Source organism: Streptomyces sp. NPDC045968 (assembly GCF_056430475.1).
Genome location: NZ_JBWKLF010000003.1, coordinates 567,438 through 623,968, shown reverse-complemented (window position 1 = coordinate 623,968; position 56,531 = coordinate 567,438). Strand labels below are relative to the sequence as shown.

At 71.1% G+C, this 56,531-nt stretch carries 54 protein-coding genes and 4 tRNA genes (2 of these 58 cut by a window edge); 32 read left to right on the top strand and 26 right to left on the bottom strand.

Annotation, left to right across the window (positions count from 1 at the left end; translation table 11 throughout):
- Positions 1–439, bottom strand: the 5' end (the start) of a protein-coding gene (locus AC07FA_RS12505; RefSeq protein ID WP_479075053.1) for an aldo/keto reductase. It extends 545 nt beyond the left edge of the window; the window shows 439 of its 984 coding nt (coding positions 1–439); its start codon is at positions 437–439; its stop codon lies beyond the left edge, outside the window.
- 168 nt (positions 440–607) lie between these two features.
- On the opposite strand from AC07FA_RS12505, the gene AC07FA_RS12500 reads away from it, so the two are divergent.
- The 4 genes from AC07FA_RS12500 (at position 608) to AC07FA_RS12485 (ending at position 4,230) form a co-directional block, all read left to right on the top strand.
- Positions 608–1,246: an HhH-GPD-type base excision DNA repair protein gene (locus AC07FA_RS12500; RefSeq protein ID WP_479075052.1), complete on the top strand. Its 639-nt coding sequence runs from the start codon at positions 608–610 to the stop codon at positions 1,244–1,246.
- A gap of 128 nt (positions 1,247–1,374) precedes the next feature.
- Positions 1,375–2,898, top strand: a complete 1,524-nt coding sequence (locus tag AC07FA_RS12495; protein ID WP_479075050.1) for a M28 family metallopeptidase — start codon at positions 1,375–1,377, stop codon at positions 2,896–2,898.
- Between the two features lie 285 nt (positions 2,899–3,183).
- Positions 3,184–3,480 carry a type II toxin-antitoxin system VapB family antitoxin gene (locus tag AC07FA_RS12490; RefSeq protein WP_003955420.1) on the top strand — a complete coding sequence of 99 codons (297 nt, stop codon included), beginning with the start codon at positions 3,184–3,186 and terminating at the stop codon, positions 3,478–3,480.
- A 153-nt stretch (positions 3,481–3,633) separates the two neighbouring features.
- Positions 3,634–4,230: a LytR C-terminal domain-containing protein gene (locus AC07FA_RS12485; protein WP_479075187.1), complete on the top strand. Its 597-nt coding sequence runs from the start codon at positions 3,634–3,636 to the stop codon at positions 4,228–4,230.
- 143 nt (positions 4,231–4,373) lie between these two features.
- Here AC07FA_RS12485 and upp read toward each other — a convergent pair whose 3' ends face one another.
- Entirely contained in the window at positions 4,374–5,009 is a 636-nt protein-coding gene (gene upp / locus AC07FA_RS12480) for a uracil phosphoribosyltransferase (protein ID WP_479075048.1), read from the bottom strand.
- A 103-nt stretch (positions 5,010–5,112) separates the two neighbouring features.
- Between upp and AC07FA_RS12475 the strand changes: the two genes are divergently transcribed.
- From AC07FA_RS12475 to AC07FA_RS12435, 9 genes are all read left to right on the top strand, one after another.
- Positions 5,113–5,349: a hypothetical protein gene (locus AC07FA_RS12475; RefSeq protein ID WP_479075046.1), complete on the top strand. Its 237-nt coding sequence runs from the start codon at positions 5,113–5,115 to the stop codon at positions 5,347–5,349.
- A 217-nt stretch (positions 5,350–5,566) separates the two neighbouring features.
- On the top strand, positions 5,567–6,139 hold the full coding sequence (locus tag AC07FA_RS12470) for a tRNA adenosine deaminase-associated protein (protein WP_479075186.1): 573 nt from the start codon (positions 5,567–5,569) through the stop codon (positions 6,137–6,139).
- Between the two features lie 81 nt (positions 6,140–6,220).
- Complete coding sequence (gene tadA / locus AC07FA_RS12465; protein WP_479075185.1) at positions 6,221–6,649, top strand: tRNA adenosine(34) deaminase TadA; 429 nt, start codon at positions 6,221–6,223, stop codon at positions 6,647–6,649.
- A 45-nt stretch (positions 6,650–6,694) separates the two neighbouring features.
- Positions 6,695–6,779, top strand: a tRNA-Ser gene (locus AC07FA_RS12460).
- Between the two features lie 427 nt (positions 6,780–7,206).
- The gene (locus tag AC07FA_RS12455) at positions 7,207–7,371 is read left to right on the top strand and encodes a hypothetical protein (RefSeq protein WP_453526768.1); all 165 of its coding nucleotides are present in this window, start codon (positions 7,207–7,209) and stop codon (positions 7,369–7,371) included.
- 9 nt (positions 7,372–7,380) lie between these two features.
- Positions 7,381–7,674: a Dabb family protein gene (locus AC07FA_RS12450; RefSeq protein ID WP_479075044.1), complete on the top strand. Its 294-nt coding sequence runs from the start codon at positions 7,381–7,383 to the stop codon at positions 7,672–7,674.
- Between the two features lie 188 nt (positions 7,675–7,862).
- The gene (locus tag AC07FA_RS12445; RefSeq protein ID WP_479075043.1) at positions 7,863–8,720 is read left to right on the top strand and encodes an RNA polymerase sigma factor SigF; all 858 of its coding nucleotides are present in this window, start codon (positions 7,863–7,865) and stop codon (positions 8,718–8,720) included.
- Positions 8,721–8,954: 234 nt separating this feature from the next.
- Positions 8,955–9,821: an RNA polymerase sigma factor SigF gene (locus tag AC07FA_RS12440; protein ID WP_328904863.1), complete on the top strand. Its 867-nt coding sequence runs from the start codon at positions 8,955–8,957 to the stop codon at positions 9,819–9,821.
- A gap of 56 nt (positions 9,822–9,877) precedes the next feature.
- A complete protein-coding gene (locus tag AC07FA_RS12435) occupies positions 9,878–10,747 on the top strand; it encodes a hypothetical protein (RefSeq protein ID WP_479075042.1) in 870 nt (289 codons plus the stop codon).
- A 25-nt stretch (positions 10,748–10,772) separates the two neighbouring features.
- Here AC07FA_RS12435 and AC07FA_RS12430 read toward each other — a convergent pair whose 3' ends face one another.
- Positions 10,773–10,988 (bottom strand): hypothetical protein, encoded by a 216-nt coding sequence (locus AC07FA_RS12430; RefSeq protein ID WP_479075041.1) that lies wholly within the window; start codon positions 10,986–10,988, stop codon positions 10,773–10,775.
- A 268-nt stretch (positions 10,989–11,256) separates the two neighbouring features.
- Here AC07FA_RS12430 and AC07FA_RS12425 point away from each other — a divergent pair, with 268 nt between their 5' ends.
- The 5 genes from AC07FA_RS12425 (at position 11,257) to AC07FA_RS12405 (ending at position 16,747) form a co-directional block, all read left to right on the top strand.
- Complete coding sequence (locus AC07FA_RS12425) at positions 11,257–11,769, top strand: MarR family winged helix-turn-helix transcriptional regulator (protein WP_479075040.1); 513 nt, start codon at positions 11,257–11,259, stop codon at positions 11,767–11,769.
- Between the two features lie 101 nt (positions 11,770–11,870).
- The gene (locus tag AC07FA_RS12420; RefSeq protein ID WP_479075184.1) at positions 11,871–14,273 is read left to right on the top strand and encodes an MFS transporter; all 2,403 of its coding nucleotides are present in this window, start codon (positions 11,871–11,873) and stop codon (positions 14,271–14,273) included.
- Positions 14,274–14,472: 199 nt separating this feature from the next.
- Positions 14,473–15,288 (top strand): YceI family protein, encoded by an 816-nt coding sequence (locus tag AC07FA_RS12415; RefSeq protein ID WP_479075038.1) that lies wholly within the window; start codon positions 14,473–14,475, stop codon positions 15,286–15,288.
- Between the two features lie 29 nt (positions 15,289–15,317).
- Positions 15,318–15,788 carry a PPOX class F420-dependent oxidoreductase gene (locus tag AC07FA_RS12410; RefSeq protein ID WP_479075036.1) on the top strand — a complete coding sequence of 157 codons (471 nt, stop codon included), beginning with the start codon at positions 15,318–15,320 and terminating at the stop codon, positions 15,786–15,788.
- Positions 15,789–15,805: 17 nt separating this feature from the next.
- A complete protein-coding gene (locus AC07FA_RS12405) occupies positions 15,806–16,747 on the top strand; it encodes an NAD(P)-dependent oxidoreductase (RefSeq protein WP_479075182.1) in 942 nt (313 codons plus the stop codon).
- Here AC07FA_RS12405 and AC07FA_RS12400 read toward each other — a convergent pair.
- The 8 genes from AC07FA_RS12400 to AC07FA_RS12365 form a co-directional block, all read right to left on the bottom strand.
- On the bottom strand, positions 16,741–17,517 hold the full coding sequence (locus AC07FA_RS12400; RefSeq protein WP_479075035.1) for a TetR/AcrR family transcriptional regulator: 777 nt from the start codon (positions 17,515–17,517) through the stop codon (positions 16,741–16,743). The genes AC07FA_RS12405 and AC07FA_RS12400 overlap by 7 nt on opposite strands.
- A gap of 99 nt (positions 17,518–17,616) precedes the next feature.
- Positions 17,617–19,170 (bottom strand): MFS transporter, encoded by a 1,554-nt coding sequence (locus tag AC07FA_RS12395; protein ID WP_479075033.1) that lies wholly within the window; start codon positions 19,168–19,170, stop codon positions 17,617–17,619.
- A 133-nt stretch (positions 19,171–19,303) separates the two neighbouring features.
- Complete coding sequence (locus AC07FA_RS12390) at positions 19,304–21,427, bottom strand: ArnT family glycosyltransferase (protein WP_479075032.1); 2,124 nt, start codon at positions 21,425–21,427, stop codon at positions 19,304–19,306.
- Positions 21,424–22,704 (bottom strand): bifunctional glycosyltransferase family 2/GtrA family protein, encoded by a 1,281-nt coding sequence (locus AC07FA_RS12385; protein ID WP_479075031.1) that lies wholly within the window; start codon positions 22,702–22,704, stop codon positions 21,424–21,426. Before AC07FA_RS12385 ends, AC07FA_RS12390 begins: the two co-directional genes overlap by 4 nt.
- Before the next feature lie 108 nt (positions 22,705–22,812).
- Positions 22,813–24,357, bottom strand: a complete 1,545-nt coding sequence (locus AC07FA_RS12380) for a sensor histidine kinase (protein WP_479075030.1) — start codon at positions 24,355–24,357, stop codon at positions 22,813–22,815.
- Complete coding sequence (locus AC07FA_RS12375; protein ID WP_479075028.1) at positions 24,350–25,093, bottom strand: response regulator transcription factor; 744 nt, start codon at positions 25,091–25,093, stop codon at positions 24,350–24,352. The genes AC07FA_RS12380 and AC07FA_RS12375 overlap by 8 nt, the downstream gene beginning before the upstream one ends.
- A gap of 95 nt (positions 25,094–25,188) precedes the next feature.
- Entirely contained in the window at positions 25,189–26,061 is an 873-nt protein-coding gene (locus tag AC07FA_RS12370) for an amidohydrolase family protein (RefSeq protein ID WP_479075027.1), read from the bottom strand.
- A 44-nt stretch (positions 26,062–26,105) separates the two neighbouring features.
- The gene (locus AC07FA_RS12365; RefSeq protein ID WP_479075181.1) at positions 26,106–26,990 is read right to left on the bottom strand and encodes a DUF2797 domain-containing protein; all 885 of its coding nucleotides are present in this window, start codon (positions 26,988–26,990) and stop codon (positions 26,106–26,108) included.
- A gap of 74 nt (positions 26,991–27,064) precedes the next feature.
- Between AC07FA_RS12365 and AC07FA_RS12360 the strand changes: the two genes are divergently transcribed.
- Positions 27,065–27,517 carry a GNAT family N-acetyltransferase gene (locus AC07FA_RS12360; protein ID WP_479075026.1) on the top strand — a complete coding sequence of 151 codons (453 nt, stop codon included), beginning with the start codon at positions 27,065–27,067 and terminating at the stop codon, positions 27,515–27,517.
- Positions 27,514–27,900 (top strand): winged helix-turn-helix transcriptional regulator, encoded by a 387-nt coding sequence (locus AC07FA_RS12355; RefSeq protein ID WP_479075025.1) that lies wholly within the window; start codon positions 27,514–27,516, stop codon positions 27,898–27,900. The genes AC07FA_RS12360 and AC07FA_RS12355 overlap by 4 nt, the downstream gene beginning before the upstream one ends.
- A 68-nt stretch (positions 27,901–27,968) precedes the next feature.
- On the opposite strand, the gene AC07FA_RS12350 is transcribed toward AC07FA_RS12355, so the two are convergent.
- Positions 27,969–28,041: transfer RNA gene (locus AC07FA_RS12350), tRNA-Arg, on the bottom strand.
- 238 nt (positions 28,042–28,279) lie between these two features.
- Positions 28,280–28,370: transfer RNA gene (locus AC07FA_RS12345), tRNA-Ser, on the bottom strand.
- A 215-nt stretch (positions 28,371–28,585) separates the two neighbouring features.
- On the opposite strand from AC07FA_RS12345, the gene AC07FA_RS12340 reads away from it, so the two are divergent.
- Both AC07FA_RS12340 and AC07FA_RS12335 read left to right on the top strand, forming a co-directional pair.
- Positions 28,586–29,095, top strand: a complete 510-nt coding sequence (locus AC07FA_RS12340) for an SSI family serine proteinase inhibitor (RefSeq protein WP_479075023.1) — start codon at positions 28,586–28,588, stop codon at positions 29,093–29,095.
- Between the two features lie 237 nt (positions 29,096–29,332).
- Complete coding sequence (locus tag AC07FA_RS12335; RefSeq protein ID WP_479075022.1) at positions 29,333–33,691, top strand: response regulator; 4,359 nt, start codon at positions 29,333–29,335, stop codon at positions 33,689–33,691.
- 85 nt (positions 33,692–33,776) lie between these two features.
- On the opposite strand, the gene AC07FA_RS12330 is transcribed toward AC07FA_RS12335, so the two are convergent.
- The 8 genes from AC07FA_RS12330 to AC07FA_RS12295 all read right to left on the bottom strand — a co-directional run bounded on the left by AC07FA_RS12330 (position 33,777) and on the right by AC07FA_RS12295 (position 41,652).
- Positions 33,777–35,423: a long-chain fatty acid--CoA ligase gene (locus AC07FA_RS12330; RefSeq protein ID WP_479075020.1), complete on the bottom strand. Its 1,647-nt coding sequence runs from the start codon at positions 35,421–35,423 to the stop codon at positions 33,777–33,779.
- Between the two features lie 135 nt (positions 35,424–35,558).
- Positions 35,559–36,122: a SigE family RNA polymerase sigma factor gene (locus AC07FA_RS12325; RefSeq protein WP_479075018.1), complete on the bottom strand. Its 564-nt coding sequence runs from the start codon at positions 36,120–36,122 to the stop codon at positions 35,559–35,561.
- Between the two features lie 200 nt (positions 36,123–36,322).
- Positions 36,323–37,489: a lipid-transfer protein gene (locus AC07FA_RS12320; RefSeq protein ID WP_479075016.1), complete on the bottom strand. Its 1,167-nt coding sequence runs from the start codon at positions 37,487–37,489 to the stop codon at positions 36,323–36,325.
- Positions 37,486–37,989, bottom strand: a complete 504-nt coding sequence (locus AC07FA_RS12315) for a hotdog family protein (RefSeq protein ID WP_479075014.1) — start codon at positions 37,987–37,989, stop codon at positions 37,486–37,488. The genes AC07FA_RS12320 and AC07FA_RS12315 overlap by 4 nt, the downstream gene beginning before the upstream one ends.
- The gene (locus AC07FA_RS12310) at positions 37,986–39,023 is read right to left on the bottom strand and encodes an acyl-CoA dehydrogenase family protein (protein WP_479075012.1); all 1,038 of its coding nucleotides are present in this window, start codon (positions 39,021–39,023) and stop codon (positions 37,986–37,988) included. Before AC07FA_RS12310 ends, AC07FA_RS12315 begins: the two co-directional genes overlap by 4 nt.
- Position 39,024: 1 nt before the next feature.
- The gene (locus AC07FA_RS12305) at positions 39,025–39,972 is read right to left on the bottom strand and encodes a bifunctional MaoC family dehydratase N-terminal/OB-fold nucleic acid binding domain-containing protein (RefSeq protein ID WP_479075011.1); all 948 of its coding nucleotides are present in this window, start codon (positions 39,970–39,972) and stop codon (positions 39,025–39,027) included.
- A complete protein-coding gene (locus tag AC07FA_RS12300) occupies positions 39,969–41,126 on the bottom strand; it encodes an acyl-CoA dehydrogenase family protein (protein ID WP_479075009.1) in 1,158 nt (385 codons plus the stop codon). The genes AC07FA_RS12305 and AC07FA_RS12300 overlap by 4 nt, the downstream gene beginning before the upstream one ends.
- Before the next feature lie 214 nt (positions 41,127–41,340).
- On the bottom strand, positions 41,341–41,652 hold the full coding sequence (locus AC07FA_RS12295) for a hypothetical protein (RefSeq protein WP_479075007.1): 312 nt from the start codon (positions 41,650–41,652) through the stop codon (positions 41,341–41,343).
- Positions 41,653–41,997: 345 nt separating this feature from the next.
- Between AC07FA_RS12295 and AC07FA_RS12290 the strand changes: the two genes are divergently transcribed.
- Positions 41,998–42,897: a bifunctional DNA primase/polymerase gene (locus tag AC07FA_RS12290; RefSeq protein WP_479075005.1), complete on the top strand. Its 900-nt coding sequence runs from the start codon at positions 41,998–42,000 to the stop codon at positions 42,895–42,897.
- 68 nt (positions 42,898–42,965) lie between these two features.
- Here the strand turns inward: AC07FA_RS12290 and AC07FA_RS12285 are convergent.
- Positions 42,966–43,052 (bottom strand) — tRNA-Ser (locus tag AC07FA_RS12285).
- Between the two features lie 40 nt (positions 43,053–43,092).
- Positions 43,093–44,631 (bottom strand): S1C family serine protease, encoded by a 1,539-nt coding sequence (locus tag AC07FA_RS12280; protein ID WP_479075003.1) that lies wholly within the window; start codon positions 44,629–44,631, stop codon positions 43,093–43,095.
- A gap of 256 nt (positions 44,632–44,887) precedes the next feature.
- Between AC07FA_RS12280 and AC07FA_RS12275 the strand changes: the two genes are divergently transcribed.
- The 3 genes from AC07FA_RS12275 (at position 44,888) to AC07FA_RS12265 (ending at position 47,592) form a co-directional block, all read left to right on the top strand.
- A complete protein-coding gene (locus AC07FA_RS12275; protein ID WP_479075002.1) occupies positions 44,888–45,709 on the top strand; it encodes a glycerophosphodiester phosphodiesterase in 822 nt (273 codons plus the stop codon).
- A gap of 139 nt (positions 45,710–45,848) precedes the next feature.
- Positions 45,849–46,424, top strand: a complete 576-nt coding sequence (locus AC07FA_RS12270) for an ATP-binding protein (protein ID WP_479075001.1) — start codon at positions 45,849–45,851, stop codon at positions 46,422–46,424.
- A gap of 202 nt (positions 46,425–46,626) precedes the next feature.
- The gene (locus AC07FA_RS12265; RefSeq protein WP_479075000.1) at positions 46,627–47,592 is read left to right on the top strand and encodes a DUF5926 family protein; all 966 of its coding nucleotides are present in this window, start codon (positions 46,627–46,629) and stop codon (positions 47,590–47,592) included.
- Positions 47,593–47,855: 263 nt separating this feature from the next.
- On the opposite strand, the gene AC07FA_RS12260 is transcribed toward AC07FA_RS12265, so the two are convergent.
- Together AC07FA_RS12260 and AC07FA_RS12255 are read right to left on the bottom strand one after the other, a co-directional pair.
- Positions 47,856–48,143: a hypothetical protein gene (locus AC07FA_RS12260; RefSeq protein ID WP_479074999.1), complete on the bottom strand. Its 288-nt coding sequence runs from the start codon at positions 48,141–48,143 to the stop codon at positions 47,856–47,858.
- Between the two features lie 669 nt (positions 48,144–48,812).
- Complete coding sequence (locus AC07FA_RS12255) at positions 48,813–49,496, bottom strand: bifunctional DNA primase/polymerase (RefSeq protein ID WP_479074997.1); 684 nt, start codon at positions 49,494–49,496, stop codon at positions 48,813–48,815.
- Positions 49,497–50,028: 532 nt separating this feature from the next.
- Here AC07FA_RS12255 and AC07FA_RS12250 point away from each other — a divergent pair.
- Both AC07FA_RS12250 and AC07FA_RS12245 read left to right on the top strand, forming a co-directional pair.
- Complete coding sequence (locus AC07FA_RS12250; RefSeq protein WP_479075180.1) at positions 50,029–51,513, top strand: PP2C family protein-serine/threonine phosphatase; 1,485 nt, start codon at positions 50,029–50,031, stop codon at positions 51,511–51,513.
- Positions 51,514–51,655: 142 nt separating this feature from the next.
- Positions 51,656–53,137, top strand: coding sequence for an aminopeptidase P family protein (locus tag AC07FA_RS12245; RefSeq protein ID WP_479074995.1), 1,482 nt, complete (start codon positions 51,656–51,658; stop codon positions 53,135–53,137).
- A 48-nt stretch (positions 53,138–53,185) separates the two neighbouring features.
- Here the strand turns inward: AC07FA_RS12245 and AC07FA_RS12240 are convergent, their stop codons facing one another.
- Positions 53,186–53,851: an ATP-binding protein gene (locus AC07FA_RS12240; protein ID WP_479075178.1), complete on the bottom strand. Its 666-nt coding sequence runs from the start codon at positions 53,849–53,851 to the stop codon at positions 53,186–53,188.
- 237 nt (positions 53,852–54,088) lie between these two features.
- On the opposite strand from AC07FA_RS12240, the gene AC07FA_RS12235 reads away from it, so the two are divergent.
- From AC07FA_RS12235 to AC07FA_RS12220, 4 genes are all read left to right on the top strand, one after another.
- Positions 54,089–54,919, top strand: a complete 831-nt coding sequence (locus AC07FA_RS12235) for a hypothetical protein (protein ID WP_479074994.1) — start codon at positions 54,089–54,091, stop codon at positions 54,917–54,919.
- 103 nt (positions 54,920–55,022) lie between these two features.
- A complete protein-coding gene (locus AC07FA_RS12230) occupies positions 55,023–55,760 on the top strand; it encodes a YcnI family copper-binding membrane protein (RefSeq protein WP_479074992.1) in 738 nt (245 codons plus the stop codon).
- 44 nt (positions 55,761–55,804) lie between these two features.
- Positions 55,805–56,461, top strand: a complete 657-nt coding sequence (locus AC07FA_RS12225; RefSeq protein ID WP_479074990.1) for an SCO family protein — start codon at positions 55,805–55,807, stop codon at positions 56,459–56,461.
- Positions 56,458–56,531: the 5' portion of a copper chaperone PCu(A)C gene (locus AC07FA_RS12220; protein ID WP_479074988.1), read on the top strand. 373 nt of this gene lie beyond the right edge of the window; 74 of the gene's 447 nt are visible here — the first part of the coding sequence; it begins with the start codon at positions 56,458–56,460; the stop codon falls past the right edge of the window. Before AC07FA_RS12225 ends, AC07FA_RS12220 begins: the two co-directional genes overlap by 4 nt.

The following is a 56,531-nucleotide window of genomic DNA, read 5'->3' as shown; positions in this document are numbered from 1 at the left end:
TCTCTTCGAGCGGGACCGTCGGGTCCTCGATGTGTGCGTACAGCAGGTCCAGCTTCGCCGTACCGAGACGCTCCCGGCTCTGCTCCGCGGCGGTCCGGATCGCCGCCGCCGACAGCCCTTCGGGATTGTCGAGGTAGCCGGTGCCCTCGGCGAGCGGGCTGGCGCCGAGCTTGGTGGCGACGACGATCTCGTCCCCGACGCCACGGCTGCGGCGCCACCGGCCGATCACGCTCTCGCTCTCGCCGCCGCGGCTGTCGGCGAACCAGTACGCGTAGGCGTTGGAGGTGTCGACGAAGGTGCCTCCCGCCTCGACGTACCGGTCGAGGATCGCGCAGGACGTCTCCTCGTCGGTGGCCGTGCCGAAGAGCATGGCGCCCAGGCTCAGGACGCTGACCTCGCGCCGGGTCTCCGGGGTGGTGCCGATCGTGCGGTAACGCATGGGAGTTCCCCCTCCTGCGCCCGCCGGTCGCGGGCTCCGGGAGGGAGTCTGGATCTTCGCGTGCACTCCAAGTCAACCGTCACGGAGCGCCGGGGGCGGGGCGGGCGCGTGGAGCCATCGGCAGCAGTCCGACTCGCAGACGGCCCCCGCTCTCGCGATCATCGAGGAATGACCAAGAGCAACGAAGGCAAGGCCGTCACCCTGCGGATCGCCCAGCAGCCCGAGGCGGACGAGCTCCTCGGCCGCAGCGCGCTTGCCGCTCTCGTCGGCATGCTGCTGGACCAGCAGGTGCCGATGGAGTGGGCGTTCACCGGCCCGTACACGCTGGCGCGGCGGATGGGGGGCGACGATCTGGACGCCCATGACATCGCCGCCTACGACCCCGACGCCTTCACCGCGCTCTTCACCGGGAAACCCGCGCTGCACCGGTACCCCGGTTCCATGGCCAAGCGGGTGCAGCAGCTGTGCCAGTACCTCGTGGCGGAGTACGACGGCGAGGCGAGCGCCGTATGGGCGAACGCGGCGACCGGGGCCGAGCTGCTGGAACGGCTGAACGCCCTGCCCGGATTCGGCACCCAGAAGGCGCAGATCTTCCTGGCGCTGCTGGGCAAGCAGTTCGGTGTACGGCCCACGGGCTGGCGGGAGGCGGCCGGCCCGTACGGCGAGGCCGGCTCGCACCGCTCGGTCGCCGACATCACCGGTCCCGAATCGCTGGCCGAGGTGCGCGCGTACAAGCAGGAGGCGAAGGCAGCCGCGAAGAAGGAGGCCGGCACGGGCGCGTCCGGTAAGCCGAGCGCCAAGAAGTGATCACGAACGCGCCACACAACTGATCACAACCAGCCACAACTGTTCCCAGATGCCCTTGCGCTCGCTAGCTTTCCTGCACATCTGTTCACACCGGAAGGACTCCTGTGCACGCAACTCGTCGCAGAGCCATGGCTGTTGTGGCCGCCACCGCACTGGCCACACCGCTCCTCCTGGGTGCGTCCCCGCACCAGGCGCAGTCCTCGCACGACCCCGCGAAGGACGCGGCCAAGCTGGCACGGAAGCTGGTGAAGAGCTCGTCAGCGGACGACGCGTACCGGCACCTCCAGCGGTTCCAGGCGATAGCCGACTCCGCGGACGGTCACCGCGCGGCGGGCTCGCTGGGCCATGACGCCTCCGCCGCCTACGTCTACCAGCTGCTCCGCAAGGCCGGGTACGACGTCGGGTACGAATCCTTCGACTTCATGTACACCGAGACCCTCGCCGAGAAGCTCGCGGTCGTCTCGCCCACCCCGCGCGACATCACCATCAAGGCGATGACGTACACGAAGTCCACCAAGGTCGGCGGCGTGCAGGCGGCCCTGGTCGCCGTGCCCCTCGACGCGACCACCGGCTGCGAGGCGGCGGACTACGCCTCGGCGAACTTCACCGGCAAGATCGCGCTGATCAAGCGCGGCGGCTGCTCCTTCGCCCAGAAGCAGGCCACCGCGGCCACCGCCGGAGCGGCCGGAGCGGTCATCTACAACAACGTCGAGGGCGTGCTCTCCGGCACCCTCGGCGACGTCGAGTCGGGGAAGATCCCCACCGGCGGACTCACCCTGGCCGAGGGCGAGAAGCTCGCCGCCGACCTCGCCAAGGGCGAGGTGACGGTCGCCTTCGAGATCCGTGAGTTCCAGGAGGAGCGCACCACGCGCAACGTCGTCGCGGAGACCCGCGGCGGCGACGCGGCGAAGACCGTGATGCTCGGCGCCCACCTGGACTCGGTCACCGAGGGCCCCGGCATCAACGACAACGGTTCCGGCTCGGCCGGTCTCCTCGAAGTCGCGCTGGAACTCGCCAAGACCCACCGCACCCCCGCCAACAAGGTGCGCTTCGCCTGGTGGTCGGCGGAGGAGAACGGCCTCCTGGGCTCGGAGGCGTACGTCGCCGCCCTCACCGAGAAGCAGCGCGAGCAGATCGCGCTCTACCTCAACTTCGACATGATCGCGTCGCCCAACGGCGGACAGTTCGTCTTCGACGGCAACAACTCCGACGGAGTGGGCGAGGGCCCCGGCCCCGAGGGCTCCGCCCAGCTGGAGCGCGACATCAACGACTTCCTCGACGGGAAGGGCCGGCCCCACGAGGGCACGGACTTCACCGGGCGCTCCGACTACGGCCCGTTCATCGAGGTCGGCATCCCGTCCGGCGGTACGGACACCGGCGCCGAGGGCATCAAGACGCCGGCCCAGGCGGAGAAGTTCGGCGGCACGGCCGGGATCGCGTACGACCCCTGCTACCACGCGGCCTGCGACGACATCGACAACATCGACATGGGGCTCTTCGACACCAACATCGACGTGATCGCCAACGCCGTCGGCACCTACGCCTACGACCTGCGCTCGCTGACCCGTCCGGTCCCGGCCGACCCCACGACCGGCGAGCCCGGCAGCGGCGGCGGTCTCCGCGAGGGCCACGCGCACGGCGTCACCGAGTAGTCCCGCACTCCGGGGCGTCAGCGCTCGACGGCGCGCCGCGCGCGGGCACCACCCGCCCGCGGCGCGCCGCTCCCGCCTCCTTTCGGGGGAATCGGCCGCAGCGTGGGCGCGGCCCTGCCGCGCGCACCCGAACCGGGGGCGGCACCGGATGCGGGGCACCGGCGAACCCGCCCCGCGTCCGCCACGGCAGAGCGCTCCACCTTCGGGGGTTTTGCCGGTTTCCGCCGGCATCACAGTCCCGTTCCCCGGCTGCGCCCGGAGCCCCTTGCCCGGTAGGCTTTCCGTGTGATCTTCAAGCGCATCGGAAATGGGCGGCCATACCCCGACCACGGCCGGGAAAGCACCCGACAGTGGGCGGATGTCGCCCCGCGTCCGGTCCGCCTCGACCAGCTCGTCACCACCAAGGGCCAGCTGGACCTCGAAACCCTGCTCGCCGAGGACTCCACGTTCTACGGCGACCTGTTCGCGCACGTCGTGAAGTGGCAGGGCGACCTCTACCTGGAGGACGGACTGCACCGCGCGGTCCGCGCGGCACTCCAGCAGCGCCAGGTGCTGCACGCCCGCGTCCTCGAACTCGGCTGACCCGACACCGCCACCCGGCGCCGCCACCCGAGGCCCCCTTCGGGCCTTTCGAGTGCATTCCGGCTCATGTGGGTGCAATCCATTGATCATTTAGTAGGCATCATCACTGGGTCGCACTACGCTTCGCCCATGAGCATGCTCACTCCCCCCGGCATGGGCGGAAAGTACCGCATCACGGGCAACGCGTACCCGCGGATGCGCCGCCCCCGTCACCGCCGCAGGCTGGTCCTGGCCGCCGTCGCCGCAGTCGTGGCCCTCGGCCTGGCCGGCTGGGGCACGCTGCAGCTCATCGACGTCTTCACCGGCGGCGACAAGAAGGCCGTCGCCGCCGACCACAAGAAGAAGTGCGCCCCGTCCAAGCCGACGGGACCCGCGAAGGCCCTGCCCCGGCCGGCCGGCATCAAGGTGAACGTCTACAACGCGACCCCGCGCAGCGGGCTCGCCAAGGCCGCCGCCGACGAGCTGAAGAAGCGCGGCTTCACGATCGGCAAGGTGGGCAACGCCCCCGCCGCGTACGACAAGAAGGTCCCCGGCACCGGGATGCTCCTGGGCGCCCCGGCGGCCGTGGAGGGCTCGTTCCCGGTGCTCGGCACGCAGCTGCCGGGCAGCGCGCGGAAGACGGACGCCCGCAAGACGGCGGACGTCGACCTGATTCTCGGTACGAAGTTCAAGGCGTTGAACACGCCCCGGGCCGCCGCGACCGCCCTGACCGCCCTGACGAAGCCGGCCCCGTCCCCGTCGTCCTGCTGAGACGCGTCCCGCTCCGGTCCCGCCAAGACGCGTCCTGCTGAGTCGCGGCCCGCTCTCGTCCTGCCGAGTCGCGTCCCGCCAAGGCTCCGGACAGCCGTCGGGGCGGGCCCGCGGGCCCGCCCCGTAACAGCCGTGGCCGGAACCTACTCGGCCGTGCCGTACATCCTGTCGCCCGCGTCGCCCAGCCCCGGCACGATGTAGCCGTGCTCGTTGAGCCGCTCGTCGACCGAGGCGGTGACCACGGTGACCGGCGTACCGGCCAGCTCGCGCTCCATCACCTCGACGCCCTCGGGCGCCGCGAGCAGCACGACGGCGGTGACGTCGTCCGCACCGCGCTTGATCAGCTCCCTGATGGCCGCGACCAGCGTGCCGCCGGTGGCCAGCATGGGGTCCAGCACGTACACCTGGCGGCCCGAGAGGTCCTCGGGCATCCGCGTCGCGTACGTCTCCGCCTGGAGCGTCTCCTCGTTGCGGATCATGCCGAGGAAGCCGACCTCGGCGGTCGGCAGGAGCCGCACCATGCCGTCGAGCATGCCCAGACCGGCACGCAGGATCGGTACGACGAGGGGCCGGGGGTGCGAGAGCTTGACCCCGGTCGTGGGCGTCACCGGGGTCACGATGTCGACCTGCTCGGTGCGCACATCCCTGGTGGCCTCGTACGCGAGCAGGGTGACCAGCTCGTCCGCGAGACGCCGGAAGGTAGGGGAGTCGGTGCGCTTGTCGCGCAGCGTGGTGAGTTTGTGCGCCACCAGCGGGTGGTCGACGACATGAATGCGCATGACGTCAACAGTAGCCGGGCCTCCCGGCACCCTGCGCTGGCATCAACCACCTGTTCGGAGGGAAGGTGGTGCCATACGGACCCAGCATTGGGGTGATGTGTCGATGGCGGAGGGTGAGCAGCCGAAGCGGGCGCGTGCCGCGCGCGTCCCCCGGGACGCGCCGGACGACGCGCCGGAGGCGCCGGACACCCGGGAGAGTGAGGCGGCGCGCCGCAGGCGCCGTGCCCAGTTCCTTCGTGAGCTCCACGAGGCCAAGCAACTGCGCGACCGTGTCCAGCCCCGCAGAGCCCGTGCGGTCCGGATGCGCCAGGCCATGCGGATGCGTACGTTCCGCTGGTGACCACCGCTTCACGGGCCGGTTCCACGGGCCGGCGGACCGGCCTGGGCGTACCGCCACCGAGCAGGCACTCCGGCAACTGATGGCCGACGCAACGGTCGAAGACGTCTCGCTCCGCCGCTGTTTCTGCCACGATGCCGATTGGGCGGGCACAGAGCAGCCGGAACAACGGCTGCTCTCCCGTCGGACCGATTCACCTATGACAAGTGGGAGAGTCACGGTGTACTTCGCCGCACTGCTCGCGCGCACCGAAGACGGGTGGGAAGCGAGCGACACGGAGCTGGACGATGTGGAGACCCTGTCCGATCTGACCGATCTGGCCCGGGACGCCTCTGTGGACGAGGACACGGTCCTGGTCTACATCGAGCAGGAGGACGCCTGGTTCGGCGTCGTCCGCGTGGACGGTGAGGAGGACCCCCGTATCTACGTGTCGGACGCGTCCGCCGCCGCCCGCTCCTCGTACGGGGAGATCCTGCTCACCGACGAACTGCTCGGCCGCGAACCCGGGGCCGAGGACGAGATCGCCGCACTGGAAGAGCTCGTCGACCTCGACGGCACGGAGGACGGCGAACCGGAAGTGTCCGAAGGCGACGCCGTGGACGGCCGGGCGGACCCGGCGGTCGACGACGACGTCACCCCCCTCGACGCCGTACCCTCGGGGCCGCTCGGAGACCTCGGGCTCCTCGCCGACTTCGGCCTTTCGGAGAAGGAGCTGCTGACCCTGCGCACCGACGCGCTGGTGGAGATCACGGACGCGCTGGGAGCGGCCGAGGTCATGGAGTCCGTCCGTTAGGGTCCGCGGGTGAACGCACCACCACCCCCACCCTCCTCACCGCCTCTCCACGACCCGGTACGGGACCCGTGGCAGGCACCCATGCGCCATGCCCTGGCCGAGGCCGCGCAGGCGGCGCTGACCGGCGATGTGCCGGTCGGCGCCGTGATCCTCGGCCCCGACGGCTCGCTGCTCGCCACGGGCCACAACGAACGCGAGGCGACCGGGGACCCGACCGCCCACGCCGAGGTGCTCGCCATCCGCCGGGCCGCCGCCGAGCTCGGCGAGTGGCGGCTGTCCGGCTGCACCCTGGTCGTCACCCTGGAACCGTGCACGATGTGCGCGGGCGCCCTCGTGCAGTCCCGGATCGGCCGGGTGGTCTACGGGGCACGCGACGAGAAGGCCGGCGCCGCCGGTTCGCTCTGGGACGTCGTACGGGACCGCAGACTGAACCACCGGCCCGAGGTCGTCGCCGGAGTGCTGGAGGAGGCCTGCTCCGCCCAGCTGACGGCCTTCTTCCGCGCGCTCTGAGATCTGATTTCTGATCACGGCCCGAGATGGTCTAAGCTCTCTCTCGGTAGCGTGTCCGAGCGGCCGAAGGAGCTCGCCTCGAAAGCGAGTGTGGGGAGACTCACCGAGGGTTCAAATCCCTCCGCTACCGCTCTTCACGAAGGGCCCGACGCAATGCGTCGGGCCCTTCGAGCGTTCCAGGTGGGGTGAGCGCCCCCGGGACGGCCGGGGAAGGTGTGGTCGGGGGAAGCGGCATCGGGGGGACAAGCCGCTTCCCCCGGTGAGAACAGGGCCTGCTGGTCCTCGCCGCTGCCCGGGGGGACGGTCGCGGCACGGACCCCACAGAGAGGCCCTGTTCCTCGCCCCTCGGATTCCTGTCGGGTCCGCTGGGCTCGTCGTCCATCCTGCCTCCGCACGAAAGCCGCACGGCCGGACGAAGGGCCCCGATGGCAGGGCCCTTGGTCCTTAAAGACCACATCAGTGCCCGATCCGTGATCGGAAACATCCTCGGGATACGGCCATTCGTGCGGATAGAATCGCCCGACCGCGCAGGGGAGCGAACGGGAGAGGCAGGGGCTGTGGTGCAAGCGAAGAAGATCGTGCTCTACGTGGTTTCGGTCTTCGTGCTGTACACGATCATCACGTCCCCCGCCCGGGCCGCTGATCTGGTCCAGGTAGGGTTCGAGGGCGTTTCGAGTGCCGCCCAGGGCGTCGGCGACTTCATGTCCGAGCTCGTCAAGTAGGAGAACCCGATGATCCGCCACCTGGTCCTGTTCAAGCTGAACGACGGCGTCGAGCGGGACGAGCCGAGGGTCGTCGCCGGGGTGAAGGCCTTCCAGGAGCTGGAGGGGCAGGTTCCGGAGCTGGAGTTCTGGGAGTGCGCCTGGAACATCACCGACCGGCCGATCGCGTACGACTTCGCGATCAATTCGGCGGTCGTCGACGAGGACGCGCTGAAGCGCTACATCGAGCATCCGGCCCATCAGGCCGCCGCCGGGCAGTGGCGCGAATTCGCCACCTGGGTGATCGCCGACTACCCGTTCTGACCGGTGACGGACCCTTGGTCCGCCTGGCCCCTCACCACGCAGGTGAGGGGTTTTTCTTTGCGTTTAAACCAACTTGCCCTCAACACGGCTATATACGGTGCTTGCACACAGTGGACATGTCTTGTGATGCTATGACCGCTTTTGACGGATGAGTTGACCGTAGTTGACCGCAAAGGGGTGGCGTCACCGTGCCGGCCAGTACAGCGCCTCAAGTGCCTCCCCAGAACGTCCAGACCGACGACATCCAGACCGAGACGCCCGATCCCACCACGCCCGCCAGAACCCGGAGCGCGGACACCAGGGCCCTCACGCACGTGCTGTTCGGCCGGCTCAAGGGCCTGGAGCCGGGCACTCCGGAACACGGCAGGGTCCGCGCGGCCCTGATCGAGGCGAACCTGCCCCTCGTCCGGTACGCCGCGGCCCGCTTCCGCAGCCGCAACGAACCGATGGAGGACGTCGTCCAGGTCGGCACCATCGGCCTGATCAACGCGATCGACCGCTTCGATCCGGAACGCGGCGTCCAGTTCCCCACCTTCGCGATGCCCACCGTGGTCGGCGAGATCAAGCGGTACTTCCGCGACAACGTACGGACCGTCCACGTGCCGAGGCGGCTCCACGAGCTGTGGGTCCAGGTCACCGGCGCCACCGAGGACCTGACGACCGCTCACGGCCGCTCCCCCACCACGGGAGAGATCGCCGAGCGGCTCAAGATCCCCGAGGACGAGGTCCTCGCCTGCATCGAGGCGGGCCGCTCGTACCACGCGACCTCGCTGGAGGCCGCACAGGAAGGTGACGGGCTGCCAGGACTCCTGGACCGGCTCGGGTACGAGGACCCGGCCCTCGCGGGGGTCGAGCACCGCGATCTCGTACGGCATCTGCTCGTCCAGCTGCCCGAGCGCGAGCAGCGCATCCTGCTGCTGCGCTACTACAGCAATCTGACGCAGTCACAGATCAGCGCGGAACTGGGCGTTTCCCAGATGCATGTGTCAAGACTCCTGGCCAGAAGTTTCGCGCGACTTCGATCCGCAAATAGGATCGAGGCGTAACCGGATCGGGTAGACCGTCCTTCCTCCGGTCCGGACGGCGTAAAAGCCTCACACCCCCTGTTTCCTGCACAGACGCGGCGCTGACTTGTCGACATGTCACTACAGCGTGTTGCCGACATGTGACATTCTGCTGGAAGCGCGTTTGCCGCAGCCTCCCCTCCGGTATTCAGGTGGAGGCTGCGTTCCTCCGATGGTCGCGGCCACCGCGACCGTCCGCGACCTCAAGGGGGTGGCATGTCCGCAGAACAGGGCAGCTCGAAGGTGCTCACGCTCACGAAGAGCGTGCCGGCACCTACCGTGCTCACCAGCTCGTCGGAAGCCATCGACACCCGCACGCTGTCCCGCTCCCTGTTCCTGCGGCTCGCCGCACTGGGCCCCGCACCGGGCCCCGACGGAACGGACAGCCCGGAGCGGGCGTATGTGCGGGACACGCTCATCGAGCTCAACCTCCCGCTCGTGCGGTACGCGGCGGCGCGGTTCCGCAGCCGCAACGAGCCCATGGAAGACATCGTCCAGGTCGGCACGATCGGCCTGATCAAGGCGATCGACCGCTTCGACTGCGAACGGGGCGTGGAGTTCCCGACCTTCGCGATGCCGACCGTGGTCGGGGAGATCAAGCGTTTCTTCCGTGACACCTCGTGGTCGGTGCGGGTGCCGCGCCGGCTCCAGGAGCTGCGGCTCGCTCTCACCAAGACCAGCGACGAGCTCGCCCAGAAGCTCGACCGCTCGCCGACCGTGCCGGAGCTGGCCAAGGCGCTCGGGGTCTCCGAGGAGGACGTGGTCGACGGCCTGGCCGTCGGTAACGCGTACACCGCCTCGTCGCTGGACTCCCCCTCGCCCGAGGACGACGGCGGAGAGGGCTCGCTCGCGGACCGCCTGGGGTACGAGGACACCGCCCTGGAAGGCGTCGAGTACCGCGAGTCCCTGAAGCCGCTGCTGGCCAAACTCGCCCCGCGCGAACGGCAGATCATCATGCTGCGCTTCTTCGCCAACATGACGCAGTCACAGATCGGCGAGGAGGTCGGCATCTCGCAGATGCACGTCTCGCGCCTGCTGACCCGGACGCTCGCGCAGCTCAGGGAAGGGCTCATCGCCGACTGACCCCGCGCTGCCGCGCGAGGGTTCCGAATTGACGGACCGTCAGCCACACTGGCGCGATGCGACGTCAGATGTTCGGCTCGGCCGGCCGCCGGGGCACCGCGATCGCCGCCTCGGCGGCCGTGCTGTGCCTGGGCGGCGCGGTGGCCGCCTGCGGCGGCGGTGCGGGTGACGGCGGCCGTGTGGCGGTCGGGGCCGCGGGCACGGGTCCGGCCGAGACCCCCGGGGCGGCGGGCCTGCCCTCGGGAAAGGTCACGCTGATTCCGCTGGACACGTCGGGCGCGGAGCGCGGCGGGGACGGTGACGGTGACGGTGCGGCGAACACCGGCGAACGGCGAGGCGGTGAGCTGCCCGGCGTACGGAACGACGCACCAGGAGCAGGGGAACGTACCGGCACCACCGGCCCCGACAGCGGAAGGGCCGACTCCGGAGGACCGGAGGCGGTCTCGGGAAGCTCAGGAAGCGCGGGAAGCCCGGGTGGCACCGCGGCCACGGGAGGCACCGGCGGCACGGCCCCCGGCAGCACCGGAGGCTCCGGCGACTCGGGCAGCACCGGCGGTTCCGGGGGTACGGGCAGTGTCCCGCCGCCCTCCGCCGGCCCCACTCCCGGCGCACCCGCCACCCCCGCCGCGCTTCAGGTCGGCGACCCGGTGCGGGCCGGTGCGGACCGGCGCTGGTGCGAGAAGGTGACCGTGGAGTTCCGCAACACCGGTGGCTCACCGGTCCGTTCGGGCGCCGTCACGTTCGAGACGCACATCATCGGCGCGCTCGGGGTCGACTGGGCGACCGTCGAGTCGACGCAGCCGCTGCCCGCGCCCATCGACGCGGGAGCGGTGCGGCAGAAGACGTACACCGTCTGCGTGGACTCCTGGCGGGTCCCCCTGGGCATGCGGACAGAGACCCAGGACGTCTCCGCCACCTGGAAGTGACCCCCACCGGGTGAGGGAGGAGCGGTCAGCCGAGCGCGAGCCAGGCGACCGCGCCGAGGACGACGACGACGGCGACGACGGCCGCGATCACCCCGGCCCTCGGTCCGGACGAGGTCGCGGCCGGCTGCTGCCGGCGCTGCGGTTCGCCCTCGTCGACGAAAGCGCGGAACATCTGGGTGCTGCCCGCCGGGTCGTTGGTGCCCTCGGGGCCCTGCTGAGGGGCGTGGGGGTTGTGTGCCATGGGCCAGGACCCTAGCGAACTCGGCGTTACGGCCCAACCCCCGGGTGCCGCGGGGACCGGCGGTCCACCGCTTTCCCCGGCCCCTTCCAGGTGGCGCGAGTCACAGGCGGGCGGCCGTCTCCGGCGCACGCTGCGGGTTTGACCCGGACCCTACTCAGGCTTTTGGGTTCCTTTACTTCTGCAAGCCGCTTTTCGTTTGCCTGTAGCAACCATCGGCTTCTATGGTTGCCCTAAGCAATTAGTTGGCACCGAGAAGGCAGGAGGGCCCGTGGCCGCTCGGAGTCACTACCAGGAACTGGCGCGGCAGCTCAGCGCGGTCGGCGCCGTCAAACGCGGGCTCGCCCGGGCCCTTCCCCCCGAGTGCCCCGCCGGCTCCGCCGCCGTGCTGGCACTCCTGGCGGAACACGGCGAGATGCGCATCAGCAGACTGGCCGAGCTCCTGGCCGTGGACATGTCGGTGACCAGCCGTCATGTCGCACACGTGGCCGAACGCGGCTGGATAGAACGGTCCCCGGACCCCGCCGACAAGCGGTCCCGCATCCTGCGGCTGACCCCCGCGGGAGGCGAGCAGCTCGACGAGCTGAGCCACCGGACGACCGAGATGTTCGCCCAGAAACTCATCGACTGGTCCGACGAGGACGTCGGCCGGCTGAACGTCCTGCTGTCCCGGCTGCGTGACAGCTTCGCCTGTCGCGGCTCCGGTGAGTGCCTTCCCGGAAAGCACAGCGGGGACTGCCGCACGCGGCATTCCGAGGACGCGCACACCCGTACACCGATGTAACAGATGCAAAGAGAAGGAACTCAATGGCTACGACCACACCCACCGGTGTGCGGGGCGGCCACGCCAAGCACGGGGGCTCAGCGGCTCCCGACGGCACGCCGATGACACACCGGCAGATCATGGAAGCACTGACCGGGCTCCTGCTCGGCATGTTCGTCGCGATCCTGTCGTCGACCGTCGTGTCGAACGCGCTGCCCGAGATCATTTCCGACCTCGGCGGCGGCCAGAGCGCCTACACCTGGGTCGTGACGGCCTCGCTGCTGGCCATGACCGCCACCACCCCGCTCTGGGGCAAGCTCTCCGACCTGTTCAGCAAGAAGCTGCTGGTCCAGATAGCGCTGGTCATCTACGTCGCCGGCTCGGTCGTCGCCGGTCTCTCCACCAGCAGCGGCATGCTGATCGCCTGCCGTGTCGTGCAGGGCATCGGCGTCGGCGGTCTCTCCGCCCTCGCGCAGATCGTGATGGCCGCGATGATCGCCCCGCGCGAGCGCGGCCGTTACAGCGGCTACCTCGGCGCGGTCTTCGCCGTCGCCACCGTCGGCGGCCCGCTGCTCGGCGGTGTCATCACCGACACCAGCTGGATGGGCTGGCGCTGGTGCTTCTACGTGGGTGTGCCGTTCGCGATCATCGCGCTCGTCGTGCTTCAGAAGACCCTGAAGCTCCCGGTCGTCAAGCGCGAGGTCAAGGTCGACTGGGCCGGTGCCTTCTTCATCAGCGCCGCCGTCTCCCTCCTGCTGCTCTGGGTGACCTTCGCGGGCGACAAGTACGACTGGATCTCCGGACCCACGTACGCGATGCTCGGCGGCACGGTCGTCCTCATCGGGCTCTTCCTGCTCGTCGAGGCGAAGGCGAGCGAGCCGATCATCCCGCTCCGCCTCTTCCGCAACCGCACCATCACGCTTGCCTCGGTCGCCTCGCTGTTCGTCGGTATCGCGATGTTCGCGGGCACCGTCTTCTTCAGCCAGTACTTCCAGCTGGCGCGCGACAAGTCGCCGACGATGTCCGGCGTCATGACGATCCCCATGATCGCGGGGCTCTTCCTCTCCTCGACCGTCTCCGGCCAGGTCATCACCAAGACCGGCCGCTGGAAGGCGTGGCTGGTCAGCGGCGGCTTCCTGGTCACGGCCGGGCTCGGCATGCTGGGCACCATCCGGTACGACACGGAGTACTGGCACATCGCGGTCTACATGTTCGTGATGGGTCTCGGCATCGGCATGATGATGCAGAACCTCGTGCTCGCCACGCAGAACCAGGTCGCTCCCGCCGACCTCGGCTCGGCCAGCTCCGTCGTCACGTTCTTCCGTTCGCTCGGTGGTGCGATCGGCGTCTCGGCGCTGGGCGCCGTCATGGCGAACCGTGTCACCCACTACGTCAAGGACGGCCTGGCCGACCTCGGTCCCGAGGGCGCGGCCCTGGGCCACGGCGGTACCGGCGGCGGGGGCATCCCCGACCTGGACACCCTGCCCGTCGCGTTCCGTACGGTCGTGGAGGCCGCGTACGGGCACGGCGTCGGTGACGTCTTCCTGTACGCCGCTCCGGCCGCGCTCGTCGCCTTCGTCGTGACGATCTTCATCAAGGAGGTCGCGCTGAAGACGAACGCCGGGAACGACACCCCGGCCGCACCCGAGACCGCCGAGGCCGCGGAGGCGTCCCAGGGCGCCGAGACCGCGCAGACCGCCGAGGGCGTCGCCGGGGTCACCTCCGTCGCCACGCTCGAAGCGCCGGTGGAAACGGTGCGCGGCACGGCGGTACGCGGTGTGGTGCGCGGCGCCGAGGGCGTCCCGGTCGCACGGGCCGCCGTCACGCTGATCTCGCCGGCCGGCCGGCAGCTGGGGCGCTCCGTCGCCCAGGCCGACGGCGGCTACGTACTGGACGCGCCGGGCGCCGGTTCGTACGTCCTGATCGCCTCCGCCGACGGCTTCCAGCCACAGGCGTCCACCGTGGTCGTCGGCGACGAGCCGGTGGCGTACGACATCCTCCTCGTCGGTACGAGCGGCCTCACCGGGACCGTGCGGGCCGAGGAGACCGGGGCCCCGGTCGAGGGCGCCATGGTCGTCGTGACCGATGTGCGCGGCGATGTGCTGGCGACCGGCCTTTCCGGCGCCGCGGGCGAGTTCACCTTCGGTGAGCTGGTCCCGGGCGCGGTGACCGTCGCGCTGAACGCCACGGGCTTCCGCCCGCTGGCGCTGCCCGTCGAGGTCGGCGGCCAGGGCGTCACCCGGGTCGAGGCGGTTCTGCGGGCCGGTGCGCTCGTCCAGGGCGTCGTACGGGCCGGGTCCGCCCGGGCCCCGCTGTCCGACGCCCGCGTCACGCTGATCGACGCGGCCGGCAACGTGGTCGCCACCGCGACGACCGGGGAGGACGGGGCGTACGCCTTCACCGACCTGGACGCGGGCGAGTACTCGGTCATCGCGACCGGCTATCCGCCGGTGGCCGGCTCCCTGACGGTGGCCGGTCACGGGGTCGACGGCCACGACATCGAGCTCGCGCACCCCGGCGAGTAACCACGTCACTCGGGTAACTCACGTCACTCGGGTAACAAAGACCTCTGGCGGGACAGCGCTTCGAGCGGAGAGGCTGTCCGGGCCGGCGGAAACGGGCCCCGTGGGCGGGTACGGCAGGCAGGGGACGGCCTGCCGCACCCGCCCCCGGGGCCCGACTCATTTGACCCTCGGGGTCATGGAGCGAGGAGAGAGAAACGCGATGGCACTTCGCGCACAGGTACGGACGCGGGACGGCTGGGCGGTCCAGCACGCGGTCGTGACAGTCACCGATATGACGGGCACCCAGGTGGTGCGCGCCGACGCGGACGAGAACGGGGCGGTCCGCACCGAGAACCCGCTGCAGGCCGGCGCGTACACCGTGATCGTCACGGCGGTCGGGTACGCCCCCACCGCCTCCACCGCGCTCGTCACGGCCGGCGGCCGGATCGACGCGGGCACGGTCGTGATGGCCCGGCAGGGCGGGGCGGAACTGCCGCCTCCGGGCATCTGGTCACTGGACCCGGCGCACTCCTCGGTGGGCACGGTCGCACAGCACCTGGGGATCTCCAGCGTGCACGGCCGGTTCACCGACTTCACCGGCCGGATCGAGATCGCGCCGGACATCGAACGGTCCCGCGTCGACGCCGTCATCAGCGCGGCGGGCATCGACACCGGCAACGACATGCGCGACAAACATCTGCGGTCGCCCGACTTCCTGGACGCGGACCGCTTCCCGGAGATCACGTACCGCTCCGACGGGCTGACCCCGGCAGGACCCGACCGCTGGACGGTGCACGGGGAGCTGACGCTGCACGGCGTGAAGCGTGCCGTGGACCTCGACCTCAGCTATCTGGGCACGGGCCCCGACCCGTGGGGCGGGATGCGCGCGGCCTTCCACGCGACGACCGAACTGCGCCGCGACGACTTCGCCATGAACTACAACCAGGTGGTGCGGGCGGGCATTTCGGCGATCGGTACGACGCTGCGCGTGGAGCTGGACATCCAGGCGGTGCAGGGCGAGTCCCTGCCGTCGTAGGGGTTCCGGGGCGTCGTAGGGTCGGGGGCATGGCACCCCACATCGCGACCAACACCGTCGTCGGACCCGAAGAGTTGCTGGCGTTCGTACGGCCCAGGCACCGGGCGATCCTGCTCACCACCCGGTCCGACGGACGCCCCCAGGGCTCCCCGCTCACCTGTGGTGTCGACGACGCGGGCCGGATCGTCGTCTCGACGTACCCGGAGCGCGCGAAGACCCGTAACGCCAGGCGGGACGAGCGGGTGAGCCTGATCGTCCTGTCGGACGACTGGAACGGGCCCTGGGTGCAGATCGACGGCTCGGCCGAGGTGATCGATTCACCGGATTCGGTCGAGCCGCTCGTCGAGTACTTCCGGAACATCTCCGGCGAGCACCCGGACTGGGACGAGTACCGGGCGGCGATGGTGAAGCAGGGGAAGTCGATCATCCGGATCACTCCGGAGCGCTGGGGCCCCCTCGCCACCGGCGGCTTCCCCGCCCATCTGGCCCCCGGCAGCTGAGCGCCCGGGTGAATCCCATAACGCCCGCCCCTGAGCTGCTCGCGCGGGCCCGGCTCCTGGTCGCTCCCCCGGTGGGCGAGGCCGTGGCCCGTGAACTGGAACGGATCACCGGAAGACCGGTGGAACGCCCGGCGGACCGTGTGCCGGACGAGCCGTATCTCCTTGTCGGTGCCTCACTTCCGGACGCGCTGCGCGGAGGGCGGCTGGTCTGGTTCCACAGCGTCAACGCCGGTACGGACGCGCTGCTCGGCTCCGGCCCCTGGCCGCAGGACGCGCTGCTCACCCGGACGGTGGGGCGCATGGGCGAGCGGATCGCCCAGTACGTCCTGGCCTGGGTGCTCGCCGAATGCCAGTCCGTCCCGGAGTTCGCCGCGCAGCACGCGCGGGCCGAGTGGCGGCGCGTCCCCTCCGAGCTCGCCGCGGGACAGACCGCTCTGGTCTACGGCACCGGGCGCATCGGTTCGGCGGTCGCCGGTCTCCTGAAGGGCTGCGGCATCCGGACGGTGGGTGTGGCCCGCAGGGGGCGTGCCGTGCCGCCACCGGGCTTCGACGAGGTGATCGGCGCCGGTCAGGACGCCGACGCCCTCGCCACCGCCCGCTGGGTGGTCGCCGCGCTGCCGCTGACCGGGGCGACGGAGGGGTACTTCGGCTCCGGCCGATTCGCCGCCGTGCGGGGGGCGTCGTTCCTCAACGTGGGGCGCGGGGCGACCGTGGACATGGCGGCGCTGGAGACGGCCCTGCGGGCGGGCACCGTACGCCGTGCGGTCCTCGACGTGCTGCCCGAGGAGCCCGCCGCACCCGACGACCGCTGCTGGCGGCTTCCTCGTACGGTGATCACGTCGCACTCCGCGGGGATCACGGCCGACGAGGACGTCGTCAGGGACTTCGAGGCGTGCTGGGACGACCTGCGCGCGGGCCGGGTGCCGGCGCTCGCCGTGGATGTGGGCCGGGGCTACTGAGCGGAGACGCCCGCCCGGGCGCACATCGCCTCGATACCCGCGATCACCAGGTCCAGCGCGAAGACGAAATCCAGCTCACGCATCTCGCCGACCGTGTCGCCGCCGCGCGCCTCCATCACGTCGAGGGAGGTGTCGGCGAGCTTCTTGAGGTGCGGCTCGGCCCGGATGGTGCCCATGGCCTGCTGGAAGTACTCGTCCTGGCTGAGCCCCGCTTCCCGGCACCGCTCGACGAAGTGGCCCTCGATGGTGCCGAATCCGTACACGAAGTGGAAAGCGGCGGCCAGGGCGCCCGTCTGGTTCTTCATCGGCAGTCCGGTGGCGCGGATGATGTCCTGGACGGCGTACGAGAACAGCATGGCGTGCGGGCCGATGTTGAGGAAGTGACCGGCCAGCGGCGACACCCAGATGTGGCGGACGATCAGTTCGCGGTAGCTGCGGGCCATGTCGCGCAGCCGGTCGCGCCAGTCCGCGTCCTCGCTGGGCGGCACGATCTCGGCGAAGACCGAGTCCATGGCCAGTTCCAGCAGGTCGTCCTTGGTGTCGACGTACCAGTAGAGGGACATCGCGGTGACGTCCAGCTCCGCCGCGAGGCGGCGCATGGAGAACTTGGCGAGGCCCTCCGCGTCCAGTAGCCGTACCGAGGCGGCGGTGATCCTGTCCCGGTCGAGGCCCACCGGCGACTCGGCTTTGCGGGTGCGCGAGGGTGCCCGCTGGTCCAGCCACACGCTGGTCCTCGCGGGGTTCTTCACGCGGTCGGCCGCGGACACCATGGGGCTCACTCCTCGTTCTGCCGACGGGACGGCGGGACGGACCGGGGCGGTGGGGGCACGTACCGGACGGCCACGGTCCGGTACGCGTCCCCTCCGATGCTATGCCGCTGTTCCGGCCGAGTCTGCCGCAGCCGTGTCCTTCGCGGCAGGGCCCGCGAGCCCGGATTCCATCCGCTCCGCCCGCCTCAGCAGCGCCGCGGCGAGTAGCCCGCCCGCGAGGACCGCGACCGCGCCGACCAGCTGACTGGTCTCCAGGCCGGAGCCGAAGGCGTCCGTGATGCGCTGCCGCTCGCCCTCGCCGTCCGCGGCGGCGAGCGCCGCCGGCAGCGAGGCCGCTCCCACGGCCGCGGGCACCAGGGCGGCGAAGCGCGAGTTCAGTACGGCGCCGAGCACGGCGACCCCGAGGCCGTTGCCGAATTCGGCGAGCGTGCCGTTGACCCCGGCGCCCACGCCCGCCTTCTCGGGCGGGATGGCGCTCATGATGGCGTTGGCCATGGCGGGCATCGCGAGCGAGATCCCCGCGCCCATGACGACCAGGCCGAGGAGCATGCCGCCGTACCCGTCGCTGCCGAGCACCGCGATGGCGCCGAGACCGCCGGCCAGCAGGCTCATCCCGGCCGCGATGGTGGCGGGCGTCCCCAGCTTCGGTACGAGGCGTGCGCCCAGACCCGTGAGGTTGAGCGCCACCACCGTGAGCGCGAGCGGAGCCGTACGGAGCCCGGCTTCCAGGGGCCCGTACCCGAGCACGAACTGCAGGTGCTGGGTCAGCAGGAAGAGCGAACCGCCCATCCCGAAGGCGACCAGGATCGCGCCCGCGACCGCCCCGATGAACTTCTGGTTCCGGAAGAAGTGCATGTCCAGCATCGGGTACGGGATGTGGAGCTCCCACAGGACGAATCCGGTGAGGACCGCGACCCCGATGAAGGCGGTGAGCAGGACCTGGCCGGAGGTCCAGCCGTGTTCCGGGCCGGAGATGATCGCGTACACGACGGCGGTCATACCGATGGTGGAGAGCAGCGCGCCGAACAGGTCCGGCCGGTCGCCCTGCGGGTTCTTGGACTCCGGCACGAGCCGCAGGACGGCGATCAGGCCGACGATCGCGACCGGGATGTTGATCAGGAAGATCGCGCCCCACCAGAAGTGGTCGAGCATGATCCCGCCGATGAGGGGACCGGTGGCGAAGCCCAGCGAGTTGACGGTCGACCAGAGGCCGATGGCCTTGACCCGCTCGCTGTCGTCGAAGATCTGGACGACCACGGCCAGGGTGGTGGTGATCAGCAGCGCACCGCCGATGCCCATCCCGGCACGGGCGGCGATGAGCTGGCCGGAGGACTGCGCGAGCCCGGCCACCAGCGAACCGATGCCGAACAGGGCGAGCCCCGCGACCAGCATCCGCTTGCGGCCGTAGCGGTCGGCGGCGCTGCCGGCCGTGAGGAGCAGGCCGGACTGGACGAGCGAGTACGCGTTGATCATCCACTGCACATCGGCGGTGGACGCGTCCAGCTCCGTGGTGAGGGAGGGGATGGCGACGTTCAGGACGGTGTTGTCGAGCAGCACGGTGAGCTGGGCCAGACAGATGACGCCGAGGATCAGCCAGCGCTGCGGGTGCCCCTGGGGGGCGAGGTCGTTCGGCTCGGCGGTGGTCGCCGTCATGCGGGCTCCTTGAGCTCCGTTGCTACTCGTACGGTGTAGGGGAGTGCGTGGCGTCGTACACCGTAAGGCACTCCTTGTACGCCGTACAAGTCACTTTCGCGACCACCGCCCGTGAGGAATGTCCGGTCTTCCCCTACTCCCCTCCGTCCGCCGGCCGGGTCAGGTCGTAGAAGGTCGCGCTGCCGACCGTGACCTTCTTGAAGGAGTCCTCCACCCATGAGGTGATCTGCGAGGAGGCGCCGCTGTCGCCGCCGCCTCCGCCCATGCCGCCCGAGATGAAGTAGTGGATCTTCCCGTCCTCGACGTAACTCTTGAACCGGGCGAGCGTCGGAGCGGGGTCGCTGCCGTTGAAGCCGCCGATGGCCATCACCGGGTCACCGGTGGTGAGCTGGTAGCTCGCGGCGTTCTGCGAACCGATGGCCGCGGCGGCCCAGGTGTAGGCGTCGGCGTCCGACTCCAGGAGCTTCCTCGCCTCGGCGCCGACGGACGAACCGTTGAGCAGTCCGCCCATGCCGCCCATGCGGCCTTCGGCCGTGGCGCCGCCGGGCGGGGTACCGCCGGGTGCTGTACCACCGGGCGCCGTGCCACCGGGCATGGCGCCCGGCTGCCGGCCCCCCTGGCCCTGACCCTGTTGGCCCTGGCCCTGCTGCGCCTGGCCCTGCCGGCCGCCGCCCGGCGGCATACCCATTGCGCCGTTCCGGCCCTCGCCGCCTCCGCCACCGGGACCGCCCCCGCCCCTCATGGCGGCACCGGCCGGACCCGCCGTGACGATCGAGCCCTGATGCCCGGTGCCGAGCGTGCTCACCGTGTACGCCGTCGGCCCCGCGAGCGACGCGGCGAATCCGAGACCCACGACGGCGAGAGCGAGCCGGCGCCCCAGCCGGGAGACGAACAGCAGACCCACCGCGCCCACGGCCCCGACGGCCAGGACGGCCCAGCGCAGCCACGGCAGATGGTCCGGGGTCCGCCCCAGGAGGACGTAGGACCAGTACGCCGTGACGGCGAGCGTGCAGGCGAGGGCCGCCCGCGCCCACACCGTGGAGCGTTCCTCCCACAGCACCGTGACGCCCATGCCGACGAGCGCGGCGATGTAAGGGGCCAGGGCCACCGTGTAGTACTGGTGGAAGATGCCGGCCATGAAGCTGAAGACGAGCGTGGTCATCAGCAGCGAGCCGCCCCAGGCGAGGAACGCCGCACGGGCCGTGTCGGTGCGCTTCGCCTTCCGGGTCAGCCACACGCCCGCGATCAGCAGGAGCAGCGCGGCGGGCAGCAGCCAGGAGATCTGGCCGCCGATCTCGGAGTTGAACATCCGGCCGATGCCGGTCTCCCCCCAGCCACCGCCCTGACCGCCGCCGACGCTGCCGGTCTCCTCGCCGTTGAGACGGCCGAGTCCGTTGTAGCCGAAGGTCAGTTCCAGGAAGGAGTTGTTCTGCGAGCCGCCGATGTACGGACGCGAGGAGGCGGGCCACAGCTCGACGATCGCCACCCACCAGCCGCCGGCGACGACCATGACGCCTGCCGACAGGGCGAGTTGAGCCAGCCGTTTGCGTACGGAGGCGGGCGCGCACACCGCGTACAGCACGGCGAGCGGCGGCAGGATCAGGAACGCCTGGAGGGTCTTCGTCAGGAACGCGACCCCGATCGCGGCACCCGCCCAGACCAGCCACTTCGTCCGCCCGTTCTCCAGCGCGCGGAGCACGCAGTAGACGGTGACGGTCATCAGCAGCGCGAGGAGCGCGTCCGGGTTGTTGAAGCGGAACATCAGCGCGGCGACGGGCGTGAGCGCGAACACCGCCATCGTGATCAGTCCGGCGGGCGCGCCGAAGCGGCGGCGGACGGCGGCGTACAGCACCCCTGCCGTGGCCATCCCCATCAGCACCTGCGGGACGAGGAGCGCCCACGCGTTGAGGCCGAAGATCCGTACGGAGAGGGCCATCGGCCAGAGCGTGGCCGGGGGCTTGTCCACGGTGATGGCGTTGGCGGAGTCCAGCGACCCGAAGAAGAACGCCTTCCAGCTCTGGCTGCCGGCCTGTACGGCGGCGGAGTAGAAGGAGTTGGCGTACCCGGAGGCACTGAGGTTCCACAGGTAGGCCAGACCCACGGCGAGCAGCATGCCGAGCACGGCCGGCCGCACCCAGCGCGGGTCGTCCGCCCTGCCCCGCAGGGCGCGGCGCCGGAACGGCTCCCGGGGGCGGCCGTGCCCCGCGAGGACGCCCGGCGGCCGGGCGGGGAGATGGCCGGGGTACAGGGTGGTCATCGGACGTTCCTCAGTTCGTGTTCGGAGCCGCGGCGGTCCGGGAAGACCCAGGCGCGGAAGAGCAGAAACCGCAGCACCGTCGCCGCGAGGTTGGCCGTGATCAGGACGGCGAGTTCCGTGCCGTGCGAGGGCGATCCGGAGGTCGCGCCGAGTGCGGCGAGCGAGCCGCAGGTCAGGGCGAGGCCGATGGCGAAGACGACGAGACCCTGCGCCTGATGCCGTACGGCTCCGCCCCGGCCCCGCACTCGGAAGGTGAGCCTCCGGTTGGCTGCCGTATTGGCGACGGCCGACACCAGCAGCGCGCCGCCATTGGCGGACTGCGGGCCGAAGCCCATCCGGAACAGCGAGTACAGGAGGAGGTAGAAGAGCGTGGAGAGGACGCCCACGACACAGAACCCGACCAGCTGGCGGGCCAGCCCGCCCGGCACCCCGGGCAGCGCGCGGTCGCGCGGATCGTCCCCGAAGGGCCGGGCCAGCCGGTCCAGCGGCAGGGCGCCGACGGCCAGCGCCCGCCCCACCCGCCACACGCCCTTCAGGTCGTCGGTCGCCGTCCGCACGATGTGCACGGTGGAGTCGGGGTCGTCGACCCAGTCGACCGGCACCTCGTGGATACGCAGCCCGGCACGTTCGGCGAGCACCAGCATCTCCGTGTCGAAGAACCATCCGGTGTCCTCGACCATCGGCAGCAGCCGCTGCGCGACCTCGCACCGTATCGCCTTGAATCCGCACTGCGCGTCGCTGAAGCGGGCGGCCAGCGAGGAGCGCAGGATGAGGTTGTAGGCCCGTGAGATGAACTCCCGCTTCGAGCCGCGCACCACCCGCGAACTGCGCGCGAGCCGCGAGCCGATGGCGAGGTCGGAGTGGCCCGAGATCAGGGGCGCGACCAGCGGCAGCAGCGCGTTGAGGTCGGTCGAGAGGTCGACGTCCATATAGGCGAGGACCGGCGCGTCCGAGTGCGACCAGACCGTGCGCAGGGCCCGCCCTCGGCCCTTCTCCTCCAGCCGGTACGCGCACACCTCGGGGACCGCCGCCGCGAGCCGGGCCGCCACCTGGGGCGTGCGGTCGGTGCTCGCGTTGTCCGCGACGGTGATCCGGAAGGGGTACGGGAAGGTCCGCACGAGATGGTCGTGCAGCCGGAGCACACAGGTTTCGAGGTCCTTCTCCTCGTTGAAGACCGGGACCACGACGTCGAGTACGGGTGCACCGGCCGCGTCGACCGCTCCGGCCAGGAGATGTTCCCGGGCCGGCAAGGTGCTCCAAGGGGTGTCGGTTCGCATGCCCTTGACGCTCGCCGACCGCGCTGTCACACCGGTGTGCTGAGCCTGTGCCGGTGCTGTGAGCCTCGACGGCCGGGAGTCCGCACTGCCGTGGCCCCCGGCTCCGCCCTACTTCCCCGCGTACACCGGATCGGCCGGAAGCCGGACCGAGAACACCGTGTTCCCCGGCACCGACCGCACCTCCACCCGCCCGTGGTGCGCGGCGACGACGGCCTGCACGATGGCCAGCCCGAGACCCGTGGAGCCCGCGTTGCGTGAGCGCGAGGCGTCGCCCCGCGCGAACCGTTCGAAGACGTGCGGCAGCAGGTCCGCCGCGATACCCGGTCCGTCGTCCCGCACTTCGAGCGTCACCCAGGGACGCCCGGCGCCCGCCGCGCGGACGCGCGCGGTGACCGTCGTCCCCGGCGGGGTGTGGGTACGGGCGTTCGCCAGCAGGTTGACCAGCACCTGATGCAACCGGGTCGGATCGGCCCGTACGGACGCGGGAACGTCCGGCAGCTCCAGCCGCCAGTGATGCTCCTCGTTCCCCGCACCGCTCTCCCCGGTCCGGCCGGCCGCGCGCGCGTCCCCCACGGCGTCGACGACGAGCGGCGACAGATCAGTGCTCTCGTACGAGAGCGGGCGCCCGGCGTCGAGCCGGGCCAGGAGCAGCAGGTCCTCCACCATGCCGGTCATCCGCTGCGCCTCCGACTCGATGCGCCCCAGCGCGTGCCGGGTGTCGGGGCCCGTGTCCTCGCGTCCGCGCCGGGTCAGTTCGGCGTAGCCGCGAATCGAGGCCAGCGGGGTGCGCAGTTCGTGGCTGGCGTCGGCGACGAACTGGCGTACCCGCGTCTCGCTCTCCTGGCGCACCACCAGCGCCGAACCGACGTGCCCCAGCATCCGGTTGAGCGCGGCCCCGACCTGTCCGACCTCGGTACGCGGATCGGCCTCGGCGTCCGGCACCCGCTCGGCGAGGTCCACCTCGCCGCTGTGCAGGGGGAGTTCGGAGACCCGGGTCGCGGTGGCGGCCACCCGGCGCAGCGGGCGCAGGGCGACGCCGACCATGGCCGCGCCCGCGATCCCGGCGGCGACGAGCCCGGCCGCGGTGACGCAGACCTCCACGAGGATCAGGGCGGTGAGGTCGCCGCGCACCTCGTCGGCGGGAATGCCGACGACGATCGTGGTCCCGTCGGACGTACGGACGGCCTCCACGCGGTAGCTCCCGAGGCCCGGCAGACCGGCACCGCGCACCCCCGAGCCCACCTCGGCCCCGGCCGCCTCCAGCGCCCGCGACTCGGCGCCGGTCAGCTTCCTCGTGCTCTCCTGGGCGCGCAGCCCCGTGTCCTCGACCACCTTCGACTCGGTGACGGAGCCGTCGTCGACGACGGCTCCGACCGTCCCGAAGGGCTGACCGCCCATCCCGACGAACCGCAGCACGTCGGTGTCCTGGAGCCCCTGGGGAGGCGGTGAACCGGGCGGCCGTTCGGCCCGTACGGCGATGGAGTGCAGCTGGTCGTCCAGCTTGCCGTACATATAGCTCTGGAACGCGATGGCGGTCACCGTGCCGATGACGGCTGCCACGACCGCGATGAGGGAGACGGCGGAGACGACGAGCCGGGTCCGCAGCGTCCACGGCCGCCTCAGCAGGCCCGCCGGCCGCACCCCCCTACTCACCGGGCTTGATCAGATACCCGGCCCCGCGCCGGGTGTGGATCATCGGGGAGCGACCCGCGTCGATCTTCTTGCGGAGATACGAGATGTAGAGCTCGACGACGTTGGCCTGGCCGCCGAAGTCGTAGTTCCACACCCGGTCCAGGATCTGGGCCTTGCTCAGCACCCTGCGCGGATTGCGCATCAGGAAGCGCAGCAGCTCGAATTCGGTCGCCGTGAGGTGGATCGACTGCTCGCCCCGGCTGACCTCGTGGCTGTCCTCGTCGAGCACCAGGTCACCGACCACGAGCGTGGAGTCGCTCCGCGCCGCGGCGGCCGTACCGGACCGGCGGATCAGCCCGCGCAGCCGCGCCACGACCTCCTCCAGGCTGAACGGCTTGGTGACGTAGTCGTCGCCCCCCGCGGTGAGCCCCGCGATGCGGTCCTCGACGGAGTCGCGCGCCGTCAGGAACAGCACCGGCACGTCGGAGAGCTCCCGCCGCATCCGGCCGAGGACGGCGAGCCCATCCATATCGGGCAGCATCACATCGAGCACGACCGCGTCGGGCCGGAAGTCGCGCGCCGCGCGCACGGCGCCGGCGCCGTCCCCGGCGCTGCGCACATCCCATCCCTCGTACCGCAGGGCCATGGAGAGCAGCTCGGCGAGCGGGGCCTCGTCGTCCACGACGAGTACGCGGACCGGGTTGCGGTCCGGCCTGAGCAGTTCGGTACGCCCCTGGGGCGAGGTCGTCATCGTCATGACCCCACCCTGGGAGACGCCCGTGAGAGAGCTCTTGCCCATTCCTGTGAATTGCCTGAGAAACGACCGGCCGCCCTGTGCGCGCCTTCTCGGCCTCAGCGGAACAGGGCGCTCGCGTTCCCATGACACACAGCCCGCAACCACGCGTCGCCCAGCTCCAGCCGCTCCAGGGCGTGCAGCTGGTGGACGTACGGGTACGGGATGTTCGGGAAGTCGGTGCCGAGCAGAATCCGGTCCCCCAGATCCGCGAGCCGCCCCCGTTCCGCGACGGGGAAGGGGGTGAACTCCTCGCCGAAGTCCGTGAACGCCATCGTCGTATCGAGCCGCACCTCCGGGTACGTCTCCGCCAGGTCCAGGAAGTCCGCGTACTCGGGCATCCCCATGTGCGCCACCACGAGCCGCAGCCGGGGATGACGCGCCAGCAGCCGGCCCACCGGCTCCGGCCCGGTGTACTTGCCGGGCGCCGGGCCCGATCCGCAGTGCATCACCACCGGCACCCCGGCCTCGGCGAGCAGCCCCCACACGGGGTCGAGCAGCGGGTCGTTCGCGTCGTACGCCCCGACCTGAAGGTGCGACTTGAACACCCGCGCCCCCGCCTCGACGGCCTCCCGCACGTACTGCTCCACGCCCTCCTCGGGAAAGAAGGTCGCCGTGTGCAGACAGTCGGGCACCCGCCCCGCGAAGTCCGCGGCCCAGCCGTTCAGCCAGGCCGCCATCCCCGCCCGGTGCGGATAGAGCATCGAGGTGAAGCGCAGCACGCCGAACGACCGCAGCAGCGCGAGCCGTTCGTCCTCGTCGTGGCGGTAGGCGATCGGCCACTCCATACCCGTCAGCGGCCCCACCGAGTCGAAGTACGCCCACACCTTGCGGAGCACCCGCTCCGGCATGAAGTGCGTATGGACATCGATGATCCCGGGAAGCCCGAGCCGCTCCCAGAACCGCACGACATCAGCGCTGTCACCACTCACGTAAGCCACCTCTCCCACCCCTTCCCGACCCCTCCCCGACCTTCTCAGAACAACCCGCCCTGCACCCCGCCACCCCCGATATCGACGACGGGCACCGTCACTCCCGCCCCCGCGTCGGCCGCGACGAGCTCCCAACCGGTGATCAGCCGGGTATCCAGCACCACGACACCACCCGCCCCGGTCTCCAGATGCAGATCCGGCCCGGCCGCCGCCACCAGGCGCCCGGCCACCTCACCCCCGTCGACCAGCCCGGTCACCGCCCGCGCGACCCCGACCGTCCCGCCGAGCCCGAACACCGCGCCATGGTCGACGGCATCGAAGGGCAGACGCTCCAACGACTCCGGCCACCCGCCCCCTTCGAGCGCGGCGGCCCGCCCGTACAGCTCCGCCACCTCCGCCGCCCGCTCCCCGGCCCCCGGCAGCACGGCGCGCACGGCCCTCTTCCTCGCGTACGGAATCCGGTCCGGCACCCCGAGCGCGGCCCGCAACAGCTCCTCCGTACGCCGCGCGGCCATCAGCGGCCCGCGCCCCAGCCAGCTGAACACCACGGCCCCCTGTTCCCGCAGCCGCGCCGCACCCCGTTCCTCGGCGGTGATGCCGACCTTGACCATCCCGGGGCCGAACCAGGCGAGATAGACGCGGTACGTCCGAGGGTCGTCGGCGATCGTGTCGGCCGCGACCGAGTGCGCCCGGTCCAGCCGCGCGCACTCCGGACACCGCGCCCCCGTACTGCGCGCCGGCACCACGGCCGCCACCGGACAGGCGTTGCCCCGCGCCCCGACACAGTGCCGCTCCCCGACGGCCCGAAACCCGAGTTCCTTCCCATAGGAAAGGACACTCACCCGCCGGCCCGCGAGCACCCCGTCCCGGCGCCAGCCCAGCTCGGGCCCGCCATCGGGCCACCGCAGCCCGGTGCACCGCCATCCCACGCGCAACCCCCGCACTCCACAGAAACATCAGCGCCCCCACGGTACGGGCGTCACGGGTGGTGCATCCTGGTGCGATGACCGGCCTCCGTATCGAACAGCCCGTCGGCGACGCCATGCTCAAGGACTGGCAGCACGCCCACAACGCGATCATCCCGGCCCACACGCTGTCGCTCGACGACGTACGGGCACGCGCCGTGCACAACTACCTGGAGGTGGCCTACCTCGGCGACGACCTCGTGGGCTGCACGACCGTACGCCCACCGGCGGACGAGTCCTTCACAGCGACCGTCATCGCCCGCGTTCTCCCCGCCCACCGACGCCGTGGCTTCGGCACGGAGCTCTACGAACGCGCCCTGAAGCGTGCACACACCCTCGGCGCCCAAGTGGTCGAGACGGTGGTCCTCTCCTCCAACACGGACGGCCTGCGCTTCGCACTGAACCACGGCTTCGTCGAGACCGAGCGCTATGTGCTGCCGGGCGACAGCACCCCCTGGATCACGCTGCGACTCGAAGGAAACGACGCATGACCGTGGACGAAGCCCACCCCGCACTCACAGCGGCCGGCCCACTCAGCTGCCCCGTGGGCCCGGTCATCGACATCGTGTTCAGCCGCTGGACCACACCGATCCTCCTGAACCTGAACGAGTACGGCCGCCAGCGCTTCGTCGAACTGGAACGCCGCATCGGCACGATCACCCCGAAGGTTCTGACCCAACGCCTGCGCCAACTCGAACGCGACGGCCTCGTGGAGCGCACGTACTACCCCGAGGTCCCACCCCGCGTGGAATACGAGATCACCGCCCTGGGCCGCAGCCTGGCCCCCCTGTTCGCCACCCTGGCCACCTGGGCAACCACCAACCTCCCCAAGGTCGAACAGGCCCGCCTGACGTACGACGCGACCGATCACTGACCGGACCGGTCGCCACCGGGCAACGCGAGAGGCCCCCAGGATTTCTCCTGGGGGCCTCTCGTGTGATGTGCACTCGGCAGGATTCGAACCTGCAACCTTCTGATCCGTAGTCAGATGCTCTATCCGTTAAGCTACGAGTGCCTGCCGTTGGTGTTACCCGCTGGCTTGCCTCCCGGGCTTTTGTGCCCCGTCGGCGTTGCGAGAACAACATTACATGACCTGCGCCGTCACGCGAAATCCATTAGCTCCACCAGCGCTGAGCTGCGGAAACACCGTCTCGGGAGACCTGTGGGGCGGGTCGTGCGTCACCCGTACGGAGCCATCGGTGGCCGGAGACGACCGAAGCCCCGTGCCAAGGGCACGGGGCTTCGGGTGGGAGCGGAGGCGGAGGGATTTGAACCCTCGATGGGCTTTAAGACCCAAACCGCATTAGCAGTGCGGCGCCATAGACCGGACTAGGCGACGCCTCCAGCACACCCCGCGCGAGCGCGGGTGGTGCGTTGCAGATGATGACACAGACGAGCGCGCTGTCACCAATCGCCGCCCACCGTACTAGGCATGCGGGTGCCAGGGCAAAGCACCGCAGCGGTTGCGCATCGTCGGGGCGTGCGGAGCGTTAGACGGAGACGGGGGCGCCGCCCCCGCCCGTCCCCCGCACGTCGTGTCCAGAGCACAGGAGCCCCGCATGCTGCGTCGTCTCGCCGTCACCGCCGTCGCCTCTCTCGCCGCACTCGCCGCCGCCGCGCCGGCGGCGACCGCCGTGGCCCCGGTCCCCGTACCGCTGGTGCCGCTGCCCCTGTTCCTCCAGAACGGCTTCCCGCAGAACGACCCGCAGGACCCGTGGAGCCATGGGGACCAGCAGGCCGGGATGCGGATGACCGTGACCGTCACGGATTCCGGGGACCCGGCGGCCGACGGCACCTTCGAGCTCCTGTGCGGGCCCACCAGGGCGGGCGGCACCCACGCGAAGGCGCAGGCCGCCTGCGACCGGCTGGCGGAAGCGGAGTCGGCGGGCGAGAACCCGTTCCAGCCGACGCCCGAGGGCGCCATGTGCACCCAGATCCACGGGGGGCCGGCCACCGCGCGGATCGTCGGGACCTGGCAGGGGCAGGACATCTCCGCCTACCTGAACCGGGTGAACGGCTGCGAGATCTCCCGCTGGAACAACCTGATTCCGGTACTGCCCGCCGTCTGACAGCCCTCCCGCAGGCCCGGTCGCCCGGCGTCCGCGCACGTCACAGGGTGCGCGGACGGTCACATGTCACGCCCTCGGCGTACACGGCTCGCACAGAACCTTGGTGAGAGCTCCCCCTCATAGGCAGCCCCGCCGCCCTCCCCTGCCTTTAGACTCCTTCAGTGACAGCCTGCGGCCCGAGGGGCAGGATGGGGCCCGCTGTCGGCAAGGTGCGGTAATCAGGGAGGAAGCGTCGTCGTGAGCAGCAGGCCATCCCGAGGCGCTGCTCGCCTCGCAGCCATACTCGACGCCCTCCCGGACGGGCTTCTGCTCGTCAATTGCAACGGCACGGTCGTCAACGCCAACACCATCGCCCTCGAAATGTTCGAGACCCCGGGCACCGCGCTCGTCGGGCGCGGACTGCTCGATCTGCTTCCGGAGTTCGACTCCAAGCTGATCCCGGGGTCGATGCGGCGGCCGGAGGCTGCGGACGAGCAGGGCAGGACCAAGCCGACGCGGATGACCGCGCGGCGTACCGACGGCATCGAGTTCCCGGCGGAGATCACCAGCGCCAGCCTGGACAGCGGTCAGGCCGGGTACAACGACATCCACTCCAGCTACACCGGCGACGAGCTGCTGATGCTCGTCGTACGCGACCTGTCCGGCACCGTCGACACCGAAGCCGAGCTGGCCCGTTCGCAGCGCCAGACCGAGATGATCCTGCGGGCCGCGTCCGAGGGCGTCGTGGGTACGGACACGGACGGCCGCGTCGTCCTCGTCAACCCGGCCGCCGCTCAGATACTCGGCTTCCGTGCCAGTGACCTCGGCGGCAAGGAGCTGCACCCGCTGGTCCTGCACTCCCGCGCGGAGGGCGATCCCTTCCCGTACGAGGAGTCCCCACTCGCCGACACGCTCAAGTCGGGGCGCAAGCACCGGGTACGCGGGCAGGTGCTGTGGTCCAGGAGCGGCGCGCAGGTTCCGGTCGACCTGACGACCGCGCCCGTACGGGACGGGGACCAGCTGGTCGGCGCGGTGATGACCTTCACCGACCGCAGGCCGTACGAGGAGCTCAGCGAGCAGCACACGGCCGAGGTCGCCGAACTGACCGGGAGCCACACCGCCGAGATCACCCGTCTCGCCGAGGCCCACGCCGCGGAGATCGCGGAGCTGACCGAGCTGCACGCGGCCGAACTCGCCGACCGCACGGAGCGGTACGCGTCGGAGCTGGAGAAGCAGACGGACCTCGTCGCCGCTCTGAGCTCGCGGCACGGCCAGCTGACCGCCGTACTGGGCGAGTCGCTGCGCGGCCCGCTGGAGGAGCTGCGCGGCGAGCTGTCCACACTCGCCGCCGACCCGGCCGGCCAGCTGTGGCCGGAGGCGAACCAGATCCTGCACCACCTGGCCGCGGGCTACGCCCGGATGACGACGCTCGTCGACAACGTGCTGGGCTACCAGCGTCTGGACTCCGGTACGGAGGGCCTCACCAAGGTCCCCGTACTGCTCGACGGTGTCGTGGCGGCCGGTATCGACGGCGCCGTGGAACTGATCGGGCCAGGACGCGCGCAGTTCGCCGTGCACGCACCGCCGATCGAGGCCGAGGTGGACCCGGTGCGACTGGCGACGGCGCTCGCCCACCTGGTCGCGGATGTCGCCGGTATCGACTCGACGGGCAAGACCCGGTCGACGCCCGGCGGCGGTTACGTCGACTCCACGGTCGTCGTGGCGGCCGCGCAGCGCGGTGACGTCGTACGGATCGAGGTGCGCGGGCCGTTCGCCGGAGGAGACCCGGTGCACGAGCCGATCGTGCGCGGGATCGTACGGGCGCACGGCGGTGTGCTCCAGACGCACGAGATGCCGGGGATGAGCGGCAGTGCGTACGTACTCGAAGTACCGCTCGGCACCGGCACGGGCACGATCGCGCCCCCGCCGGTGGAGGCTCCCATGCCAGTGGAGGCCCCCATGCCGGTGGAGGCCGTACCGACGGGGCAGGAAGTCGTCCCTGGGGCCGTCCCGCAGGACGAGGGCGCCACGAGCGGTGGCCGGCGCAGGGCACGCAGGTCGTCGACGGACGCCTTCCTGGACAGTCCGGTGGGCAGCGCCGAGGCCACGGACACCGGTGCCGCGGAGCCGACCGGGCGGCGCAGGGCACGGCGCGGAACGGCGGCGCCGGAATCCGCTCCCGAGGAGCAGCCCGCAGAACCGGGTCCGGGCGCACCGAACGGCGGCTCCGGCCGCCGTCGCGGACGGCCCAGCCCGGCGGAGACGGGGGCGGTGGGCCTGAATCTGCCGGAGGAGGCTCAGGGCGCGGCTCAGGGGCCGGGGCAGCAGGGCGCAGCGCCTCAGGGCGCGGGCCAGCAGGCGCCGGGGCTTCCGATGCCGGGTCAGCAGGTGCCGGGTCAGCACGGCCCGGGTGTACAGGTGCCGGGCCAGCAGGCGCCGGGGCTTCAGGTGCCAGGTCAGCAGGGCCCGGGCCAGCAAGCGCCGGGGGTTCCGGCGCCGGGCCGGCACGGCGCGGAGCTTGAGGTGGCGGGCCGGCAGAGCGCGGGTCAGCAGACACCCCGTCCGCAGGGGCCGGTTCAGCAGGGGCAGGCGTTGGCGTTGCCTGCGGTTGCCTCGGGGCCGTCCGTACCTCCTGTTCCTCCCGTACCTCCTGTTCCCCCTGTTCCTCCCGTTCCTCCCGTTTCTTCCGGCTACCCCGCTCCCTCCGAGGGCTCCGTGGTGACCGCTGCCGAAGGTGCGCAGGGGCGTCCGCAGCTCGGGCAGACCGTGCCGCCGCAGGGCGTGCCGTCCGGTGGCCAGATGCCGGTTTCGCCGTCGGGCCGCCGTGCGCGACGGGACGGAGAGCCCCAGCCGGCTCTCCCGGCCCTCGCGTCTCCCCAGCCTCAGCCCTCGTCCCCGCCTTCCCAGGACGGGGCTTCCTCGCAGCCAGGTGGGCGGCGCGCGCGACGCGCGCTGTCGGCCGCCCAGGAGCGTGCCGCTCAGGCCGAGCCGACCGGGCCGCGTACCGCGTTCGCGCTCCCGCCCGCCGACGCGGACCGGGTTCCGCCCGTGGCCGAGGCGGTGGGCGAACCGTCGCCCGAGCGCCACGACGCCGCACAGACTCCGCCGGACGCCGACCACACCCCGCCGCAGGCGCACCCCGTGCCGTCCGGCCGCCGCCGGGCACGCCGTCCCGTCGCGGCGGAGGAGCCGGGCAACCCGTCCACGCCCCCCGGCTGGGGCCAGGACCGCACCTCGGGCCAGGGCCTGGCCGCCCTGGCGGGGGACGCCGACGCGCCCGACGACGATTCTTGGGCGGACCCCGGCCAGACCACGCACACCACCGGGGCCGCGGCGCCGGTTCCTCCGCAGACGAGTGCGGGGCCCGCCGCGCCCCACCCCGCCGACAACACCGCCCCCGCACAGGACATGCGGCGGCAGCCGTTGCCCGCCGAAGCGCCGATGCCCGCGTCCTCGGACTCGACCCAGGGCCGCGCGTTCAGCGTGCGGACGCTGGGTCAGGGGGTGCCGTTCGCACAGCACCTCACGCACCAGCAGAACCAGCAGAACCAGCAGAACCAGCAGAACCAGAGCCTCGGCGGTGCCGGACGGCGCCGCAAGCTCGCCGCCCGGCCGGAGGCCGACTCGTCGGCTCCGCCCGTACCGCCCGTCGCGCCGCAGACCGGGGCCGCCCCGGGCGGCCCCGAGCAGCCCGCCGCGCAGGCCACGCAGGGCGGCACCACGAAGGGCCCCGGGTCCGGTCAGCTGCTGTCGGCCCCGGTGGCCGCGGGACGCGCGTACGCCATAGGGGCGCCCGACCGGGGCGCCGCCGAAGGACCGGAGCCGCTGGACGGCCCCGGAGGCGCGGTCGAGGTCGCCAACCGTCCTCAGCCCCGCCCCGTCGACGACGAGCTGCCGCCGGAGCCGCTCGACAATCCGCGACGGCTGCTCGTCTGGCCCGCGCCCGACGTCTCCACCCAGCAGGCGCTGAGCGACCGCGGTTACCGGCCGGTGATCGTGCACTCCCGCGAAGAGGTCGACGCCCAGATCGCGGCGTTCCCCGCCGCGCTCTTCGTGGACCCGCTGACCGGCCCGATCACCCGTACGGCCCTCCAGTCGCTGCGCCGGGCCGCGGTGGCCGCCGAGGTTCCGGTGCTGGTGACGGCCGGGCTCGGACAGGCGACGCGCGAGGCGGCGTACGGTGCCGACCCCGCCGTACTCCTCAAGGCCCTCGCCCCCCGCGACAGCGAACAGCACCCGCCGCGGGTGCTCCTGATCGAGGAGCACGAGGAGATCGCGGTGGCCCTGACGGAGACGCTGGAGCGCCGCGGGATGCAGGTCGCGAGGGCGGCCGCCGACAGCGAGGCGGTCGACCTCGCCACCCGGATGCGGCCGAACCTGGTGGTGATGGACCTGATGCAGGTACGCCGCCGGCGCGCCGGAATCATCGACTGGCTGCGCGCGAACGGCCAGTTGAACCGCACGCCGCTGGTCGTCTACACCTCGACCGGTCTGCACGAGTCGGAACTGTCGGGGCTCAGCTCGGGCGAAACCGTTCTCTTCCTGGCCGAACGCTCCACCAGCGACGAGGTGCAGTCCCGCATCGTCGACCTGCTGGCGAAGATAGGCACCAACTGACGCGGGGGTGCCGCGCGCGCATACGAGGAGGGCGGTACGGGAAGTCCCGTACCGCCCTCCTCGTCGTGCCGGTCAGCCGTGCCGGTCAGAGCTGGGTGATGTCCAGCTCGCCCTCCGCGTACTGCTTGCGGATCACCTTCTTGTCGAACTTGCCGACGCTCGTCTTCGGGACCGCCGGGATGACCGTCCAGCGTTCCGGCAGCTGCCACTTGGCGACCGACCGCGCGAGGAACTCCTTCAGCGCGGCGTAGTCGGCGGTGGCGCCCTCCTTGAGGACGACGGTGGCGAGCGGGCGCTCGCCCCACTTCTCGTCGGGGACGGCCACGACCGCGGCCTCGGCCACGTCCGGGTGCCCCATCAGCGCGTTCTCCAGGTCGACGCTGCTGATCCACTCCCCGCCGGACTTGATGACGTCCTTGGCCCGGTCGGTGAGGGTGAGGAAGCCGTCCGCGCTGATCACGCCGACGTCACCGGTCTTCAGCCAGCCGTCCTCGCTGAACTTGTCCTCGGGCCGCAGGTGCTCGCCGTCCGAACCGCCGTAGTACGCACCGGCGATCCAGGCCCCGCGGACCTCCAGTTCACCGGCCGACTCGCCGTCCCAGGGCAGGTGATCGCCGCCGGGGCCGACCAGGCGCGCCTCCACGCCGGCGGGGAAGCGGCCCTGCGTGATGCGGTACGGCCACTGCTCCTCCTCGGTCAGTCCGGCGGGCGGGTTGGCCATCGTGCCGAGCGGCGAGGTCTCCGTCATGCCCCAGGCGTGGCAGAGACGGACGCCCAGCTTGTCGTACGCCTCCATGAGGGAGGGCGGGCAGGCGGCGCCGCCGATGGTGACGCTCGCCATGGACGTGAGGTCGCGCGGTCTGGCGGTGACCTCGGCGAGCAGTCCCTGCCAGATGGTGGGGACGGCGGCGGCATGGGTCGGCTTCTCGCGCTCGATCATGTCGGCGAGCGGGGCGGGCTGAAGGAAGCGGTCCGGCATGAGCATGTTGACGCCGGTCATGAACGTCGCATGCGGCAAACCCCACGCATTTACATGAAATTGGGGCACAACAACCAAAGTGGTGTCCTTGTCCGTCAGCCCCATCGACTCGGTCATGTTGACCTGCATGGAGTGCAGGTAGATGGAACGGTGGGAGTAGACGACACCCTTGGGGTCGCCCGTGGTGCCGGAGGTGTAACACATGGCGGCGGCCTGGCGTTCGTCCAGCTCGGGCCAGTCGTAGTCGGTGGGCCGGCCGGCCAGCAGGTCCTCGTACTCGTGCACGCGCGGCCCGATCCCACTGAGCCCGGAGCGGTCACCCGGGCCCGAGACGACCACGTGCTCGATGGACGGCAGGTGGGGGAGCAGCGGCACGAGCAGAGGCAGCAGCGAACCGTTGGCGATCACGACCTTGTCGTCGGCGTGGTTGACGATCCACACCAGCTGTTCGGCGGGCAGCCGGAGGTTGAGCGTGTGCAGGACGGCCCCCATCGCGGGGATCGCCATATACGCCTCGACGTGCTCGGCGTTGTTCCACATGAGCGTGGCGACCCGCTGGTCGCCGTCGATGCCGAGCTCATCGCGCAGGGCGTGGGCCAGCTGTCCGGCCCGCCCGCCGATCTCGGCGAAGGTGCGACGCTGCGGCTCGGGTTCGCCGGTCCAGGTCGTGACCTGCGACTTCCCGTGAATCGTCATCCCATGGGTCAGGATGCGGGTGACAGTCAGCGGTACGTCCTGCATGGTGCTGAGCACGGCGTCCTCCCGGTGGGCGCTACGCGGCAGTAAGGTTCCGCTGATTCTGCGCACATACCAATCGGTATGTCACTACTCCGGGGCATACGAATCGGTGTCGCCGGGCGAAGCCGCTCGTCCCGGGACGGGCCGCCCTCACCGGACCGGGGTCAGCTCCGGGTCCTCGCGGAGTTTGCCGAGGGCCCGCGACACGGCGCTCTTGACCGTCCCGATGGATACGCCGAGCACCTCGGCCGTCTGGGCCTCGCTGAGGTCCTCGTAGTAGCGCAGGACGACCATGGCGCGCTGCCGGTCCGGGAGCTTGAGGACGGCCCGCCACATCGCGTCGTGCAGTGACTGCTGCTCGGCGGGATCGGGGGCGGGCGCCGACTCCTGCTCGGGCAGCTCCTCGCAGGCGAACTCGTCGACCTTGCGTTTGCGCCACTGCGAGGTGCGCGTGTTCACCAGGGCCCTGCGGACATAGCCGTCGAGCGCCCGGTGGTCCTCGATCCGCTCCCACGCGACGTACGTCTTGGTGAGCGCGGTCTGCAGCAGGTCCTCCGCGTCGCTCGGGTTCGCGGTGAGCGAGCGGGCCGTCCGCAGCAGCACGGGCCCCCGCGCCCGTACGTACGAGGAGAACGACGCATAGGGCGAGCAGGTCGGGTGTCCGGCGGCGGCAGCGACTGCCCTGGAGGCGCCGGTGCAGACTGGCGTGGTCATACCTCCACGCTAGGAGCGGGCACCATCGAGGGGATCGGCCCCAGGTCCCGAAGCCGCGTCCGCCTCAGGTTGTAGGGGCGGGGCGGGCAGCACCTCCTGAAGGTGGAGGGGCCGACGGCCCACCTCAGGGTCGGCCCCTGAACCGGGCGTCAGCCGGACGTCCGCCCTGCCGCCTGCTCAGTCATCCACTCATCATCCACTCAGTCGTCCGTGCCCAGGATCAGTCCCGAGGTGGGAACCCCCGTACCGGCCGTGACCAGCGTCCTGGCCGCTCCGGATATCTGGTTCACCGAGGTGGAGCGGATCTGGCGGACCGCCTCCGCGATGCCGTTCATCCCGTGCAGATACGCCTCTCCCAGCTGTCCTCCGTGCGTGTTCAGGGGCAGCTCGTCGCCGGCCACGAAGTCCGCGGCCTCACCCGGCCCGCAGAAACCGAACTCCTCCAGCTGCATGAGAACGAACGGGGTGAAGTGGTCGTAGAGGATGCCCACGTCGATGTCGGCCGGCGACAGCCCGGAGCTGCGCCAGAGCTGGCGGGCCACCACCCCCATCTCCGGCAGTCCCGTCAGCCCGTCCCGGTAGAAGCTGGTCATCTGCTCCTGGGCCCGCCCCGCGCCCTGGGCCGCGGCGACGATCACGGCAGGGGGGCGGGGCAGGTCCCTCGCCCGCTCGGCACTGGTGACGACGAGCGCCTGCCCGCCGTCGGTCTCCTGGCAGCAGTCGAGCAGCCGCAGCGGTTCGACGATCCACCGGGAGGCGGCGTGGTCGGCGAGGGTGATCGGCTTCCCGTAGAAGTGCGCCGCCGGATTCCTGGCGGCATGGCGCCTGTCCGTGACCGCCACATGCCCGAAGACCTCGGGCGCCAGGCCGTAGGTGTGCAGATAGCGCTGAGCGGCCATCGCGACCCAGGAGGCGGGCGTGAGCAGCCCGAACGGGAGATTCCAGCCGAGCGCCGTCCCTTCGGCGGTGGGCTCCCGCTGCTGCACGCCGGATCCGAATCTGCGGCCGGAACGCTCGTTGAACGCGCGGTAGCAGACGACTACATCGGCCACCCCGCTCGCCACGGCCAGCGCCGCCTGCTGCACGGTGGCGCACGCGGCCCCGCCGCCGTAGTGAACCCGGGAGAAGAACGACAGCTCACCGATACCGGCAGCCTGCGCGACCGCGATCTCGGGGCTGGTGTCCATGGTGAAGGTGACCATCCCGTCGACATCGGCGGGGGTCAGCCCGGCATCGTCGAGAGCGGCCCGTACGGCCTCGACGGCCAGCTTCAACTCGCTGCGCCCCGAGTCCTTGGAGAACTCGGTCGCCCCGATCCCCACGACCGCGGCCTTCCCGCCGAGCGAATCGGCCCTGCGCAGGCTCATGCCGCCCCCTCCGTCGACGGGCCGGCGGACGGCAGCGCGACAGTGACCCTGCCGGAGACATGGCGCCCCAGCCCATTGGTCCCCACGACCTCCACCTCCACGACCTCGGCCGCGGCGACGTCGAACCCCGCGGGCACGCCCGCCGAGCCCGCCGGCGCCGTCGCGCTCGTCACCGACGTGACGGTCCCGGTCAACACCATGGTGTCCCCTGGGTAGTTGGGCGCACCCAGCCTGATCGCGACCTTCCTCAGCACAGCGGACGGGCCGAAGCGGTCGGTGACGAACCGCCCCACGAGTCCGTTCGTCGTGAGGATGTTCATGAAGATGTCCGGCGACCCCTTCTCCCGCGCGAGCTCGGCGTCGTGGTGCACATCCTGGTAGTCACGGGAGGCGATGGCCCCCGCGACGATGAACGTGCGGGTCACCGCGATCTCCAGCGGCGCCAGCTCCTCGCCCACGCGCGGTCGGCCTGCCGCACCGCGGCTCTCTCCCTGCCTCATGTCGCCACCTCCTCCGCCAGCAACCGGCCCAGTTCGTCGAGCACTTCACTGCCACAGCCCAGGTACGCGTCGAGCTGCCGCCCCCACAGGAAGTGCCGGTGGACCGGGTGCTCCAGGTCGGCTCCCGTCCCCCCGTGGAGGTGCTGTCCGGCGTCCACGACCCGTCGGCCCGCTTCCGATGCCCACCACGCGGCCGTCAGCGCCTGCGCCCCGTAGGTGAGCGAGTGATCACGCCGCCACGCCGCCTCGTACGCGGTGACCCGGATCGCCTCGGTGTCCATATGCGCGTCGGCCGCCCTCAGCAGGACCGCCTGGTTGGTGGAGAGAGGGCGGCCGAACTGCTGCCGGGTCCCGGTGTGTTCGACGGCGCGTGCCAGCGAACCCGCCGCCACTCCGGCCTGTAGCCCCGCGAACGCCGTACGGCTCATGGCCAGCACCGAGGCGTAGGCCCCCGCCCCGCCGAGTCTCTCCCCGGGCGCCCCGTCCAGGTCGAGTCGCGCCGCCGCCCACGGCGCCGTCGTCTCCACCGGCCGCACCGACACCCCCCGGTCGGCGGTCCTCACCATCCACAGGGAGCTGTCCGAGTCGGCCACCAGGACATGCGTCGCGTCCCGCAGCCACGGCACGTACGGCACGGTGCCTCTCAGACGGCCGCCGTCACCGGTCGAGCGGACGCCGCCGCGCGCCGGGAACGCCCCCGTCGCCACCGCGGTGCCCTCCCGCAGCGGCGGCAGCAGCCGCTCCCGCTGCTCCGCCGTGCCGTGTTCCGCCACCGCCAGCACCCCGTACACACAGGTCGCCGCGAAGGGCACCTGGGCGGTGGTCCGGCCCTGCTCCTCCAGGAGCAGCACCAGCCCCAGCAGCCCGATCTCCTCGACCGCGGCGATCAGCCCCGCCGCGCACAGCTCCTTCCAGAGCCCGGCGTCGGTGCCCGTGCCGGCCGCGGCCAGCCGCTCGTGCGTCGACAGATCCCTGAAGATCCGGGCGGCAAGCCCCTGTCCGGCGGCCTGCTCCTCCGTAGGCGTGAAGTCCATCTCAGCCCTCACTCCCCCGGAAGACCGGAAGCTCCAACTCGGGGTCCGTCCGCAGGAATTCGAGCCGCACCGGCATGCCCTCCCGGATCTTGTCGGCCGGCACTCCGATGACGTTGCTGACGATCCGCACTCCCTCGGCCAGCTCGACCAGCCCTACCGCGTACGGCTCTGGTTCGCCGGACCGGCTGAAGGCGGGGAAGGGCGGGTGGTGCATCACGACATGGGAGAAGACGGTGCCCTCGCCGCTCGCCTCGACGGTGTCCCACTCCTGGCAACCGCACTCGTTGCACCCGGGCAGCCAGGGGAATCGCAGCTTCGCGCACTCCGCACAGCGCTGGATCAGCAGCTTGTGCTCGGCCACCCCTTCCCAGAATCCCGCGTTGTCCCTGTTGATCACCGGGCGCGGCCGCAGGCTCCTCGTGCTGCGCCTCCCTTGCGCGGGGCGGTACTTCAGGATCCTGAAGCGATGCGTCCCGGCCGGCTCACCCTCCGCGCGGACGTCCATCCTCGTCGTGACGAAGTACCCCGTGCCCAGTTTGGTCGTCTTCCGCTCCGAGACCGACTCGATCACCGCGTCGAAAGTGATCCGGTCACCGGGGCGCAGCGGCCGCAGATATTCCTGCTCGCAGTCGGTCGCCACCACCGAGGTGTAGCCGGCGCCGTCGAGCAGGGTGAACAGCTCGTCGTACGCCTCGGAGCGGTCCGTGTGTCCCGAGAGCCCGCCCATCGTCCACGCCTGGAGCATCGTCGGCGGTGCGATCGCGTCCGGCCCCTCGTACGCCGGGAGACGGTCGCCCATCGCCTCGCACCAGTGCCGGATCATCGCCTGGCCGACCACGTCCTTGCCGACGCCCGCGGTGGCCGCGGCCCGTCCCTCGTACCCCTTGATACGGCGGTAGAGCTCGTCCGGCTGTCGCCGCCCGCTTCCCCCCCCCCGCCCTTCCGTCACCGCTTCCCCCTTTTCATGCCGAGCCGCATCGTCGCGACGATCTCCCGCTGCACCTCGCTCACCCCGCCCCCGAAGGTGTTGATCTGCGCCGCCCTGTTCATCCGCTCCAGCTCCCCGTCCCCGAACGAACCGAGTGAGCCGCCCCGGACCATTCCGGCCTCGCCCGTGATTTCCTGGCACATCCGATACACCGCGACGGCGCTTTCGGTTCCCACGAACTTCACGCCGCTCGCCTCGCCGGGGGCCAGGGAGCCCGCGCCCACCGACCCCACCAGACGCCAGTTGAGCAGGCGCGTCGCCGCCAGCCGGGCATACGCCTCGGCCAGCCGGGATCGCACCCACGGCTCGTCAACCGGCCGCCGCCCTGTCACCGGATCGGGGGTACGGGCGTAGGCCAGGGCCTCGTCGTAGAAGTCCTCGGCCTGCATCCCGATAGCGGCGAGTGCCACCCGCTCGTGGTTCAGCTGGTTGGTGATCAGACCCCAGCCGGCGTTCTCCGCGCCGACGAGATGGGTGGCGGGCACCCGGACACGGTCGTAGTAGGTGGCCGTCGTGGTCAGTCCGCCCACCGTTTCGATGGGCGTCCAGGCGAACCCCGGATCGTCCGTCGGCACGAGGATGATCGAGATGCCCTGGTGCTTGGGTGCTTCGGGGTCCGTACGGCAGGCCAGCCAGATCCAGTCCGCGTTCTGGGCGTTGCTGGTGAAGATCTTCTGACCGTCGATAACCCAGCTCTCACCGTCCCGAACCGCCCTGGTGCGCAGCGACGCCAGGTCCGTACCCGCCTCCGGCTCGCTGTAGCCGATCGCGAAGACCAGCTCACCGCTGAGGATCCTGGGCAGGAAGCAGGCCTTCTGCTCGTCCGTCCCGTACTTCATCAGGGTCGGTCCGACGGTGTTGAGCGTGACCATCGATACGGGCGCGCCGGCGCGGTACGCCTCGTCGAAGAAGACGAACTGCTCGTCGGGGCCCCTGCCCTGCCCGCCGTACTCCACCGGCCAGCCGAGGCCGAGCATCCCGTCGCCGCCGATTCGCCGCAGCAGTGCACGCTGCGCCGCCGGGTCCTCGGTCCTCGTGGCCGGCATGACCTCGCGGAAATACGTGCGCAGTTCGGCGCGCAGCCGCTGCTGGCGCTCCGTCGGGGCGAGGTGCACGGCGGCGTCCTCCCGGGCGTACGGATCGGTGGCGTCATGGCTTTCTGACTGTCCGTCAGATCCGGGCGGGCTGTCAAGACCGCTGCCGTGACGCCGAGCCCGCACCGCCTGGGGCCGCAACCGCAAAGGCCTGGGCGACGGCACCGAAGTGCCGTCGCCCAGGCCGTGCTTCACATCGCCGTGGGCCCACCCCCCAGCAGCCCCCGGCCCCGGCTCACCAGAACGGGGTGAAGTTGATCGCGTAGTTCTGGTTGGACTGGTCGATCGCCGTGAAGGCCGAGCCGTTCACCTGGGCCGAGTTGCTCTGGTTCGACGCACCGGCCCCGACCGCCTGTTGCTGCGAGGTCGACGAGTTGCCGAAGTTGTCGCCGCCGACACCGCTGCCGCCGATCGTCGCCACCGCCGCGTTCGATCCGTCGTTCGCGAAGGAGCCGTTGTCGGCCGCGGCCACACCGCCGAAGAGGGCGACGGCGAGCGGCAGGGCGGCAACAGCGGCGAGGGCACGAGCGGTACGGATGCTTGCCATGTCAATTCCTCCAGGAACCGAAAGTACGGCTTGTTACGGCTGTTACGGCTGACTCCGAAGCAGTTGGCCGACCGCTCCGGACGTGGTCACGACGTCGCAGAACCAGAGTTGCCCACCGAATCCCCGCCGAACCATCCCGCAACCCTCGATTCCCCCTCAAGCGTGAGGAACAGCCGATAAACCTCCCGCACATCCCAAAGCCGCAGCTCACACCCCCTGCCGCCCGCCCGGCCCGCACCCGCCAAGAGGAAAAGCGTTCCTGCGCCACCCGTCCCGACACCCCCGCACCGCCGCCACGCCCTCCTCCCTCTTCCGTCTTTCGAACGCTTGTACGAGAATGAATGCATGGCCACCATCGACCGGCAGACCGCCACCCTGGCCCTGGCCCACGCGCTCGCCGCCGCCGAGCGAGGGCTTCCCGTCATCCCGCTGTCCGCCACCAAGCTCCCCGCCCTGCGCTCCCCCCACCGCGGCGAAGACCCACCGGTCCACTGCCGGGGCGCCTGCGGACTACCCGGGCACGGTGTCCACGACGCCACCACCGATCCCGCCGCCGTACGCGCCCTCTTCGCCGCCGCCCCACGCGCCACCGGCTACGGAATCGCCTGCGGCCGCCCACCGCACCGCCTCATCGGCGTCGATCTCGACATCGACGCCACGCACGGCAACGACTCCATGGCCGCTCTCCAACAACTGGCCGAACGGCACCGGTTCACCCTCCCGCCGACCATCACCGTGCTCACGCCGAGCGGCGGACGCCACCTCTGGCTGACCGGGCCGCCCGATGTGGCCGTACCGAATTCGGCGAGCCGCCTCGCCCCCGGGATCGACATCCGCGGCTCCGGCGGATACCTCGTGGGCCCCGGCTCGGTCACCACCCACGGCGCCTACCGCCTGGCGCCCGGCACCGCCCACCTCGCCCCCGCGCCGTGCCCCCGCCCGCTCCTGCGCCTGCTCACACCCCCCGCGCGCCCCCACCACTCCGCACACCACCGCGGCTCGGACCACCGGCCCGGAAGCCGCCAGGGCCAAGGACTGGTCCAGTTCGTACGGGCGGCGGGAGAAGGCCAGCGCAACACACGCCTCTTCTGGGCGGCCTGCCGCGCCTACGAACACGGCTTCGGCGACGACCTCGCCGACGCCCTGACCGCCGCCGCGATGCACACCGGCCTCTCCGAACAGGAGGCCAGAGCCGCGATCGCCTCAGCGGCCCGCCTGACCACGGGCCGCCCCGAACTCCCCTGACCACACGCGAAAGGGGCGCCTCCGGTTCGGAGACACCCCTTCTGACGTAGACCTACGCCGGCCTGCTGCGGTGGGTGTGGGATTTGAACCCACGGTGACATCGCTGCCACGACGGTTTTCAAGACCGTTCCCTTAGGCCGCTCGGGCAACCCACCCCGCGTCATCGAGCCTCGACGCGAAGGACAGCCTAGCCGGTCAGCTGTCGCCCTCGCGCTCGCCCAGGGTGAGTTCGGCCGTCGCGGTCTTGCCGTCGCGCTTGTAGGTCAGCGTGACCTTGTCGCCCGGCTTGTGGGTCCAGATCTCGCCGATCAGGGTCGGGCCGCTCTCGATCACGGTGTCGTTGAACTTCGTGATCACGTCGCCCCCCTTGAGGCCGGCCTTGGCCGCGGGGCCGTCCGGGGAGACCGCCGGGGTGCCGCCCGCGCCCTCCTCCGAGATGACCGCGCCGCCCGTGGTCTCGTCCATGGCGACCGTCGCGCCGATCACCGGGTAGACCGGCTTTCCGGTCTTGATCAGCTGCTCGGCGACGTTCTTGGCCTGGTTGACCGGGATGGCGAAGCCGAGGCCGATCGAGCCCGCCTGGGACTGGCCGCCGCCGCTGGTCGACTGGATGGCCGAGTTGATCCCGATGACCGCGCCACCCGCATCGAGCAGCGGGCCGCCGGAGTTGCCCGGGTTGATCGAGGCATCGGTCTGCAACGCGCTCATGTACGAGTTCTTGCTGCTGGAACCGTCGCCGGAGGCGACCGGGCGGTTCTTGGCGCTGATGATGCCCGTGGTGACCGTGTTGGACAGGCCGAACGGCGCCCCGATCGCGATGGTCGAATCCCCGACCGCGACCTGGTCGGAGTCGCCGAGGGCCAGCGGGGTGAGTCCGTCCGGCGCGTTCTTCAGCTTCAGTACGGCCACGTCGTAGCCCTGGGCGCGGCCGACGACCTCGGCGTCGTACTTCTTGCCGTTGGAGAACGTCGCCGTCAGCTGGCCGTTGTCCGCCGCGGAGGCCACCACGTGGTTGTTCGTGAGGATGTGGCCCTCCTTGTCGTACACGAAGCCTGTGCCTGAGCCGCCCTCGCCGTCGCCGCTCTGGGCGTCGATCGTGACGACGCTGGGCAGGGCCTTCGCCGCGACACCGGCGACCGTTCCCTCGGCGCGCTTGAAGTCCTTCGGACTGTTCGAAGCCGCGATCGTGGTCGATCCGGTGCCGGAGTTCGTGTCGTTCTGGTCGGCCACCCAGTAGCCGAGGGCCCCGCCGACCCCGCCGGCGACGAGCGCCGCCACGGCCACGGCGGCGACCAGGCCGCTCGCGCGCCGCTTGCGCGGGGGCTCGTGCGCCGCGGGCGCCGGAGCACCCCAGGCCGAGCCGGCGTCGCCGCCGCCCCCGGCGTACGAGGGGATGGCCGGAGGAGGAGGCGGCCAGCCGCCCGCTGCCGCGGGCTCCTGATACTCCGACTGGGGAGTCGGCCGGGGCGACGACTGATAAGGCTGCTGGTAGGGCTGCTGGGCGGTCTCGTGCGGCTGGGTCTCAGCAGCCGCAGCCGGGGCAGCCGCACCAGGGACATGCGTCGGCGCCTGCTCAGGGGCCGTCGGTGCTTCAGCGGGAGCGGCCGGGGTCGGCGCCGCCGCGGACGGGGGCATGCCCTCGGGAGCAGCGGCCGGCGGCACTGGAGGTGTGGACGGGACAGGCGGTACGGCCGGGACCGCAGTGCCCTCGTTGCCCTCGTTCTCGGTGCTCACAGCTCTTTACTCCTCGGTTCCACTCGGTCTTCGGCAAGAGATCCGCTGTGCACGTGTCTGCGGTCAGCTTTTCCCACAGCACGTCAGGCCACTGTAAGCAGGACCTGTGCATCCGCACACCAATCTTTACATCAGACAAAACGGTCTCCCCTCAGGGCTCCCTCCATGTCTCCCTCCATGTCTCCTCATATGTCTCCCCCATGCCTCCCCCGACAAGGTGCGCACACCTGCCGCCGACCGGTGACACGATGACGCGGTGACCGACGCACGGCAGCACCGCACCCCCATCCAGGTCATCGCCCACCGCGGGGCCTCGGACGACGCACCCGAGCACACCCTGGCCGCCTACCGGAAGGCGATCGAGGACGGCGCCGACGCCCTGGAGTGCGATGTGCGGCTCACCGCGGACGGGCATCTCGTCTGCGTCCACGACCGCCGGGTCAACCGCACGTCCAACGGCCGCGGCGCCGTGTCCGCACTGGAGCTCTCCGCCCTCGCCGCTCTCGACTTCGGTTCCTGGAAGGACCGCGAGGAGTCCCCCGACTGGGACCCGGCACCGGGTGAGCTCACCTCCGTACTCACCCTGGAGCGCCTCCTGGAGCTGGTCACCGAGACCCGGGCGGCCGGGCGGCCTCTCCAGCTGGCCATCGAGACCAAACACCCCACCCGGTGGGCGGGGCAGGTCGAGGAACGGCTGCTGCACCTGCTCAAGCGCTTCGGCCTGGACGATCCGCCGGCCGACGAACCCTCTCCGGTACGCATCATGAGCTTCTCGGCGCGCTCCCTGCACCGCGTCCAGGCCGCCGCGCCGGCACTGCCGACCGTCTATCTGCTGCAGTTCGTCACCCCGCGGCACCGGGACGGGCGGCTGCCCGCGGGCTCCCGGATCGCCGGTCCTGGGATGCGGATCGTACGCAGTCACCCCGGTTACATCGACCGTCTGCACCGCGCGGGCCACCGCGTACACGTCTGGACGGTGAACGAACCGGCGGACGTGGAGCTCTGCGTGAACCTCGGAGTCGAGGCAATCATCACGAACCGCCCAAAGCAGGTTCTGTCCCAACTGGGTCGTCTTTAACATCTGTTACGGGGAGTACACCGGCGCATTCATTGCGTACCCGATCGTTACGAGTGCGTCACTGGCAGACCTGTGGCCGGTTTCCGGTCCAGTCCATTGGGGCATCCAATCCGTGGCGTGGGGCGAAGGAGGTCCGGGGGTGGCGTTGGTGGTGGCACAAGAAGTGCCCACGTCGTCGAGCATGGCCGTACCCCATGGCCCTGCGGGCGTGGGGCAGGCGCGGCACCGTATGCGCGAGCAACTGCGCAGCAACGGGGTCGCGGACGCGGTCGTCGACGATGCAGTTCTGATCCTTTCCGAACTTCTCAGCAACGCCTGCCGTCACGGCAGGCCCCTGGGGCAGCACACAGAAGTGGGTGACGGCGATGTCCGCGCCGCTTGGCGCGTCGACAGAACGGGCGGGCTGACCGTCGAAGTGACGGACGGCGGCGGGCCGACCCGGCCGGTCCCGGCCACCCCGTCGGTGACCGCGCGGGGCGGCCGAGGGCTCAACATCATCAACGCCCTCGCCCGGGAGTGGGGCGTACGCGACGACTCCTCCGGTGAGGTCACGGTCTGGGCCCAGGTGGCCCAGGAGCACGGCACGAACGGCCGTAACGGACGCGCCCTCGACGGGCCGGACGGGCTCCACGGGCTCAATGGCCTCGAAGGGCTGGGCGAGCTGGGCGGACTCGACGGCCTCGGATTCGCCGACACCTTCGACGACGCGGGCTGACGAGCAGTCCGACCGACGAGCAGGTCGGCCGACCAGCATTCCGGCTCAGGAACAAGCCCACCGACGCGCCGGCCGGCCGAGGAGCAGGCCGACCCGCCGTCCGGGGCGCGTACGACCGGGCGGGCATGTGTGCCCCGACATCGACGCAGGCGGCTAGGCTCGCGGCCGAGACCTCACTGTCGCACTCGGGAGAATGCCCACCATGGCCAAGAAGCGCCCTCAGACCAAGGCCGGGAAGCAGCAGCTCAAGGATGGTGAGATCCCGGTCGTCGGAGCCCGCGAGCCCTGCCCGTGCGGTTCGGGCCGCCGCTACAAGGCGTGTCACGGACGCGCCGCCGCCCAGGCCGTGACCGAACTGGTCCAGCGCCCCTTCGAAGGGCTTTCCGGCGAGTGCGACTGGGTCGCCCTGCGCGAGCTGGTGCCCGCCGCCACCGTCGAGCTGACGCTGAAGAACGGACTGCCCGAGGGCGTGCCGTCCGTGACGCTCGCGACCGTACTGCCCATGGCCTGGCCCGCACTGCGCCGCGACGACGGTTCCGTACTGCTCGCCCTGCAGAACGACACCTCCTCGGGCGACCTGAGCCGCGACCTCGCGGACACCTTGCAGCGGGCGCTGGAGGCGGAGCCGGGTACGCCGGTCGCCGCCCGGCGCGTACCGGCCGACGGGCCGCGCCTCCAGGACGTGCTCGACCCCGGCGCCCCGTTCGAGCCGGTCGTCCACTCCGGGTTCGAGTTCTGGGTCCCGGACGCGGAGAACGCCACAGCCGAGGTGTCCGCCTCGCTGGAGCGTGCCAACGACGCCGCGATCCCGACCACGCTGCTCTCCGGTGTGGACGCCGCGTACTGGTGCGAGACCCCGGAGAAGAACCACCTTCGCTGGGTCATGCCGCACCCCGAAGAGCAGTTGCTCGACGCCCTCGCCCGGCTGCACGCGGCCGGGACGTCCTCGCTCGGCGAGGGGACCCGGCTGGTCGGGTCGTTCCGGGCCCACGGGCTGATGGTCCCCGTCTGGGACCTGCCGCGCACGATGGGTGCCGAGGAGTGCGAGAAGCCCGCCGCCGAGCTGGCGGAGCGGCTTGCGGAGGCGCTCGCTTCGGACGCCCCGCTGAGCCCCGAGGAGCGTCGCGCGCGGGGCGGGCTCACCAACCGCCAAGTGACGCTCAGCTGACAGTGACGAGGCCGACGGACGGCTCGGTGACCCGGGTCACAGCCGTCCGTACTCGCGGGTAAATCGCTGTCCGAATAGGCGAGATCGAATTTGCGAACGGCAGATCTCTTGTTACCGTTCTGGAAGCCCGGTCGCTGGTGCATCCCCCGTCGCCAGCGACCGGGCATCCTCATTTCCGGGCCCGTACGACGAGGCCCCGGGCGCCTGCGCGGCACTCGTCGTGGCACCGGTGAACCCCAGCGGGAACGGACCGGGCGTAACCGTCAATCCGTCGGCGGGAAAGCCGGGTTGCTACCGGCCCGCAGGAGCAGTGGGGCCTGCGCCGCCGCCCCGCCCACCGCGTACTCCGCCACCGCCGTATAGGCGCTCGCCGCGCCGTACACAGGCCCGCGTGGCGTCTCGCAGACGCCCGGCTCGTCGTGCGTCTCCAGCTCGCAGCGCAGCTCCACGGCCCGCCCGCCGGGCCCCATCAGCGTGAGGAACGACCGCAGTTGCTCCCCTGTGGTGTTGCGGTAGTAGGCGCGCGCCCAGACGTCGCGCCCCTCCGTCATGACACAGGTCTGCGCCTCGACCCCTTCGGGGGAGGTGAGCTCGGGACCGCACCGGGCGGCGGGCGTGACGGCGCCCCCGGCCCCGGCGGGCAGCCCACTTTCGGACAGAAGCCCGGGTGGAGAAGTCCTTTTCGGAGGAATTTCGCCCGCACCCTCCGTCAGGCCGCCCCCAGAGCTATCCGCCGGACGCTCTCCGGACATTTCTCCGTCGCGTTCTGCGCCATGTTCTCGACCGCGCTCTTCGCCATGTTCTACGGAAAGGCCATCAGAAAGTAGCGACCTACCGGATTTAGCATCGGACGATACGGATTCAGGCACCTCCGACGTCACGGCGGAAGCGGCCAGGGGAAGCAGAACGGTGGACAACACCACCGCCGAGAGACCGGCCATGCGGAGATTCATCGTGGCCTCACCTGCCGACTGGGCGCGAATTTCTGACGGTGCGCCGACGATATCGACGGAATGCGGACCATCGGCCGCCGCGCACCCGTTTACCCCAGAACTCGGGTCGGCTCACACCCGTACGAGTGAGCCGACCGCCCTGGTGCGCCGTCCGCCCGTCACCGCGCCCCGATCCGCCGGCCTGCTGACACACCGTCGGCCGGACAGCTGCCGACGCGTCAGGCCGACGCGCCGGCAGATGGGTCAGCCGGCGAGTCGGCAGGCGAGTCAGTAGGCGAGCCTGCTGCCGCCGTCCGGAGCACCGGTGCTCGCCTCGACCAGCGCGTCCAGCACGGCTTCCACGTCGGGGAGCCAGGGCGCGGCCGACCGGGACTGCGGCGCCCGCTCCCAGCGGACCTGTCCCGCACCGATCTCCGACGGCGGCAGGACGAGATAGCCGCCCTCGCCGTGGAAACGCAGGGAACTGGGCACCCAGTCCTTGGCGTGAAGCAGTTCGCCGAGCCGTTCCAGGGTGTACGGAGCCACCAGCAGCGACCACCGTGTCGGCGTCGCCACCACCGGGCCGATGCGCAGGCCCATCGCGTCGAGTGCGGTCAGCGCCCGCGCGCCCGCCACCGCGGGCAGGCTGAGCGCGCACGGCGCACTGCCGCCGGTGGCCAGCATGACGGGGGCGGCGGGCCGGTTGGTCCACCACCACCGCACCATGCGTTCGTCCGTGGTCGCGGCCAGCAGGCCGGGATCGAAGGGGTGTGCGCCGGGCACGGCGCACTCGGGGTCGGGGCAGGCGCAGCCACGGCCGCGGTCACTGCGCATGCCGGCCGTCGCCAGCCCTGCTCCGGGCAGCACGGGCCACTGCCATGCGGTGGCACAGGTGAGCGCCGCGTCGAGCTGTGCGGGCCGTGCCTTGCGCCGGAGCCGGAGCCTGCGTCGCCTTCCGAGGATCTCGCGCATGAGCGCTCGTTCCTTTCCGTTGAACGCCGAGGTCCACATCACACCACGTGTGCGTTACACCACGCGTGCGTCTCTTCACTGTGCGTACATGCTCATCAGATCTGCGGTACGGGCAAGCCATCGGTACCGAGCGTGAGCCGAGCCGAGCAGAGTGGAACCGTGCAGAAATGGAGCTGAGTCGAACCGAGCCGAGTTGAACCGAGCCGAGCTGAGCCGAGTCCAGCCAAAACATGGCGGGGGCGGTGGGCGCTGCGCGCCTGCCGTCCTTGGTGCAAGCCCCGCCACTCGGGGGTGGGGGCGCGGCCGTCGTCGATAGAGACGTCCGGGCCCGCTGCCAGGTTCCGGGGCGATCACAACTGCCCCCGGTCATCACCGTTTACGTACCCAGCATGCCCCGGATGACGCTCCCTCGGGCACTTCACCCCGAGGGCACCCCTTGTCGAGCGCTCCCAGTCGACCGCAAATTACTGCCAGAGGTGCATTTTTTAGCCAACTTAACTGTCACACAGACACCACAAATCCCGTGAGGACAATGCTGGACATCGCCTTACTTGTGCGTGTACATGTGGATGCATTGATAGCGGCGCAGAATGACATGGGGGTTTGCGATGCTATTCGACGAATCGCACCGGTCGGAAAGCTGGCTGCCATGAGCGCCCCTCACCTGCCGAAAGTGGCTGGAATCGATCCTCAGGTTCCTGTTTCAACGCACACTTCCGCGCCTCTGACGGGCATCCCGGCGGCCCCGGGCGCCTTCCTCCAGGACCGCCTGGCGTCCTGGGTGTCCGACCTCACGACCCTGCACGAACTCACCGAGCGCCTGGCCAGAACCCATACGCTCGACCACGCCCTCCGTGAGCTGCTGGACGCCGGAGCGGCGCTGGTCGGTGCGCGCCGGGGACTCCTCGTCCTCGAACCGGCCGCGGGCGGCCCCTCCACCACGATCGGCCTGGGACTCGCGCACGCGGAGCTCGGACACATCGAGACCGTGCCGCGCAGCGCCATCTCGTACGGCCGCATCCTCGACGGACTGCCGGACGCCCAGGGCCCGCTGACCAGCCCCGACCTGCTCGGCGACGAGAGTCTCGATCCGCGCCACCGCGAGGTCGCCGCCCGGCTCGGCTACGCCGCGAGCTACGCCCTGCCGCTCGCCACCGAGGCCGCGGGCCGGCTCGGTGCGGCCGTCTGGCTCTACGACGAGCCCGCCGAACCGCTGGAACGCCAGCGCCACCTCATCGGCCTCTACATCCGGTACGCCACCGAGCATCTGGCCAGGCTGCTGGAGCTGGAGCGGGCCCGCACCGACGTGGCGGTCCTCGCCGAGGAACTCCTGCCGAGCAGGCTGCCCCGCGTCCCCGGCGTACAACTGGCCGCACGTCACAGGCCCGCGCCGCAGGGCGGCGGGGACTGGTACGACGCACTGCCACTGCCGGACAGCGCGCTCGGCCTCGCCGTCGGGTCGGTCGGCGGCTCGGGCCCCGGCGCGCTCGCCGCCATGGGACGGCTGCGGGCGAGCCTGCGGGCGTACGCCGTGATGGAGGGCGAGGACCCCGTCGCCGTACTCTCCGACCTGGAGCTGCTGCTGCGGCTGACCGAGCCGGCCAGGGCCGCGACCGCGCTCTTCGCCTACTGCGAACCCGCCCGCCGCAAGATCGTGCTGGCCGGCGCCGGCCACAGCCCGCCCCTGGTGATCGGCGAGCGCCGCACCGAGTTCGTGGAGACCACGCTCTCGGCCCCCCTGGGGATGCTCGCCTGCTGGGAGGCGCCGAGCGTGGAGTTCACCCCCGACTCCGGCGAGACAGTCCTCCTCTACACCGACGGGCTGCTGCGGCGCACGGGCGACACGATGGACCGGGCGTTCGCCCGGCTGCACTCGGCGGCGGCCTGCGTGCCCAAGGCCGCGCGCCACGATCCGGCGGCGATCGCCGACCATGTGATGCGGGCGATGCTGCCCGAGGGCCAGGACCAGGTCGACGGCACCGAGGACGTCGTGATCCTCGCCGCCCACTTCGACTGATCGCCGCCACGACCGACGCCGCGGCCGGGCACTCCGCGTGACCACCGCGCCGTGGGATGTAAGAGGTCTTCCGACCCTGGACCCCCTTCCGTACGCCCGTACGATGGGGAGCGGTCCAGTGTCGTAACAAGGGAGACAAATCGTGTCTGAGGAGCTCATCCCGGAGAACCCGGAGCCGGAGACCGAAGAGGCAGAGCCGATCAAGCAGCGGAAGAACGGCCTGTACCCGGGCATTTCCGATGAGCTCGCCGAGAACATGAAGTCCGGCTGGGCCGACACCGAGCTGCACGGCCTGGAGCCGATCGCCCAAGCCGAGTACACCGCTGCCCGCCGCGCCGCGCTCTCCGCGCGCTTCCCCGGTGAGCGCCTGGTCATTCCCTCGGGCAACCTCAAGACCCGTTCGAACGACACCGAGTACGCCTTCCGCGCCTCCACCGAGTACGCGTACCTCACCGGTGACCAGACCCACGACAGCGTCCTGGTCCTGGAACCGAAGGGCTCCGCGGACGAGGCGGGGCACGAGGCGACGGTCTACCTCCTGCCCCGTTCCAACCGTGAGAACGGCGAGTTCTGGCTCGACGGCCAGGGCGAGCTGTGGGTCGGCCGCCGCCACTCGCTCGCCGAGGCCGAGCAGGTGCTGGGCATACCGGCGAAGGACGTCCGTGAGCTCCCGGCCGCGCTGACCGAGGCCACCGGACCGGTGCGCAACGTCCGCGGGCACGACGCCGGCATCGAGTCCGCCCTGACCGACAAGGTCACCGCGGAGCGTGACGAGGAACTGCGCGTCTACCTCTCAGAGGCCCGTCTGGTGAAGGACGCCTTCGAGATCGCGGAGCTGCGGAAGGCGTGCGAGATCACCGCCCGCGGCTTCGAGGACGTCGTGAAGGTCCTCGACAAGGCCGAGGCGACGAGCGAGCGCTACATCGAGGGCACGTTCTTCCTGCGCGCCCGCATCGAGGGCAACGACATCGGCTACGGCTCGATCTGCGCCGCCGGCCCGCACGCCACCACCCTGCACTGGGTCCGCAACGACGGCGCCGTCCGCTCCGGCGAACTGCTGCTGCTCGACGCCGGTGTGGAGACCAACGACCTCTACACCGCCGATGTGACGCGCACCCTTCCCATCAGCGGCACGTTCACGCCGCTCCAGCGGAAGATCTACGACGCGGTGTACGAGGCGCAGGAAGCGGGCATCGCGGCCGTCAGGCCCGGCGCCGACTACCGCGACTTCCACGACGCCGCGCAGCGCGTGCTCGCCGAGAAGCTGGTCGAGTGGGGCCTGCTCGGTGACCTGTCCGTGGACAAGGTCCTGGAGCTCGGCCTCCAGCGCCGCTGGACCCTGCACGGCACCGGTCACATGCTCGGCATGGACGTCCACGACTGCGCCGCGGCCCGCACCGAGGCGTACGTCAACGGCGTCCTGGAGCCCGGCGTGTGCCTCACGGTCGAGCCCGGTCTGTACTTCCAGGCCGACGACCTGACCGTGCCCGAGGAGTACCGCGGCATCGGCGTCCGGATCGAGGACGACATCCTCGTCACCGAGGACGGCAACCGGAATCTCTCCGACCAGCTGCCGCGCCGGGCCGACGAGGTCGAGGCGTGGATGGCGCAGCTCAAGAGCTGACCCCGCCGGGCGACCTGCCGTCGTACCCCGCGCCGGAGGGCGCGCCGCTCAGGACACCATGAGCAGCGCGCCCTCCCGCCATTTCAGGATCTTGTCGAAGCTCACCACCGCGCCCCGGCCCGGCCGGTTGGCGAAGTGGACGTGATCGGCGAGCTGCTCGATCAGACCGAGCCCTCGCCCGCTCTCCGCCATGACGGCCGCCTGCGCGGCGGGCGGATACGTGGCGGCCGGCTGAGGGGCTGCCGGGTGAGTGGCTTCCGGGTGATCCACGGCCGGGCAGGCCGCTTCCCGGTGAGCCGGCGGCCGCTGCGCGGCAGCGGGCTGCCGGTCGGCCGGACAGTCGACGGACGGGTGTGCGGCGGTGCGAAGCGCGCGCCGGGTGGGGAAACCGGGCCCCGAGTCGGCGACTTCGATACGGCATTTCTCGCCGTCCAGATAAGCGGTGACCCGATACTGCCCGGAGGCCGTAGCGGAGGGCCCGTCCCCCGAAGGATCTGGCCCGGACCCCTCACCGGCTCCATCGGTCTCAGCGGCGTCCCATTGCTCCCCGCCGTGCTCGACGGCATTCGCACAGGCTTCGCTGAGCGCGACCGACAGGTCGTAGGAGATGTCCGGATCGACGCCTGCGGTTTCCATGGTGCCGAGAAGAAAACGACGGGCGAGCGGAACGCTCGCAGCTTCGCGCCGCAAATGGAGTGACCACCACATGCTCATGCTCCAGCCTCCTGGCTGCGGCTCGACATACCGATACGTATTGCCGCGCATGGCCCGTCGTAAGCACGGATCGGCCGTGACGGCACTCATTCGGCGGATGCGAATATTCCGGATACCGGCTATGTCCGGTGGCCCCGGCCCACCCGAACAGGCACAACAGCCATCCAGGACGCAGGAAACCGACCTTCCGGACCTGACTGACACGGGCCATGGGCGCAGTGCGATGATGACCCGGCCATGTCTATGCCCGTCGCACACGCCGGAGCCGGTCTGCGGCTCATGAGGGCCGCGGTGTTCACCGCGGTCTGCGTCGTGCTGTCCGCGGCAGGACACACGCTCGCCTCGTGCGCGGCCGTCCCGTGGTGGACCCTGCTCGCCGGTTTCCTCGGCCTCTTCGCGGTCGTGGTGCCGCTCGCCGGGCGCGAACGGTCGCTCCCGTCGATCGCCACCGCACTCACCGGCGGACAGCTCGCTCTGCACGTCCTCTTCGGACTCGGCACCCACGGGGCGAACACCGCGACGGGCTCCGCTGCCGGGACGGACAGCGACGCGCTCATCCGCTTCGCCGCCGGGCTGCTGTGCGGCGAGGGGCCGGCCCGGCTGAACGCCGCCGAGGCCCACCGCGTCGTCACCACCGCGGGCATCGACCCGGCGACCCTGGCGCAGGACCACGCACACCTCGCGGCGTCCGACCCGAGCGCGCTGACCGGTCTCGCCGGACTCGTGGAATCCTCCGGGACGCTGCCCAGCCTGCCCATGCTCCTCGGGCACCTCCTGGCCGCTCTCGTCACCGGCTGGCTGCTGCGGCGCGGCGAGGTCGCGCTGTTCGGACTCACCCGGCTCTCGGTGCACGGCGCCCAGGAGCTCGCGGCCGGCGCACGGCTGCGGGCCCTGCGCGCCGCCCTTTCGCTCGTACGCGCCCTGCTCGCCGGCCTGCCCGGACGGCGGACGACCGGGCCGCTCCTTCCCCGTACCGCAGCCGACGCTCCCGCGCCCGCCACCGGGGACCCCTTGCAGCACATGGTGATCAGGCGCGGGCCTCCCGCCGTATACGTACGCGCAGCCTGACGCGACACCCTTCGCCGGGATCACCGGGGGGACTGGTGTCGCGATGCCGTCGCGCACCTGCGCGCCGGACCACCTTCTCTTCCTGCCTGTGGAGATCCCTGCCATGAACGTTTCACGCATCGCCATCGCGGGCGGCGTCGCCGCCTCCACCGTCCTGCTGTTCGTCGGCCCCGCCGCCGCACACGTCAGCGTCCAGCCGCAGGGCGAGGCCGCCAAGGGCGGCTACGCCACCATCAACTTCAAGGTGCCCAACGAGCGCGACAACGCCTCCACGGTCAAGCTCGAAGTGAACTTCCCGACCGAGCACCCGCTGTCCTCGGTCAGCCCGCAGGCTGTGCCGGGCTGGAAGATCAAGGTCGACAAGACCAAGCTGGACAAGCCTCTCGACGTGCACGGCAAGAAGATCACCGAAGCGGTTTCGAAGGTCACCTGGACCTCGGACGGCAGCAAGATCGACCCGGGCTACTTCCAGCAGTTCCCGCTCTCGCTCGGCCAGCTCCCCGAGGACGCCGACCAGCTCGTCTTCAAGGCCCTCCAGACGTACGACAACAAGGAAGTCGTCCGCTGGATCGAGGAGCCCGCGGAGAACGGCGAAGAGCCCGAGAGCCCGGCACCCGTCCTCAAGCTGACCGCCGCTTCGGCCGACGCGCACGGCGCCGCCGCCGACGACAAGAACGCCCACGCCACGGACGACAAGGCCGCCCCCGCCACGAAGACGTCCTCGGCGTCGGCCTCAGACAGCAGCGACAACACCGCCCGGGTGCTGGGCGTCGTCGGCATCCTCATCGGCATCGCCGGTGTCGCGTTCGGGGTGCTCGCGGGCCGCCGCCGCACCGCCTGACACCCAGAGCAGCACCCGCACCACAGACCAGGAAACAATTCTCCATGCGCACCAAGAAGATGATGCTGGCCGCGGCGCTCGCCGCCGCGGCCGCACTCACGCTGTCGGCATGCGGCAGCGAAGCAGACTCGGCCAAGCAGCCGGTCGCGGATGTCTCCATGGACACCAGCACCAAGGCCGCGACCGTACTCGACCAGCCGTTCACCAAGCCCGACCTCGTCCTCACCGACACCCACGGCAAGAAGTACGACCTCCGCGAGGAGACCAAGGGCAAGCCGACGCTCATCTACTTCGGCTACACCCACTGCCCCGACGTCTGTCCGCTGACCATGAGCAACATCGCGCTCGCCAAGCGCGCCCTGCCCAAGGCCGAACAGGACAAGCTCCAGGTCGTCTTCGTGACCACCGACCCCGAACGCGACACCCCGTCGGCCCTGGGCAGCTGGCTGAAGGCCCAGGACCCCGCCTTCGTCGGACTCACCGGAGACTTCCCGACCATCCAGGCGGGCGCCCGGCAGATCGGCATCGGCATCGACCCGCCGAAGGCGGAGAAGGACGGCACGGTCGTCTCGATGCACGGCGCCCAGGTGATCGCTTTCTCGCCGAAGACCGACAAGGGGTACGTGCTGTACGGCGAGGACACCACGGCCGAGGACTACACGAAGGACCTCCCGAAGCTCGTCACGGGGGCGACCCCGTGAACCGCCGCACCGTCCTCGCCGGCGTCCTCGCCCTCACCACGGGGCTGACGCTGGCGGGGTGCTCCTCCGA

Bases quoted from the DNA above. Each gene is read 5' to 3' on its own strand.
- AC07FA_RS12400 (WP_479075035.1), bottom strand. From the start codon at position 17,517: ATGGTGTCCGCGGCCGACCGCGTGAAGAACCCCGCGAGGACCAGCGTG.
- AC07FA_RS12310 (WP_479075012.1), bottom strand. From the start codon at position 39,023: ATGGACTTCACGCCTACGGAGGAGCAGGCCGCCGGACAGGGGCTTGCC.
- AC07FA_RS12290 (WP_479075005.1), top strand. From the start codon at position 41,998: ATGGCCACCATCGACCGGCAGACCGCCACCCTGGCCCTGGCCCACGCG.
- AC07FA_RS12250 (WP_479075180.1), top strand. From the start codon at position 50,029: ATGCTGGACATCGCCTTACTTGTGCGTGTACATGTGGATGCATTGATA.
- AC07FA_RS12315 (WP_479075014.1), bottom strand. From the start codon at position 37,989: ATGAGGCAGGGAGAGAGCCGCGGTGCGGCAGGCCGACCGCGCGTGGGC.
- AC07FA_RS12260 (WP_479074999.1), bottom strand. From the start codon at position 48,143: ATGACGGAGGGGCGCGACGTCTGGGCGCGCGCCTACTACCGCAACACC.
- AC07FA_RS12340 (WP_479075023.1), top strand. From the start codon at position 28,586: ATGCTGCGTCGTCTCGCCGTCACCGCCGTCGCCTCTCTCGCCGCACTC.
- AC07FA_RS12420 (WP_479075184.1), top strand. From the start codon at position 11,871: ATGACACACCGGCAGATCATGGAAGCACTGACCGGGCTCCTGCTCGGC.
- AC07FA_RS12225 (WP_479074990.1), top strand. From the start codon at position 55,805: ATGCGCACCAAGAAGATGATGCTGGCCGCGGCGCTCGCCGCCGCGGCC.
- AC07FA_RS12230 (WP_479074992.1), top strand. From the start codon at position 55,023: ATGAACGTTTCACGCATCGCCATCGCGGGCGGCGTCGCCGCCTCCACC.
- AC07FA_RS12500 (WP_479075052.1), top strand. From the start codon at position 608: ATGACCAAGAGCAACGAAGGCAAGGCCGTCACCCTGCGGATCGCCCAG.
- AC07FA_RS12385 (WP_479075031.1), bottom strand. From the start codon at position 22,704: ATGCGAACCGACACCCCTTGGAGCACCTTGCCGGCCCGGGAACATCTC.
- AC07FA_RS12435 (WP_479075042.1), top strand. From the start codon at position 9,878: ATGCGACGTCAGATGTTCGGCTCGGCCGGCCGCCGGGGCACCGCGATC.
- AC07FA_RS12355 (WP_479075025.1), top strand. From the start codon at position 27,514: ATGACCGTGGACGAAGCCCACCCCGCACTCACAGCGGCCGGCCCACTC.
- AC07FA_RS12360 (WP_479075026.1), top strand. From the start codon at position 27,065: ATGACCGGCCTCCGTATCGAACAGCCCGTCGGCGACGCCATGCTCAAG.
- AC07FA_RS12395 (WP_479075033.1), bottom strand. From the start codon at position 19,170: ATGACGGCGACCACCGCCGAGCCGAACGACCTCGCCCCCCAGGGGCAC.
- AC07FA_RS12475 (WP_479075046.1), top strand. From the start codon at position 5,113: ATGGCGGAGGGTGAGCAGCCGAAGCGGGCGCGTGCCGCGCGCGTCCCC.
- AC07FA_RS12430 (WP_479075041.1), bottom strand. From the start codon at position 10,988: ATGGCACACAACCCCCACGCCCCTCAGCAGGGCCCCGAGGGCACCAAC.
- AC07FA_RS12375 (WP_479075028.1), bottom strand. From the start codon at position 25,093: ATGACGATGACGACCTCGCCCCAGGGGCGTACCGAACTGCTCAGGCCG.
- AC07FA_RS12390 (WP_479075032.1), bottom strand. From the start codon at position 21,427: ATGACCACCCTGTACCCCGGCCATCTCCCCGCCCGGCCGCCGGGCGTC.
- tadA (WP_479075185.1), top strand. From the start codon at position 6,221: ATGCGCCATGCCCTGGCCGAGGCCGCGCAGGCGGCGCTGACCGGCGAT.
- AC07FA_RS12265 (WP_479075000.1), top strand. From the start codon at position 46,627: ATGGCCAAGAAGCGCCCTCAGACCAAGGCCGGGAAGCAGCAGCTCAAG.
- AC07FA_RS12295 (WP_479075007.1), bottom strand. From the start codon at position 41,652: ATGGCAAGCATCCGTACCGCTCGTGCCCTCGCCGCTGTTGCCGCCCTG.
- AC07FA_RS12440 (WP_328904863.1), top strand. From the start codon at position 8,955: ATGTCCGCAGAACAGGGCAGCTCGAAGGTGCTCACGCTCACGAAGAGC.
- AC07FA_RS12495 (WP_479075050.1), top strand. From the start codon at position 1,375: ATGGCTGTTGTGGCCGCCACCGCACTGGCCACACCGCTCCTCCTGGGT.
- AC07FA_RS12240 (WP_479075178.1), bottom strand. From the start codon at position 53,851: ATGAGCATGTGGTGGTCACTCCATTTGCGGCGCGAAGCTGCGAGCGTT.
- AC07FA_RS12485 (WP_479075187.1), top strand. From the start codon at position 3,634: ATGGGCGGAAAGTACCGCATCACGGGCAACGCGTACCCGCGGATGCGC.
- AC07FA_RS12325 (WP_479075018.1), bottom strand. From the start codon at position 36,122: ATGACCACGCCAGTCTGCACCGGCGCCTCCAGGGCAGTCGCTGCCGCC.
- AC07FA_RS12410 (WP_479075036.1), top strand. From the start codon at position 15,318: ATGGCACCCCACATCGCGACCAACACCGTCGTCGGACCCGAAGAGTTG.
- AC07FA_RS12255 (WP_479074997.1), bottom strand. From the start codon at position 49,496: ATGCGCGAGATCCTCGGAAGGCGACGCAGGCTCCGGCTCCGGCGCAAG.
- AC07FA_RS12320 (WP_479075016.1), bottom strand. From the start codon at position 37,489: ATGAGCCTGCGCAGGGCCGATTCGCTCGGCGGGAAGGCCGCGGTCGTG.
- upp (WP_479075048.1), bottom strand. From the start codon at position 5,009: ATGCGCATTCATGTCGTCGACCACCCGCTGGTGGCGCACAAACTCACC.
- AC07FA_RS12450 (WP_479075044.1), top strand. From the start codon at position 7,381: ATGATCCGCCACCTGGTCCTGTTCAAGCTGAACGACGGCGTCGAGCGG.
- AC07FA_RS12235 (WP_479074994.1), top strand. From the start codon at position 54,089: ATGTCTATGCCCGTCGCACACGCCGGAGCCGGTCTGCGGCTCATGAGG.
- AC07FA_RS12415 (WP_479075038.1), top strand. From the start codon at position 14,473: ATGGCACTTCGCGCACAGGTACGGACGCGGGACGGCTGGGCGGTCCAG.